Annotated in this window: 34 protein-coding genes, 2 tRNA genes and 1 pseudogene; 28 read left to right on the top strand and 9 right to left on the bottom strand. The window is 60.3% G+C overall.

The window, feature by feature from the left end; all coding sequences use genetic code 11:
• The first annotated feature begins 235 nt into the window (after nucleotides 1-235).
• The 5 genes from EMO90_RS11735 (at nucleotide 236) to EMO90_RS11715 (ending at nucleotide 5947) form a co-directional block, all read left to right on the top strand.
• The gene (locus EMO90_RS11735; RefSeq protein ID WP_150354916.1) at nucleotides 236-1750 is read left to right on the top strand and encodes an MFS transporter; all 1515 of its coding nucleotides are present in this window, start codon (nucleotides 236-238) and stop codon (nucleotides 1748-1750) included.
• A complete protein-coding gene (locus EMO90_RS11730) occupies nucleotides 1747-2262 on the top strand; it encodes a very short patch repair endonuclease (protein ID WP_150354915.1) in 516 nt (171 codons plus the stop codon). The genes EMO90_RS11735 and EMO90_RS11730 overlap by 4 nt, the downstream gene beginning before the upstream one ends.
• 129 nt (nucleotides 2263-2391) lie before the next feature.
• Entirely contained in the window at nucleotides 2392-2970 is a 579-nt protein-coding gene (locus tag EMO90_RS11725) for a haloacid dehalogenase-like hydrolase (protein ID WP_150354914.1), read from the top strand.
• 725 nt (nucleotides 2971-3695) lie between these two features.
• On the top strand, nucleotides 3696-4865 hold the full coding sequence (locus EMO90_RS11720; protein ID WP_190972100.1) for an aminotransferase class I/II-fold pyridoxal phosphate-dependent enzyme: 1170 nt from the start codon (nucleotides 3696-3698) through the stop codon (nucleotides 4863-4865).
• 98 nt (nucleotides 4866-4963) lie between these two features.
• Nucleotides 4964-5947 (top strand): D-2-hydroxyacid dehydrogenase, encoded by a 984-nt coding sequence (locus EMO90_RS11715; RefSeq protein ID WP_150354913.1) that lies wholly within the window; start codon nucleotides 4964-4966, stop codon nucleotides 5945-5947.
• A gap of 106 nt (nucleotides 5948-6053) precedes the next feature.
• Here the strand turns inward: EMO90_RS11715 and EMO90_RS11710 are convergent, their stop codons facing one another.
• Entirely contained in the window at nucleotides 6054-7061 is a 1008-nt protein-coding gene (locus EMO90_RS11710; protein WP_150354912.1) for a Gfo/Idh/MocA family protein, read from the bottom strand.
• Between the two features lie 228 nt (nucleotides 7062-7289).
• Entirely contained in the window at nucleotides 7290-7829 is a 540-nt protein-coding gene (locus EMO90_RS11705; RefSeq protein ID WP_150354911.1) for a peptidylprolyl isomerase, read from the bottom strand.
• A 154-nt stretch (nucleotides 7830-7983) separates the two neighbouring features.
• Here EMO90_RS11705 and EMO90_RS11700 point away from each other — a divergent pair, with 154 nt between their 5' ends.
• The 3 genes from EMO90_RS11700 (at nucleotide 7984) to pcp (ending at nucleotide 10372) form a co-directional block, all read left to right on the top strand.
• The gene (locus EMO90_RS11700) at nucleotides 7984-8691 is read left to right on the top strand and encodes a 5-oxoproline transporter, DUF969 family subunit (RefSeq protein WP_150354910.1); all 708 of its coding nucleotides are present in this window, start codon (nucleotides 7984-7986) and stop codon (nucleotides 8689-8691) included.
• A 1-nt stretch (nucleotide 8692) separates the two neighbouring features.
• Nucleotides 8693-9643: a DUF979 domain-containing protein gene (locus EMO90_RS11695; protein WP_150354909.1), complete on the top strand. Its 951-nt coding sequence runs from the start codon at nucleotides 8693-8695 to the stop codon at nucleotides 9641-9643.
• A 72-nt stretch (nucleotides 9644-9715) separates the two neighbouring features.
• Nucleotides 9716-10372, top strand: coding sequence for a pyroglutamyl-peptidase I (gene pcp / locus EMO90_RS11690; RefSeq protein WP_150354908.1), 657 nt, complete (start codon nucleotides 9716-9718; stop codon nucleotides 10370-10372).
• A 41-nt stretch (nucleotides 10373-10413) separates the two neighbouring features.
• On the opposite strand, the gene EMO90_RS11685 is transcribed toward pcp, so the two are convergent.
• Together EMO90_RS11685 and EMO90_RS11680 are read right to left on the bottom strand one after the other, a co-directional pair.
• Nucleotides 10414-11259: a Cof-type HAD-IIB family hydrolase gene (locus EMO90_RS11685; protein ID WP_150354907.1), complete on the bottom strand. Its 846-nt coding sequence runs from the start codon at nucleotides 11257-11259 to the stop codon at nucleotides 10414-10416.
• Between the two features lie 247 nt (nucleotides 11260-11506).
• Nucleotides 11507-13072 (bottom strand): MFS transporter, encoded by a 1566-nt coding sequence (locus EMO90_RS11680; protein ID WP_150354906.1) that lies wholly within the window; start codon nucleotides 13070-13072, stop codon nucleotides 11507-11509.
• Nucleotides 13073-13375: 303 nt separating this feature from the next.
• Here EMO90_RS11680 and EMO90_RS11675 point away from each other — a divergent pair, with 303 nt between their 5' ends.
• The 4 genes from EMO90_RS11675 (at nucleotide 13376) to EMO90_RS11660 (ending at nucleotide 17832) form a co-directional block, all read left to right on the top strand.
• Nucleotides 13376-14350: a MetQ/NlpA family ABC transporter substrate-binding protein gene (locus tag EMO90_RS11675; RefSeq protein ID WP_150354905.1), complete on the top strand. Its 975-nt coding sequence runs from the start codon at nucleotides 13376-13378 to the stop codon at nucleotides 14348-14350.
• 120 nt (nucleotides 14351-14470) lie between these two features.
• Nucleotides 14471-15682 (top strand): methionine ABC transporter ATP-binding protein, encoded by a 1212-nt coding sequence (locus tag EMO90_RS11670; protein ID WP_150354904.1) that lies wholly within the window; start codon nucleotides 14471-14473, stop codon nucleotides 15680-15682.
• On the top strand, nucleotides 15679-16359 hold the full coding sequence (locus EMO90_RS11665) for a methionine ABC transporter permease (RefSeq protein ID WP_150354903.1): 681 nt from the start codon (nucleotides 15679-15681) through the stop codon (nucleotides 16357-16359). The genes EMO90_RS11670 and EMO90_RS11665 overlap by 4 nt, the downstream gene beginning before the upstream one ends.
• 267 nt (nucleotides 16360-16626) lie before the next feature.
• The gene (locus EMO90_RS11660; protein ID WP_150354902.1) at nucleotides 16627-17832 is read left to right on the top strand and encodes a M20 metallopeptidase family protein; all 1206 of its coding nucleotides are present in this window, start codon (nucleotides 16627-16629) and stop codon (nucleotides 17830-17832) included.
• A 303-nt stretch (nucleotides 17833-18135) separates the two neighbouring features.
• Here the strand turns inward: EMO90_RS11660 and EMO90_RS11655 are convergent, their stop codons facing one another.
• The 5 genes and pseudogenes from EMO90_RS11655 to EMO90_RS11635 form a co-directional block, all read right to left on the bottom strand.
• Nucleotides 18136-19086: a sensor histidine kinase gene (locus EMO90_RS11655; RefSeq protein ID WP_150395004.1), complete on the bottom strand. Its 951-nt coding sequence runs from the start codon at nucleotides 19084-19086 to the stop codon at nucleotides 18136-18138.
• Between the two features lie 117 nt (nucleotides 19087-19203).
• Nucleotides 19204-19857 carry a response regulator transcription factor gene (locus tag EMO90_RS11650; RefSeq protein ID WP_150354900.1) on the bottom strand — a complete coding sequence of 218 codons (654 nt, stop codon included), beginning with the start codon at nucleotides 19855-19857 and terminating at the stop codon, nucleotides 19204-19206.
• A 134-nt stretch (nucleotides 19858-19991) separates the two neighbouring features.
• A complete protein-coding gene (locus EMO90_RS12635) occupies nucleotides 19992-20549 on the bottom strand; it encodes a transposase (RefSeq protein ID WP_263390676.1) in 558 nt (185 codons plus the stop codon).
• 46 nt (nucleotides 20550-20595) lie between these two features.
• Nucleotides 20596-20727, bottom strand: a pseudogene (locus EMO90_RS12630) (ISL3 family transposase); the annotation flags it as partial.
• 233 nt (nucleotides 20728-20960) lie between these two features.
• Nucleotides 20961-21263, bottom strand: coding sequence for a hypothetical protein (locus EMO90_RS11635; RefSeq protein WP_150354897.1), 303 nt, complete (start codon nucleotides 21261-21263; stop codon nucleotides 20961-20963).
• A 483-nt stretch (nucleotides 21264-21746) separates the two neighbouring features.
• Here EMO90_RS11635 and EMO90_RS11630 point away from each other — a divergent pair, with 483 nt between their 5' ends.
• The 16 genes from EMO90_RS11630 (at nucleotide 21747) to EMO90_RS11555 (ending at nucleotide 39825) form a co-directional block, all read left to right on the top strand.
• Nucleotides 21747-22943, top strand: coding sequence for a radical SAM/SPASM domain-containing protein (locus tag EMO90_RS11630; RefSeq protein ID WP_150354896.1), 1197 nt, complete (start codon nucleotides 21747-21749; stop codon nucleotides 22941-22943).
• 2 nt (nucleotides 22944-22945) lie between these two features.
• Complete coding sequence (locus EMO90_RS11625) at nucleotides 22946-24220, top strand: MFS transporter (protein WP_223849848.1); 1275 nt, start codon at nucleotides 22946-22948, stop codon at nucleotides 24218-24220.
• A 78-nt stretch (nucleotides 24221-24298) separates the two neighbouring features.
• A complete protein-coding gene (locus EMO90_RS11620; RefSeq protein ID WP_150354894.1) occupies nucleotides 24299-26014 on the top strand; it encodes an NAD+ synthase in 1716 nt (571 codons plus the stop codon).
• Between the two features lie 115 nt (nucleotides 26015-26129).
• Complete coding sequence (locus tag EMO90_RS11615) at nucleotides 26130-26330, top strand: hypothetical protein (RefSeq protein ID WP_150354893.1); 201 nt, start codon at nucleotides 26130-26132, stop codon at nucleotides 26328-26330.
• 182 nt (nucleotides 26331-26512) lie between these two features.
• Nucleotides 26513-28888 carry a formate C-acetyltransferase gene (gene pflB / locus EMO90_RS11610; RefSeq protein WP_150354892.1) on the top strand — a complete coding sequence of 792 codons (2376 nt, stop codon included), beginning with the start codon at nucleotides 26513-26515 and terminating at the stop codon, nucleotides 28886-28888.
• A gap of 112 nt (nucleotides 28889-29000) precedes the next feature.
• Nucleotides 29001-29882 (top strand): pyruvate formate-lyase-activating protein, encoded by an 882-nt coding sequence (gene pflA, locus EMO90_RS11605; RefSeq protein WP_150354891.1) that lies wholly within the window; start codon nucleotides 29001-29003, stop codon nucleotides 29880-29882.
• A gap of 152 nt (nucleotides 29883-30034) precedes the next feature.
• Nucleotides 30035-30763 (top strand): DUF3000 family protein, encoded by a 729-nt coding sequence (locus tag EMO90_RS11600; RefSeq protein ID WP_223849847.1) that lies wholly within the window; start codon nucleotides 30035-30037, stop codon nucleotides 30761-30763.
• Nucleotides 30744-32084: an HRDC domain-containing protein gene (locus EMO90_RS11595; protein ID WP_150354890.1), complete on the top strand. Its 1341-nt coding sequence runs from the start codon at nucleotides 30744-30746 to the stop codon at nucleotides 32082-32084. The genes EMO90_RS11600 and EMO90_RS11595 overlap by 20 nt, the downstream gene beginning before the upstream one ends.
• A gap of 52 nt (nucleotides 32085-32136) precedes the next feature.
• Nucleotides 32137-33522 carry a trigger factor gene (gene tig, locus EMO90_RS11590; RefSeq protein ID WP_150354889.1) on the top strand — a complete coding sequence of 462 codons (1386 nt, stop codon included), beginning with the start codon at nucleotides 32137-32139 and terminating at the stop codon, nucleotides 33520-33522.
• 114 nt (nucleotides 33523-33636) lie between these two features.
• Nucleotides 33637-35151 (top strand): type IIL restriction-modification enzyme MmeI, encoded by a 1515-nt coding sequence (locus tag EMO90_RS11585; RefSeq protein WP_150354888.1) that lies wholly within the window; start codon nucleotides 33637-33639, stop codon nucleotides 35149-35151.
• 51 nt (nucleotides 35152-35202) lie between these two features.
• A complete protein-coding gene (locus EMO90_RS11580) occupies nucleotides 35203-36645 on the top strand; it encodes a chloride channel protein (RefSeq protein ID WP_150354887.1) in 1443 nt (480 codons plus the stop codon).
• 63 nt (nucleotides 36646-36708) lie between these two features.
• A complete protein-coding gene (locus tag EMO90_RS11575) occupies nucleotides 36709-37311 on the top strand; it encodes an ATP-dependent Clp protease proteolytic subunit (protein WP_150354917.1) in 603 nt (200 codons plus the stop codon).
• Between the two features lie 23 nt (nucleotides 37312-37334).
• Complete coding sequence (locus tag EMO90_RS11570; protein WP_150354886.1) at nucleotides 37335-37982, top strand: ATP-dependent Clp protease proteolytic subunit; 648 nt, start codon at nucleotides 37335-37337, stop codon at nucleotides 37980-37982.
• Nucleotides 37983-38144: 162 nt separating this feature from the next.
• Nucleotides 38145-39491, top strand: coding sequence for an ATP-dependent Clp protease ATP-binding subunit ClpX (clpX, locus tag EMO90_RS11565; RefSeq protein ID WP_150354885.1), 1347 nt, complete (start codon nucleotides 38145-38147; stop codon nucleotides 39489-39491).
• Between the two features lie 117 nt (nucleotides 39492-39608).
• Nucleotides 39609-39682: transfer RNA gene (locus tag EMO90_RS11560), tRNA-Arg, on the top strand.
• Nucleotides 39683-39751: 69 nt separating this feature from the next.
• Nucleotides 39752-39825: transfer RNA gene (locus EMO90_RS11555), tRNA-Arg, on the top strand.
• The last annotated feature ends 1163 nt before the right edge of the window (nucleotides 39826-40988 follow it).

Raw genomic sequence — 40988 nt, 5'->3', positions numbered from 1 at the left:
CGATCCGAACGCGTTCCTCGGCCGACAGGTGGGAATACACTTTCTTCATGGGCGCAGCACCTTCCTGGGTTGAACTTGAACACTTCCAACCATAGAGCGGGTGTTGCGCTTCTATTTAGAACCCGGGCACGCCGACCCCTAGACCGCATGATGCTACACTGATGCGTGGCCTCGCGCCGGCTGGCAAGCCTCACATTCCAATCGTTGCAACCTTTTCGACTTCACGAGGTGAACCATGTCAGACCATGCGCCTTCAGTTTCCACCGCATCCGAACGCGTCCCCGGCAAGCTCATCGGAGCCATCGTCGCCGTTGGATCGCTCGCCTTCATCGGCATCCTGACCGAGACGGTCATGACCGTGCTGTTCCCGCAGCTCATGGGCGAATTCCACGTCGACACCGCCACCGTGCAGTGGATCACCACCATCTACCTGCTCGCCGTGGCCGCCACCATGCCGGTCTCCTCGTTCCTCAAGCGCCGTTTCCGTCTGAAGCGGCTGTTCCTCGCGGCCGTGGCGCTCGCCATCGTCGGTTCGCTCATCATGATCGTCGCCACCGCGTTCCCCATGCTGATCGTCGCGCGCGTGATCCAGGGCATCGGCTCGGGCATCGCCACGCCGCTCATGGTCAATATCATCCTTGAGCAGTCGCCGCGCAGCAAGATCGGCCGGCTCATGGGCGTGGGCTCTCTGGTTATCACCGTGGCCCCCGCCATCGGGCCCACCGTGGGAGGCGCGGTCACCAGTGTGCTGCCGTGGCGTGCGATCTTCGTGGCCGCCGTGCCGCTGGTCTGTGTGGCGGCGGTGATCGGCGTCATGTGTATCGAGCAGAAGGCCCCCACCGAGGATGCCTATCTCGATCCGATTCAGCTGGTGCTCATCGTGCTGGCCCTGGTGGGCATGATCCTCGCGCTCAACCAGAGCGGCGTCGCCGTGGGCGCGCTGGTCTCCGGTCGCTCCGCCATGCGTTCCGGCGTGATCGCCGTGGCGAGTCTGGTCATCGGCGTCGGTTCGCTCGTCGCGTTCTGCCTGGCCACGCGCAAGGCGTTCTCGCCGTTGTTGCGACTGGGCATTCTGCGCGATCCCGTGGTGCTGCTGCACTGGGTGGAATACATGATCCTGCCGATCGTGGGCATCGGCTTCGGCTATGTGATCACCAACGTGGCGCAGCTGTCGCTCGGCACGGACGCCTTCCTCGCCGGCGCGCTCGTGCTGCCGGGCGCGTTGGTCGGCGCGGTGTGCTCGCCGCTTGGCGGATGGTTCTACGATCGCTTCGGCGCTGTGAAGCCCATCCTGATCCCGCTGGCCATCGCCGCGCTGGGCCCCCTGCTGCTGTGCGTGTTCGCCCTGCGGCTCACCCCCGCGCTGCTGGCCGGCTTCTACTTCATCTTCGGTTTCTTCTATGCGCTCGGCAATCCGAACGTGATGACCAGCGCCCTGAGCCAGATCCCGCGCGAGTTCACTCCGGACGGCAATGCGATCTTCAACACCGGTCTGCAGTTCGGCGGCGCGGCCGGAACCGCCCTGTTCTCCACAATCCTGTCCATGTCTCAGGCGCATGCCGTGGCCGTCGGATTCGGCGAGGGCACGCCGGAATTCGCGCACGCCACCGCCGTGGGAGGTATGTGGACCTTCGGCGTGATGACGCTGATCTGCGTGATCGGCTGGGCATGCTTGGCCGTCGCCTTCCGCATTCGGGCCGATCGTGCCCGTAAATCCGTGCCAGGAGGCGGGTCTAGGATGGCCGCGTGACCAAACGCGGGCAAGGGCAAGGCAAGGGGCGCGAACGGCAGGAGAAATACGAGCGGGGCACGCGCAGCTACACGATGTCGCACATCCGGGCCACCAACACCTCCATCGAGGTGCTGGTGCGCCGTTACCTGTTCGCGCGCGGGCTGCGTTTCCGCAAGAACGACAAGCGCTATCCGGGACATCCGGATGTGGTGCTTCCCAAATGGCATGCCATCGTGTTCGTCAATGGCTGCTTCTGGCACATGCATCCAGGCTGTTCCAAGCATTCCATGCCCAAATCCAACGTGGAGTTTTGGAGCGCGAAGCTCCTGCGCAACCGTGAGCGGGATGTGGCCCAGCACAAGGCCTTGGAGGCGATGGGCTGGCGGGTGATCGTGGTGTGGGAGTGCGAGTTGGCCAAGGCCACCCGTGAGGAGCGGCTGGAGCGGTTGTACAGTGAGATCACCGCGTCCGTGCCCGCATCTGAGGCACGAATCGACGCCAGGGTGGAATCTGTTGAACCACGGACATGAATTGTGATGGTTTTGTGATGAAAAATGCCCGTACCGCCGTCTCCGCATCCGTCTTAGAACTGTCTGCGCGGTTCGATGCTATGGTGCTGATGGAGAACAAGGGATAGGTGAGCCAGGGAGGACTGCATAGTGCGCGTGGTCGATTTCGACGGAACCGTATACCGCGGTGAGAGTTTGTTCGACTTCTACCTGTTCACCGCACGCCGGTATCCCAAGGTGCTCACCGTGATGCCGCCCGTGCTGCACAATGCCATTGACTACAAGCTCAACCGCGCCAGCCTGGACAGGCTCGAGGTGGCCATCGCGGCGGTCGGCCGGCGATATCTCGATGCCCTTGACGCCACTCCCGGCACGAACGTGTACCGCCTCATCGACGAGTATTGGGATCGCAACATCCATCGCATCAAGCGCTGGTACACGCCCCGGTACGACGATGTGGTGCTCACCGCGTCCTTCGACATCATCGTGGAGGAGGCCTGCCGGCGACTCGGCATCCGCACATGCATCGCGTCCACGGTCGACCCGGTCACGCACGAGGTCACGTGGCTCAACTTCGGCGACAACAAGCGCATCCGGCTGCGGCAGATGCTGGGGGAGGGCACTCAGGTGGACGAGTTCTACACCGATGCCCTGTACGATCAGCCGATGATCGACATGGCCCGCCGGGCCTATCTGGTCAAGGGGGAGCGCGTTCGCCGCGTCAAGTAGCCGGCCGCCGTCTGGCCTGCGATCGATTCGCTGCTGGCCCGCGCATGATTGGTTGCGGTTTGAGACGCTGAGCGCCCCGCCTGCGTCTCAAACCGCATCCATTTCCGGAAAGGGTTGCGATTTGAGACGCAAATCGGGTGCGCATCGGGCATCCTGTGTCTCAAATTGCATCCGGTTTCGAAAGGGGTTGCGGTTTGAGACACAGACCGAACACATCCCGAACACATCTCGAACTCAAGCCGGTATCTCTGTGTCTGATTTCGCATCCAGTTTTGAAATGGGATGCGAAATGAGACACGGATGGGGCATGGCGTGTCCGAATTCGCATCCATTTCCGGAAAGGGTTGCGATTTGAGACTCAGACCGGGTGTCCTGCGTCCGAATCTGCATCCATTTCTGAAAGTGGATGCATTTTGAGACTCAGACCGGGTGACTCAGACCGGGTGACACCGGGTGGCTCAGACCGGGGCTTCTGCGTCCGAATTTGCATCCGAAATCGACAAGACCGCGACATGACCGCGGCATGACCGCGACATGACCGTGGCATGACCGCGGCAAGAGCGCGTCCGAACCGTATGGTGGACGTCGCAACAGCCGCACGGCGCCCGTTGTCTGATGCGGCGGATAGAACTCGAAGCATGAGTGAATCGACGATGTCCGCACAGCAGCCGCGTCCTGCGGCATCCAGCCCGTCTGCGCCCAGCCTGTCTGTGCCCCACCCGACCATGTCTCGCCGCGCGATCGAATCGGAGCCGTTCAGGGCCATGGTGTTCGGCGAGAAGGCCGACCAGATGATCGCGAACGGCATTGACGTGATCAAACTGTCGCTCGGTGAACCCGATTTCGGTGCCCCGCCAGCCGTACGCGACGCCATGCGCGAACTGTACGATGGTCGTCCGCTGCCCTACACGGCCGCGTTCGGCCTGCCGCAGCTCAGGGAGGCGATCGCCGGCTTCTACCACGATCGCCATCAGGTGGACATCGACCCCAAGCGCATCATCATCACCGCCGGCGGATCCACCGCGCTGCTGCTGTCCGTGGCCGCCACCGTGGATCCCGGCGATGAGGTGATCGTGGCCGATCCCTCTTATCCGTGCAACCGCGAGCTCGTCAAATCCTTTGGCGGCAAGGTGGTGGACGTGCCCACCTCCGCCGCCACCCGGTTCCATCTCACTCCTGAGAGCGTGGACGCGCATTGGTCGGAGCGCACCAAGGCCGTGATGATCACCTCGCCGTCCAACCCCACCGGCACCACCATCGCGTTCGACACGCTGAAGGGCATCTGTGATCTGGCCCGTGAGCGCGCGGCCTGGCGCATCGTGGACGAGACCTATCTGGATCTGGCCGATCGCGAGCCGGACGGCACCGAGGTCAAGACCGTGCTTGCCGCCGATCCGGATGCGATCACGCTCAACAGTTTCTCCAAGTTTTTCGGCATGACCGGCTGGAGGCTCGGCTGGGCCGTACTGCCCGAATACATGCTGCACGAGGTGGACGATCTGGCCACGAACTACTTCCTGTGCGCCCACACGCCCACCCAGTACGCGGCGCTGGCCTGCTTCACGCCTCAGACGCTTGCCGTGTGCGAGGAGCGCCGTCAGGAACTGCTGGGCCGTCGCCGGCTGGTGGTCAATGGTCTCAAGCGCATCGGCCTGCCGGTGGACGTGGAGCCGAACGGCGCGTTCTACGCCTACTTCTCCGTGGAATCGACCGGATTGGACGCTTGGACGTTCTGCGAGCGTGCGCTTGACGAGGCCCACGTGGCGCTGACCCCCGGACGCGATTTCGGCAAGGCGACCGCGGACACGCATGTGCGCCTGAGTTATGCCGCATCGCGCGAGGCTCTGACCGAGGGCATTGAGCGCATGGGCAATTTCGTGGCGTCCTTGCGGTAACGCGATGCGTGGCGTCCCTGCGGTAGCCGACGCGTGCCGGGTGGCGTGCCGGTTCGGCCGTCGCCCGGGCCGGCATCCCCGTGACGTACACTGGGCGCATGAGCAATGACAATGAAACACGTGTGATCGTCAACTGCCTGCCCCTCACCGACGAGGAGCGCGCCCGGTTCCTCGCCGCCGCACCCGGCATCCCCCAGCACTTCGTGGGGGAGCCCGACCAGCGCGGACGCATGGTCTGGAAAGCCGTCGTGCCCAAGGAACTCCGTGCCGCAGCCACTGCCGTGATCGGCAATATCCCGGCCGCCGACGCCCCCGACTACCCGAACCTTGAATGGATCCAGACGTGGTCCGCCGGCGTGGACGCCTACACCAAGCCGGGCGTGCTGGCCGAGGGCGTCAAGGTCACCAGCGCCTCGGGAGCCTATGGACAGACCGTTTCCGAGCATCTGTTCGCCCTGATGTGGACGCTGATGAAGCATCTGCCGGCCTACCGCGACCAGCAGGCCACCGGCACATGGGCCGATCAGGGCCGCGCGATGAGCCCGGACGGCGCGACGGTGCTGGTGATCGGCGCCGGCGACATCGGCTCGCACTTCGCCCGCCTGGCCTCCGCCGTGGGCGCGCATGTGATCGGCGTGCGCCGCAATGCCGCCAAGTTGGCCGATGGCTTCGAGTCGATGCATGGTTTCGACGAGCTGGATGCTTTGCTGCCGGCGGCCGATGTGGTCGTGTCGATCGTGCCGTCCACGCCGCAGACCCATCATCTGATCAACGCCGATCGTTTGGCCCTGATGAAGCCGGGCGCGATCCTGCTCAATGCCGGCCGCGGCGATGCGATCGATCCCGATGCACTGCTGGAGGCCCTGCGCGCGCGTCGGATCGCCGGCGCGGGACTTGACGTGACCGAGCCGGAGCCGCTGCCGGCCGGCCATCCCCTGTGGCGCGAGCCGAACTGCGTGATCACCCCGCATGTGGCCGGCGGCATGCACCTCAAGGCCACGGAGGACCGCATCATCGCGATCGCGCTGGAGAACGTGGTCAACTACGTAGCCGGACGGGAACTCAGGAACCGCCGCCGGTAGGGCAAGCGGCGCGGAGAATGCGAATCGGCCGGGTTCCAGGCTTTCCAGTCCTGGAACCCGGCCGATTCGCGTTGCCGCATCAGGTTGCCGCATCAGCGGACATGCGTCACTCGAACGGGAATTTCACGTCCCACAGCGCGCGGATGGAATCCATGAGCTCCATGATCCGCAGCGTGTCCGCGTGCGGCATTTCGGGGCACTCCGTCCGGCCGTCCAGCAGCGCGCGGGCCGCGGACGCCACCTCGTACTCATAGCCGGTGAGCTGCTCGGGCACCTCGCGGCTGGCGACCAGCTTATGATCCTTGTTCCAGATGTCGACGCGCTCCACGTTGTTGATGTTCTCGCATGTCACGTAGCCCTCGCTGCCGCGGATCAGGCCCAGGCGGTCGCCCACGGTGAGCATGGAGCTGGTGGCCACGGCCATCGTGCCGTCGCCGTACACCAGCGTGGTGCTGCTTGAGGCGTCCACGCCGGTCTCATACGGTACGAACGTGCTCGCCACGCGCTCGGGCGTGCGGCCGCGCATCACCATGTCGATGAAGTTGAGCGGGTAGACGCCCACGTCGAGCAGGGCGCCGCCTGCCAGCGCGGGATCGGTCATGCGGGCCTTGAAGGACACCGGATAGCTCAGATCCGCGCTCACGGACTTCACCTCGCCGATCAGCCCGGCGTCCACGATCTCGTCGATCATCGCGCGAGAGGGCATGTACCGGGTCCAGATCGCCTCGGTCACCAGCACGCCGGCGCTCTCGGCCGCATCCAGCAGATCGCGCGCCTGGGCCGCGTTGGCCGCGAACGATTTCTCCACCAGCGCCGCCTTGCCAGCCTGGACGCACAGCTTGCCCTGTTCGGCGTGCAGGCTGTGGGGCGTGGCGATGTAGACCAGATCCACGTTCGGATCGGCCACCAGCTCCTCGTACGATCCGTACGAGACGGGGAATCCGTACTGGTCGGCGAACGCGCGGGCCCGATCGCCGTCGCGCGCGGCCACCGCGTAGGGGGCCACCAAAGTGGAATAGCGCGGATCGGCGGCCATTTTGACCAGCGTTTCCGCCATGTGGTGCGCGATGCGTCCCGCGCCCAGAATCGCCACATTGATGAGTGGCTTGCCCATGAATCCTCCTTGATTGTGGGTGTGTGTGGGATTAAGGATCCTTCGCTGCGCTCAGGATGACGGGGAGGGCCGCTCAGGATGACGTTCTGCTTTGTCATCCTGAGCGCAGCCCGATAGGGCGGAGTCGAAGGATCCTTCGTCATGTCGCATTGGTCATTCGTGCGAAGGTTAAGGATCCTTCGACTACGCTTCACTCCGCTCAGGATGACCGGGGAAAGGGAGAGCTGCCTACAGCACCTCGACGGTCTCGATCATCGCCGGCTCGAGCGGCGCGTCGGAACGGTCGGTCGGCAGGGCCTCCAGCTTGTCCACCACGGCCTTGGACTCGTCGTCGGCGACCTCGCCGAAGATGGTGTGGTGTCCATTGAGCCACGTGGTGGGCACGGTGGTGATGAAGAACTGCGAGCCGTTGGTGCCGTGCACCTCGCCGGTGAACGGGTTGCGGCGCAGACCCGCGTTGGCCATGGCCAGCAGGTACGGCTTGTCGAAGGTCAGCGACGGGTCGATCTCGTCGTCGAAGTTGTAGCCGGGGCCGCCGGTGCCGTTGCCGAGCGGGCAGCCGCCCTGGATCATGAAGTCCTTGATGATGCGGTGGAAGGTCAGGCCGTTGTAGAACGGGTCGTGGCTCTTCTCGCCGGTGATCGGATCGGTCCACTCCTTGGAGCCGGTGGCCAGCCCGACGAAGTTCTTCACGGTCTCGGGGGCCTTGTCATCGAACAGGTTGATCTTGATGTCACCTTCGGAGGTGTGCATAATAACGGTAGTCATGTGGTTCAGTTTCGCATGCGGCGCATACAAAGCCCAAAAGGTGTGACGTCAGTCGTCGGAACATTGTTGTCGGCGGCGAAACACAGGCGCGCTACTGTTGGCGCACCTGCGCAACTACGTTGATTACGCAGAAAAGTAAGAGAAAGGACGTGCCTTGAACTATCTGGTTCTTCTGGGCATCCTGATCGTCATCGTGGGCTTCGCGCTCAAACTCGATGCGATCCTGATTATCTTCATCGCCGCCATCGTGACGGCCCTCGTCGGAGGCATCGGCGTGGACGGTTTCCTGACCACGCTGGGCAGCTCGTTCGTCTCGAACCGGTCGATGGCCATCTTCATCATCATCCTGCTGGTGGTGGGCACCCTTGAGCGCAACGGTCTGAAGGACGCGGCCGCCGCGCTGATCGGCAAGGCGAAGAACGCCACGCCCGGCGTGATCATCGCCCTGTACGGCGTGATGCGCCTGGTGTTCGCCGCGTTCAATGTGAGCTTCGGCGGCGTCGCTGGATTCGTCCGCCCGATCATCATGCCCATGTGCACGGGCGCGATCGAAGCGTCCGGCCGCGAGATCAACGACGACTATGTGGAGGAGCTCAAGGGCATGGCCTCCGGTATGGAGAACGTCGCCTGGTTCTTCGGCCAGGTGCTGTTCGTGGGCACGTCCGGCGCCCTGCTCGTCCAGTCCACCATGAAGCCGCTCGGCTACGACGTGGACCTGCTGCAGATGGCCCTGATCGAGATCCCCGTGGCCGTGATCGCCGTGGGCGTGGCCGCCGCGTACTACATCGTCAAGGACCGTCGCCTGCGCGCGAAGTACTACGGCAATGCGCCGGCCCAGTCCGCAACCGCCAAGGAGGCCTGACATGCAGTTCTTCACCGATCCGTCGATCACCTACGGCACCAAGCTCATGGAGGTGTTCTACATCGTCATGGGCCTCATCTCCGTGTACGCCGGCGTGCGCAACTTCCGCGACGACAAGAAGGACGTGATCTCGCGCTACGGCACCTGCCTGTTCTGGGTCCTGCTGGGCGTGGAGATGGCGTTCGGCCGCTGGATCCCCAATGTGGCCAATGGCGTCATCATCGTGGTCATGGTCCTGCCCGCCATCTTCCAGAAGGTCAAGAAGAACAGCGATCCGGGCCCCACCAAGGCCGAATCCGAGGCCAACTACCAGGCCATCGGCATGAAGATCTTCATTCCCGCGCTCTCGATCGGCGTGTTCGCCATCATCGGCGCCCTGATCAAGGACTTGGGCGCCCTGACCGGCTGCTCGATCGGCGTGATCGTGGGCGTGGTGATCCTGTACTTCTACAACCGCTCCAACAAGCCGATCGTGTTCCTCAACGACTCCGAGCGCCTGCTGTCCGCCATGGGCGCGCTGTGCATGCTGCCCATGCTGCTCGCCTCGCTGGGCGCGATCTTCACCAAGGCCGGCGTGGGCGATGTGATCGCCGACCTGGTGGGCCGTGTGATCCCGCAGGGCAACGTGACCATCGGCATCATCGTGTTCGCCCTGGGCATGATGCTGTTCACGATGATCATGGGCAACGCCTTCGCCGCCATCACGGTGATGACCGTGGGCATCGGCGCGCCCTTCGTGCTCGCGTACGGCGCCAACCCGGCGCTGATCGGCATTCTCGCCCTCACCTGCGGCTACTGCGGCACGCTGCTCACGCCGATGGCCGCGAACTTCAACATCGTGCCCGTGGCCATGCTGGAGATGAAGGACCGCTTCGGCGTCATCAAGAACCAGATCCTGCCGGCTCTCGTCATGATCGTCGTGCAGATCATCTACATGCTCATCGCCAAGTAGCATTGGCCGCGGCGCGCTGCGGCGCAGACAATGCGGTTGACAACAGATCCGGACAACAGAAAGGAAACCAATATGACCACAGTACTCATCACCGGCTTCGACCCGTTCGGCGGCGAGAAGGTCAACCCGGCCTTCGAATCCGTCAAGCTCCTGCCGGACACCATCGCCGGCGCGGACATCGTCAAGCTCGAGGTCCCCACCGTCTACACCCGCTCCGCCACCGTCTTGGAGGAGGCGATGGACCGCGTGAAGCCGGACATCGTGATCTGCGTGGGCCAGGCCGGTGGCCGCTCCACCCTCACTGTGGAGCGTGTGGCGATCAACCTCGCCGAGGCTCGCATCCCGGACAACGACGGCGAGCAGCCGCTCGACCAGCCGCTTCGCGAGGATGGCGACACCGCTTACTTCTCCTCCGTGCCGGTCAAGGCCATGGTCCAGAACATCCGCGACCACGGCCTGCCCGCGTTCGTCTCCTACACGGCCGGCACGTTTGTGTGCAACAGCATCATGTACAACCTGCTGTACCTGATCGACCGCAAGTTCCCGGGCGTCAAGGGCGGCTTCATCCACGTGCCCTACGAGCCCGGCCAGCTGATCGACAAGCCGAACGGCACACCGTCCCTGCCGCTGGAGACCATCGCCAAGGGTCTTGAGGCCGCCGTGGAAGCCGCCGTGCTCGGCTCCGCGCAGTCCGGCGACCCCACCGGCGCGATGGGCGAGACGCACTGAGCGTCGCCCGGGCGCCGGGCCCGCGGACCCTATAGCGCGGTCTATAGCGCCCCGAAACGCCTGAGCGCGTTGGCTATGCCGTCGTGGTCCACGTCATCCGTCACGTGGTCCGCGGCGGCTTTCACATTCTCGGTGGCGTTGCCCATGGCCACGCCGATGCCGGCCGCCTCGATCATGGTGATGTCGTTGCCGCCGTCGCCGAATGCGATCGCATCGGCCATGTCCAGTCCGAAGTGGTCCAGGAACACGCGCATGCCGGCCGGTTTGCCGCCGTCCGCGGGGATCAGGTCGGTGAAGGCCGGATGCCATCGCACGCCCGTGACATGGGGGAGCGTGGCGACCAGCGCCGCTTCCTCTTCGGCCGTGATGTACGGGCTCACCTGATACGTGGGATGATCGAGCGCGCGCCGAGGACTGTCCACGTACACCTTCGGGGCGGTTTTGCCCAGACTCCTCCATGTGGCGCGCATCTGCTCGTCCACCTGGTTGAAGTACACGTAATCGCGCTCGCCGAAGTTGCTCACCACCGTGGGGTGCGCGGCGAGCCAGTCGAGGATGAGCGCCAGATCCTCCCGGTCCAGCGGATGCTCGGCGATTACGCGGCTGCGGCGGATGCCCTCACCCGCGGATTGCGCGGTGCCCTGCTCGTCCAGATGCTCGTCCAGCAGACAGTACTGGCCGTTGTAGGTCACGTAACCGTCGAAGGCGACCGGAATGGTGTCCAGCACCTTGATGGCCTGGCTGGGGGAGCGGCCGGTGCAGATGAAGATGCGCACGCCCGACTCGCGCAGGGCCTTCAGCGCCCGGAGCGTGGAGGCGGGGACCTCGTGCGCGGTGAAGCTGGTCAGCGTGCCGTCGATGTCGAAGAAGGCGGAGGTGATGCTCATGCCTTCATTCTATGGGCTTTTTCTGTCATCCTGAGCGGAGCCCGATAGGGCGGAGGCGAAGGATCCTTAACACTCCCGCATGAATGACCAGTGCGGAATGGCGAAGGATCCTTCGACTCCGCTGCGCTCCGCTCAGGATGACAGAAAGTGGCCCCTCGTCATCCTGAGCGAAGCCCGGAGGGCGTAGTCGAAGGATCCTTCGCTTCGCTCAGGATGACCGGGTGGACCATTCAGGATGACGTCCGCCCTACGCCTTCGCGTCGGGCCACACGTCCTCGTACTTCACGCCGGTCAGCTCCTCCACGGTCCGGCGGGTGTGCGGGTCCACATCGCGCTTGGCTCCACCGCCGCGCAGGCGGTCGGTTTCGCGCAGCAGCTCAAGATCGGTCGCGCGGTCCAGCCTCAGCCGGCGCGAGATCACCCAGCCGATCGTCACGGCCAGCAGGTAGATGCCGCCCGTGGAGCAGGCCAGGCCGATCTGCGCGCTCATGGGCTGCGCGTCGCGCGTCGCGTCGAAGCCGGTCAGGGCCAGCACGCCGCCCACACCCATCGCCACCACGCCGGAGCACAGTTGGCGGAAGAAGGCCTGCACGCCGGCGAAGGTGGCCGATCGGCTGCGTTCGGTGACGATCTGATCCACGTCGGCGATGAGCGGGAACAGCTGCCAGGGCATGAAACCGGCCGAGGTGCGGAACGCGAAGAAGACCACGGTGCCGGCCACCGTGAACACCATCCACGCGGTGCCGGTCAGCACCCCGGTCACGCGCAGTAGCCATGCGGCGATCATCATGACCGCGCCCGTGCCGATGCCCGTGAAGCCGATCGCATACACGCGCCGGGGACCGAAGTTGAGCAGCAGCCAGTTGCACACCGGCATGAGCGGCAGGGCCAGCACGGTCATGGTGAGCAGCAGGGACGCGAACGCGGCCGACTGGCCCCAGTCGAAGATCACGAAGTAGGCGAAGGTCTGGCCGAACACGTCCATCGCGCACATGAGCAGCAGGTAGATGCCCAGATGTTGGCGGAACGCGCGGATGCGCAATGTGGAGGCGTAGTCGTGCGCCACAATCCCGGCCCGTCGCATCCATCCCGTAAAGCCGATGCGCCTGTGCTCGTGCGGCACGCCCACCCATGCGCCGAAGCCCGCCTCCTCGGGGCTCATCTCCCACGTGGTCTTCCAGCAGACGAACATGGCCAGCGCGAACATGATCGTGAAGGAGATGGTGAACAGCTGGTAGCTGGACGGATGGTCCTCGCCGCGCGCGGACAGGATGGCCGATCCGATCAGCGGGATCAGCGTGCTCGACCCGTTGGAGATGTACAGGCGTGTGGTGCTCAGCAGCGTGCGGCCCCTGAAATCGGTGGTCATCTCGCCCGGCAGCGCGTTGTAGGCGGTCATGAAGATCTGGAACAGTGCGATCCATGCCACGTAGATCAGGCAGTAGACCGCGGCGGGCAGTCCGGGGATCCACAGGAATACGCCCACGAGCAGGGAGGGGGCCATGATCAGCATGAGGAGGCGTCGGCGGCCGAAGCGCCGACCCACCGGATAGCGGTAGAGGTTGTCCGAGAGGGTGCCGAAGAACAGGGCGAGGAATGCGCCCAATACCGTGCATCCGCCGATGATGCCCTGCGCGGTCTGGATGTCCAGTCCGCAAAAGCGCGTCCAGAACAGGGACAGGTAGGTGGCGGTGAGTGTGGTCTGCCCGCCGCCGTAGAAGTCGCCGATGCCGAACCCCACGCTGTTCGCGATGGTGACGTGGCGTGGCTGGCGGGGTGCGTTCGATGAGGTGGTATGAGCTGCTTCGGTCATGCGTAAAACGATATCAGCGCCGATAGTATGAGCGGTATGATGTCGCCGGCTGTTGCCGCGGCATGCGGTGATAATCGTCAATCGATCACCATTCGATCATTATTATCTCATTATCCGATCATGTAGATTGCCGAAAGCCGGGTTTGAACGTGTTATCAGTCCCCGGCGCCACAGCGGCTGGGAAGCCGCCATAAGCAGCGCATATAGGCCAATCGGCCGATTTCCGCCATTTTGACGAGGCTCGGCGCTTAGCCTAGTATCAGCTTCGCTCAAGGGGAGCGGAAAACGAGAGAGGAAAATCACATGACAGCAGCAACCCAGCAGCCGGTCAATCCGCAGGAGCCGGTCCGCGTCAACCACACTGTGCGCAACACGATCATCGCCATCGTCGTCGTCCTGGCCGTCGTGCTCGGCGGCTTCTTCGGCTACCGCGCCTTCGCCGGCAACGCGGCCTCCGCCGAGAAGGGCTCCAAGGAGAACCCGGTGAAGATCGGCGTCGTGGGTGCCACCGATCCGGACTTCGTGGCCTTCAAGGCCGAGGCGGAGAAGCAGGGCATCTACATCCAGCTCGTGGACTTCCAGGACTACACCTCCGAGAACCCGGCGCTCGACTCCGGCGAGCTCGACCTCAACGAGTTCCAGCACCTGCTCTACCTCGCCAACTACAACGTCAAGAACAACAAGGACCTGCAGCCCATCGGCGGCACCGCCACCTACCCGCTGTCCCTGTACTCCAAGAAGGTCAAGTCCGTCGATGAGATCAAGCAGGGCGACACCATCACCATCCCGAACGACGAGACCAACCAGGCCCGCGCCATCGGCGTGCTCAAGACCGCCGGTCTGATCGAGCTCAAGGGCGAATGGACCGCCTTCTCCACCCCGGCCGACATCGACACCGAAAAGAGCAAGGTCAAGGTCACCCCGCTGAAGGCCGAGCAGGTGGCCAACTCGCTGAGCGACCCGCAGGTCACGGGCGGCATCATCAACAACGACTACGTTGCCGACGCCGGCCTGAAGCTGGACGAGTCCGTGTTCAAGGATGAGGCCAACGGCCCCGAGGCCCGCCCGTACATCAACGCCTTCGTGGCCCGCAAGGCCGACGTGAACAACCCCACCTACCTGAAGCTCGTCAAGATCTTCCAGGATTCCAAGGATGTCCAGGACGCCCTTCAGGAGAAGTCCGGCAACACCGCCATCTCCGCCAACGAGTACACCGCCGAGCAGCTGCAGGGCTTCCTCGCGGACATCGAGGCGGACGCCAAGGCGGCCAGCAAGTAACCGTTCCATCACACGCACCGGTCCCGTGCGCGGGAAGGCGGCGCCCACACCAAGGCGCCGCCTTCCTCCATGTCCGCCCATGGCCGGCAGCCCCATCAGCAACAAAGGAAAGGACCCAGCATGGCCCAACCGATCATCGTGTTCGACCACGTGGTCAAGGAATTCAAGGACCGCGAGGCCGGCAAGGGCGGCAAGTCCACCCGGGCCGTGGACGATGTGACGCTCACGATCAATCAGGGTGACATCTTCGGCATCATTGGATACTCAGGCGCCGGCAAATCCACACTCGTGCGCCTCATCAACGCGCTCGAACGCCCCACCGGAGGCACCGTCACCGTGCTCGGCACGGACATCACCAAGCTGAGCGAGGGCAAGCTGCGGCCCATCCGCCAGAAGATCGGCATGATCTTCCAGCAGTTCAACCTGTTCTCCACCAAGACCGTGGCGCAGAACATCGCCTACCCGCTCAAGCTCGACCACTGGCGCAAGGACTATCAGGACCGTCGCGTGGCCGAACTGCTGGATTTCGTGGGACTCAAGGAGCATGCGGACAAGTACCCCTCGCAGTTGTCCGGCGGCCAAAAGCAGCGCGTCGGCATCGCCCGCGCCCTGGCCACCAACCCACAGATCCTGCTCGCCGACGAGGCCACCAGCGCCCTCGACCCGGAGACCACCAGCGAGGTGCTGGACCTGCTCAAGCGCGTCAACGAACAGTTTGGCATCACGATCGTGCTCATCACCCACCAGATGAACGTGGTCCAGCAGATCGCCAACCGCGTGGCCGTGATGAGCGCGGGCCGCGTGGTGGAGCGCGGCGATGTGTACGACGTGTTCGCCGCCCCGCATGAGCCCGTCACCAAGCGCTTCATCGCCACCGCCCTGAGGGGGCTGCCGGACGAGGAGCGCGTGGACCACATGCGCCGCGACAATGCCGGCCGCATCGTCTCCGTGATCATCCGTCAGCAGGACGTGGCCCGCGACGGCGGCGTGATCCCCGCCTCCGGCCAGAACATCTCCAGCACGATCGCCCGCCATCCGGGCGTGAGGACCTCCATGCTCTACGGCGGCATCGACACGGTGTCCGGGCAGGGCATCGGCGCCATCACCTACGAATTCAGCGGGCCGGACGCCGAACTCACGGCGTTCCTGGACGATCTGGGCCGCGAAAGCGATTTGGTCGATTTCGGCACCGCGGCTAACCCCGTGCCATACGATCGCGCCCTCGCCGAGCAGCGCACGCAGGTCGTGGCGGCGGCCGGCGCGGCGGCTGGTGCGGCGACCGCGAACGCATCCACGGGCAACCTTGCATCCACGGAAGGAGCAGCACGATGATCACCCTCGCCGCCGGCACCACCAATTGGGAGGTGCTCAAGCCCATCCTCGCCGAATCCGTGGTGCAGACCCTGCAAATGGTCCTCACCACGTTGCTGATCGGAGGCTTCCTGGGACTCGTCCTGGGGGTGATCCTCTACGGCACGCGTCCCGGCAACCTCTTCGAGAACGCGATCGTCTACCGCATCCTCGACTTCATCATCAACATCATCCGACCCATCCCGTTCATCATCTTCCTGGCGGCCATGCAGCCGGTCACGATCAAGGTGGTCGGCACGTCGATCGGCACGGTCGCGGCCATCTTCCCGATGTGCGTGATGTGCACCATGGCCACCTCGAGGCTGGTGGAGCAGAACCTCGTTACCGTGGACCCCGGCATCATCGAGGCCGCGCGGTCCATGGGCGCCTCCAAGCTCACGATCGTGTGGACCGTCCTCATTCCCGAGGCCCTCGCCCCGCTCATCCTCGCGTACGCGTTCCTGTTCATCGGCGTGCTGGACATGTCCGCGATGGCCGGCTACATCGGCGGCGGCGGTCTGGGTAACTTCGCCATCGCCTACGGCTACCAGAAGTTCGATCAAGGCGTCACCTGGACTGCCGTGGCGATCATGATCGTGCTCGTGCAGGTGGTGCAGGGCGTGGCCAACGCCATCGCCAAGCGCCTGCTCAAGCGGTAGACGGCCTCTCCGCCACCCCTGAGCGGTCCTTCTTCGGTCATCCTGAGCGCTGAGCCGTAGGGCGGCCCCCTCGTCATCCTGAGCATAGCGAAGGATCCTTAATCTACCCGTCCAATCCATCCGCGCGTAATGACGAAGGATCCTTCGCTGCGCTCAGGATGACCGCGGGGGCTGGTCAGGATGACAGCGGGGGACTGCTCATGCTGCCGAGACCACTGCCCAGCTCGACGAGCAACCCATTCAAACACCAAGACTAGAATCGCAATCATGACCACTGCATCCGCTCAATCCGCCGCATTCTTCACCCCCGTCCGCATCCCCCTCGATCCCGAGCTCGTGGAGATTCGCCACTATCTGCATGCCCATCCTGAGCGCAGTTTCAAGGAGTTCGAGACCAGCAAGTATCTGGCCGCGCAGCTGAGGGATCACGGCGTGGAGGTGATGGACCTGCCCAAGCCACTCGAAACCGGCGTGATCGGGCTGATCCATGGCACCGCGAACGGCTCAGACGCCAAGGGCCCGCGCGTGGGACTCAGGGCGGACATCGATGGTCTGCCCGTGCGCGAGGAGACCGGTCTGCCGTACGCTTCGGTCAACGACGGCGTGATGCATGCCTGCGGCCACGACTTCCACATGACCGGCCTGCTGGGCGCGGCCTTCTGGCTCGCCGCCCATCGCGATCGGTTCGCGGGCACCGTGAAGATCGTCTTCCAGCCGGCCGAGGAGCTGGGGGAGGGCGCCCGCCGGTGCATCGAGGCGGGCGTGGCGGATGATCTCGATGCGATCGTCGGCACCCACAACAACCCCAACTACGCGCCGGGCGAGGTGGCAGTGGGCGTGGAGCCCATGATGGCCGGCTGCGTCAAGTTCCGCGTGACCCTGCACGCCACCGGCACCCATGCCGGCTACCCGCATAAGGGCACCGGACCCATCGAGGCGCTGGCCAGCATGATCCTGTCCCTGCAGACCATCGTGAGCCGCAACATCTCGCCGTTCCACGCCGTGGTCCTGTCCATCACCGAGGTTCACGGCGGCGATGTGTGGAACGTCGTACCCGCCGAGGCCGGCTTCCAGGGCACGGTCCGCTTCTTCGACCGCGCCGATCAGGAGATCGTCCAGCGCCGGTTCCGCGACGAGGTGGAGTCCACCGCCCGCGCCTACGGCATCAACGCCGACATCGACTGGAATGTGCTCCAGCAGCCGCTGGTGGGGGATCCCAAGCTCAGCCAGATCCTCGCGGACGATGTGCACGCCTACGCCAAACTGCGCCCGATCCGCCCGTCCATGGCCGGCGAGGACTTCGAGGAGTTCTCCAACCGCATCCCCGTGGCCTTCGCCTTCATCGGTTCCAACGGCGAGCCCGGATGCCCCGACTGGCACAGCCCGAACTTCATCGGCCTCGATGGCGCGATCGAGCCGGCCGTGAACTTCTACGCCAACGCCGCGCTGCGTCTGCTGAGCGAACTGGCGTAACGAGTAAGTCGGCTGATTGTGCCTGACACCTCTCCCCCACATGGGGGAGAGGTGTTTTCGTTGATATTGCACGGTTTTCGCTCGTTTTGTTCTTGAGTGTTTTGTTCACGGAAAATGTCTAAGTCGTAGAACAGTTATATTTATGCACATGAAAATATTAGCATCTATGACTTGTGTAGTGGCACTGATTTGTAACAGCTTATTTGTAAATAATCAAAATAATAAAACTGATAATATAGTCGAAAAAGGTATTGTTGCAACTATAGATTTGATGTGTCCTAAAATATTTCAGCATTTATTTTGCTAAGAAATAGGCATGCGAGCGTATAATGACCAAATCATATTCTCTTGTCCATAGTTAAGCGTTCCATTGAATTTTTCTATTTGTTTCTTTCTGAAGGAAAGTCCTCTTCCACTTTTAAAAATGGGAGATGATTTTCCTTCTTTATCTACTGTGTTAATCTCACTTATATAAATATAATCATTGAACTGTTTTACGGTGATAAAGTATTCACATTGTTGATTACAATGTTTTATTATGTTATAATATATTTCTTCTAATAATGAAAAAATAAATGATTGTTTTTCGGGCGATAAAAGAGAAATACTTTCCCATTGCATAGAAGATCTTCCATAAATTTTCATTGCGTCAAGTTTATATTTGCTTTGAGTAGTTAGGTCTAGCATTTTTTCTACCCATTGTATATTATTAACGCTGTTATACTTATTGTCGATAAGCATATTGATAATTTGGCGTGTAGATTGTAAAGCAGATTTCGCACTTTTTTCAATTAATGAATAGGATAATCCATGATTTGTACTATCGTTATGTTCGTTTTCGGCTAATAGAATTATAAAAGATAATTGATTTGCGATAGAATCGTGGAGATTGATAGATATATTCTCTTTAAGCTCAAGTTCTCTGATTTTTTGAGTTTTCCTTAATTCGATGTTTTTCTTATTGTAGTTATTGGCTTGATATCCTAAAATGATAAATAGAAGTGATATTGCAACTATGCCGCTGGGATTATAGTCATCTGTATTTCTAAAATACCATTTATAGTAATAGATTGCACTCATAATTAATGTAGAAAGAAAAACTTGTATTTTTCTATCTTTGAACATAAGTAACATTAAGGCATACAAAAAAGGCCATAATAATGCAGAATTTGATAACGGAATAATTAATCCTAATATATATACGATAAGAATAATTGTACAAGCTATATTCGGATATTTAATTATTGCGATCATGCTAGTTAGTTCAATTGTAATTAATATCCAGGATATCGCATGAGATGCCGGGGATATAATAATATCAATGATACTAAAAAAATAAAGACAAACCATATAGTAATATTTAATAGTCTATTATTTGTAATGTTCAAAATAATCATCCCCTAGAGTTGACCATAAAATGCTTGCTCTCACTCGATTAGCTGCACCGATTTTATGCATAGCACTTTTGATATGCGTTTTAACCGTTTCTTCACCTATTCCTAATGCTTCAGCAATTTCTTTATTTGTCATGCCAAGAACCACTTTATCCAATATCTGTGCTTCGCGTAAAGTAACGAGCATTATTAATGGTTCTGGAGTGTGTTGAAGGCGTAAAAAAGAATCATTGGCATTTTGGAACTGTGATTGTGGTGGGTATGATTGACCTTTTGAAGCGTATTCAAGAGATGTCATTATTGTCTTAATGTCAGATTTTGAAACAATGGCTTGTGCACCATTTCGAATAGCAGATTCTTTATATGTGATCAAGTTAAATGAAGTTATTGCCACAATCCCAACAGAAGAAGATCTTTTGCGAAAAGATCGACATAATTCTGCGCCAGATATATCTTCCATGCTCATATCAATTAGTATAACATCAACATATTTATGCATATCGAAAAATATGTGCAAAGCACTTTTACCGCTTGTTTCAGTCCAACTAATATTATATTTATCATAATAATTTAGTCTTGTTGCTAAAGCTTCTAATGCAAGAGTGTCATTATCTATAATTCCTATTTTCATTTCAACCCTGAATATTAATACTTAAAAAAACTTGGCTATATTATTTCATGAACCAAGGACATTTTGTGATTATATCGATCTTTATGGCTCTTCGGGTGTTTGTGTGGGTGTGAGTCAGTGGTTGTTCCTACTGGTTATTGGTGTCCAGGGAGTGTGAGGTCGAGTCCGCCGCATTCGGACATGACGAGGGCGATGAGGTTGTTGAGGTTGCGGTAGCCGTAGCCGATCTTGATGGTGGTCTTGATCTTGTTGTTCACGGCCTCCAGCCTGGCGTTGGACAGTCCGGAACGGATGGTCCGCACGATGTCCTCACGGCGCCTGCCGATCTTCTCGCCGAGTCCGGTGAACGGGTCGATGCCGCTTGAGGCGGCCTTGCCACTGCATCGCAGGAGTAGGGCGCGGGCTTCGTCGGCCGGTTGCCGGAGGATCATGCGCAGCTCCTCCCTGGGCTTGTACGTGTTCCAGAGGGTCTCGTTCGTGCCGGCGATGTACTCCAGCCGGGCCTTCTGCCCGGCGGTCAGGTCGCTTTCGTTCTTCAGCAGGGCCCGGCGCGCGCCCTTGATCGGGTCCTTCGCGCCTTTCCCGGCCTCGCCGGTCCTCCGCGCTTCGCGCCAGACCATGGTGCGTACCTTGTCGAGCGCGTCGGTGGCCCAGCTGACGTTGTGGAACCCGCCCGGGGATGCGCTCCGCATGCGGGCAGAACTCCCCGATACAAGAGTCGATCCACCGGGCCCCGTCGCCGGCGGCGACCCGGATGGACGCGCGCTGCGCCTCGGCGGGCGTCTCGAAGAACAGGCGGAAGACGCCCTGGCCGTGGCCCTCGTGCATCCATACGACCCTGCCGCGGTCGTGGTCGACGACGACCGTCATGTACTTGTGGCCCTTTCTGTAACTGGTCTCGTCCACGCCGATGGAGCGCAGATGATCGAACAGGCCTCCGCCCTGTTCGGCCCGCAGGTCGTCGGCGACCCTCTTGCATACGGGGCCCACGCTCTTCCAGTCGACGCGCACCGGCGCCGACATGGCGCTTCTGGGCGCGTGCACGCCCGGTCAGGCGACCTGCTGCTTGAAGTCGCGCGTGTATGCGCTCTTCTCCTGCGCGCTCACGGCGCCATCGCGATCGTGACCCCTTGCTTGCGGCACGTGACGCGCGGCGGCGCGTACTCCAGCAGGAGCCTGGCGCACCCGAGGTCGAGGTGGCGCCAGCGCCGCACGCCCAACCGGTCGTACGACCGGCCGTGCCCGCCGCATCTGGCGCACCGGTCCATGTCGTGCGCGTGCGGGCGCACCGGCACGATGACGACGCTCCCGCCATGCGGGTCGTCCTCGACGCGGGGCGTGGAGGCCACGGTGTTGGAGGGCAGGCTGAGCATGCGCTTGAGCGCGCCGGCTGATATGGTTGGCACAGGCGTTCCCTTGTTCCGGTTCTACTTTCTTGGCGGAAACAAACCATACAGGAGAACGCCCCCCAGCGCACCACACTCACCCGCGGAAAGTCTCGGCGAAGACAAGAAGAGATTTCTTGCCACATGATCTGGTGAAGGTTGAAATATGTATATGCGATTCTATCACTTAGTATAGTGTCGATTACTTTGGCTTGAAGACACGCTGTCCCCCAAAAGGGGGATATGTAGATTTGATAGTTTTTTAATTGGAAGCAAAATATAATTTGCTGTTAAAACATAACAGCAAATTATATAAGAAGTAATAACATGGAAGACATGTTTAAAGAAATGAGTTACGCATATATGAATGTAGGCAAGGGCGATAATAAAAGCTGTGGTATCTTTTGCTCTGGTCTTACAGCTGAGGAGTAGAGAGTTATAAGATGATTGGTGTAGCTCGCTTTTTTAGAGAGCTACACCAGTTTTATTTATAATAGGTAGATTATGTTCACAATATCCAGTGAAAACAAAGAAATATTTAAATATATACGTAAACATGTCTTGGTTAACTCAGAGATTCATAACCAGTATAAACTAGATCCCGTAGAGTTAGTATTAAACATATCAGAAGGATGTAATCTTACCTGCCCTTACTGTTTTGCGGGACAAGGCTCTTATGGACATGAGAGTAGGTGGATGACAAAAGAAGAGGCGTATAAGTATACAATTGAAGCTGTCAAAAAGTTTCCGTCGTTAAAAAAGATTAAACTATTTGGTGGCGAGCCGTTTATGAATATAAGAGCTATTGAAGGTGTATGTCAAGCCGTTCGTGAGAATCAAAAACGGAATATTGTTATTACAACAGTTACTAACATGATGATTTATAGTCAGATATATGTTAACATAATTAAAGAATATAATATTCATATTACAGTATCGATAGATGGGCCTAAGGAAATTCATGATAAATATAGAAAATTTCGAAATGGGAGAGGAAGCTATGATTTGATAACGAAGAATCTAAATAAATATAAGGATTCAGGAATAATTATAAATAATTATGAGAGTGTTTATACGTTGTTTGAGTATCAACACGGGTTCTCTATTGGTGACATTGTTGACTATTTAATTAAAGAATTAAAAGCTGAATGGGTGCATGTTGTTCCTGATGTAAATACATTAACAAATTCTGATGAGGCAGAATCTACAGCATTTCTTTCCGCCCTATATTCTGATACAAGTGAATTGTATCGCGAATCCGTTAGTTCAATATATCCGGCAAAGCATGCGTTAATGACGGAAATGCTTGCGATTCTGTTTGAGGAAAATTTAGGTACATCATGGTGTCAGCTTGGACAACAAACTATTACTATTGCTGCAGATGGTACAGTTGTTCCATGTTATACCTTATTATCTGAAGCTGATCGCTGGAGAATGTCAAATAATATAAATTCTTTAAATGAGGATAATGTTCCAAAATCAGTAATTGATAGTTTACTTCAAGGTTCATCTTCTTTGCATCAAGAATGTGATGGATGTGTTTTACAAGGAATATGTCGTGGCTGCCCAGGTGGTGAATTTTCAGCTTCGCATCGTTTCACAAATAAGTCTCCTGTTGGGTGTTCTTTCCTTTTGGGAGCATTAGAAGGCACGCTTACAGGTTGGCGTGAAAAAATGAAACTATCGCAAAGGGGAATGTGAAAATGCGCAGTGACGAAACAAACAGCCTCTGGAAGGGCTCCGATTACGGCAAGTGGTTCGTGGCGGATACCTGCACGACGATCTCGGAAAGCATGCAGGGATTCTTCATGCCGCTCATCGCGCAGGCATTGACGGGCTCCCCATCGACGGCGGTGCTGTTGGAGAGTCTGAACAAGTGGATCGTCACGGGCCTGCGCATTCCGGGCGGATTGATTCAGGATCAGGCGGACCGCAAGAAGCTGCTGATGATCGAAGGGGTCGTTGGTTGCTTGGTATTTGTGCTGCTTGGCGCGGCGGGTTATTCCGGATCCGCCGGATTGTGGGTGCTGCTGTTGGCGGTGGTGGTGCTTGCGGTGCGTGACGGATTGCTCGGCAGCACGACGAACGTGATGCTGCGGGGCATCGTCCCGGACCATCAGCTTCCCAAGGCGATGGCTGCGAATTCCGCGCGTGATTCGATGTGCGACATCCTCGGCGGCCCACTCGCCTCGATCCTCATGCAGGTTTCGCAATGGCTGCCGTGTTTGGTGTGTGGTGTGTGCGAGCTCATGCAGACCGTCGCCACCTCACGCATCACGCGCTATTGGAAAAAGGACGGGGATGGATCGCAGCCTCGGCGTCAGTCCTCCAGGGAGCTGTGGAAACGGGCCTTCGACGGCATCATCTGGCTGCTCAAAGATGATTTCCAGCGCAGAGGCGTGTTCTCCAGCGCCATGACCTCTGCATGCTTCAACTCGATTCTGCTGATCGCGGTGCTTCAGCAGGCGGACAACGACGGGTATCTGTCGGCGAGTACGCTCGGCGTGTCCATTTCGTTGGGCATACTCGTTGGCTCACTGTTCGCCTCCCGCGTGGTGGATCGCGTCAACGGAGGAGTCCTTATTCTCCTGTACTTCCTGCTCATGGGCGTTGGCTCCTTGGGCGCCGCCCTGTCCGGGCCGCTGTGGCTGCGCTGCGCGTTCCTTTTCATAGCCCTGATCATGCTGCCGTGCGGCAATGCGGTGGGCGGCGGCTTTTCGGCCTTGCTGTACAGCAAGGAATACATGGGCCGCATCTTCGCCGGCATAGCGCTGCTGGAATCCGGATTGGCGGCTTTGGTCACGTTTCTGTCCGGTTTGGCGGTCCACTATTGGGGAACGAAGGCAACCTGCATCGCATTGGCGATCTGCGTCGTCGTGTTCTCGCTGCCGTACCTTACGTACCGGGGCGTGATGGGCATGCCGAAGCCGGACCAGTGGGAGGAATACATCGAGCGCGTGGGGTATGCGAAGCTGTAGGGGGAGTCCGTCGCCGTCCTGGGCCCGCTTGCCGGAATCGTCCGCAACTGTTCACCGGAACGAATTACACTGTCATCCATGAGTGAGATTCGTTTTGCATTGGCCCAGATCGACACCTGCGTGGGTGATCTGGATGGCAACGCCGACAAGGTCCTCGAGTACGCCCACCGCGCCGCCAAGCGTGGCGCGCAGGTGGTGGTGTTCCCCGAGATGACGCTGACCGGGTATCCGATAGAGGATCTGGCCCTGCGCGCCACGTTCCGCAAGGCCGCGTGGGACAAGGCCAACTGGCTGGCCGTCGAGCTCGATTCCGACGGACTGGGCGACCTGTACGTGGTGGCGGGCACCGTGGGCAGCACGGCCGCGGACGCCACGGGCCCCCACGGCGAGGCCAAGCCCCTCAACCGCCTGGTGGTGCTGCATCAGGGCGTGGTGTGGGCCGGCTACGACAAGCACTTCCTGCCCAACTACGGCGTGTTCGACGAATTCCGCATCTTCACGCCCGGCGAGAAGTCACTCACCTTCGAGGTGGAGGGCGTGAAGCTCGGCGTGGCCATCTGCGAGGACATCTGGCAGGACGGCGGTCCGGTGGCCGAGCTCGCGCGCGAGGGGATCGACATCCTCGTCACGATCAACGGCAGCCCCTACGAGGAGGGCAAGACCCACGTGCGCCGGGAGATCGCGGCCAAGCGCGCGGCAGAGGTGAACGCTCCTATTATCTATGTCAATCAGGTGGGAGGCCAGGATGATCTGGTCTTCGACGGCGGCTCCTTCGTGCTCGCCGCGGACGGGACGATGGTCCAGCGCTCCCCGCAGTTCGTGGAGGATCTGAGCCTGTTCACGCTTGCGGCGGACGGCACCCCCGAGCCGGCGGACATCGCCCCGGCGCTCGATCCGGACGAGGAGGTGTATTCCGCCTGCGTGCTGGGCCTCAAGGACTACATGGCCAAGAACCACTTCACCGGCGTGTGTCTGGGCTTGTCCGGCGGCATCGATTCGGCCCTCGTGGCGGCCATGGCCGCGGACGCCTGCGGCGGATCCAACGTGTGGGGCATCTCCATGCCCAGCATGTACTCCTCGGACGGCTCCAAGGACGATGCGGCCGATCTGGCCCGCAACATCGGCGCCCACTACGACGTCCAGCCCATCGAGCCGCTGTTCAACGCCTTCCAGCAGCAGCTCGATCTGCACGACGTGGCGGCCGAGAACCTTCAGGCCCGCATCCGCGGCGTGATCGTGATGGCCTACTCCAACTCCAAAGGCCTGCTCGCCGTGGCCACCGGCAACAAGTCGGAGCTGGCCTGCGGCTACTCCACCATCTACGGCGACGCGGTGGGCGGGTACGCGCCCATCAAGGACCTGCTCAAGACCCGCGTGTGGGAGCTGTCCCGTTGGCGCAACAGGGCCGCGGCCGCCGGCGTGGGCGTGGGCGGCGTCAAGGTCGTGGGCAACGAGGAGGGCCGCCCCGGCGTCCAGCTTGCGGCCGGCGTGATGATCCCGGTCAATTCGATCATCAAGGCCCCCAGCGCCGAGCTGCGGCCCGGCCAGAAGGACTCCGACTCCCTGCCCGAGTACGCGCTGCTCGATCAGGTGCTGGCCGCCTACATCGAGCACGCGCACGGCCGCGCGGACCTGCTGGCGGACGGCTTCGATGCTAAGACCGTGGACACGGTGATGCGATTGGTGGACCGCGCCGAATGGAAGCGCCGCCAGTACCCGCTGGGACCGAAGGTGACGGCCCTCGCGTTCGGCCGCGATCGCCGTCTGCCGGTGACTAGCGCATTCCGCGAGTAGGCTGATTGCGAGTAGGCTGATGGATGGATGCACGGCTCCCCGAAACCGGGGAGCCGCATTCATATGCATGCAATGCGCAAGGCCGATCGCATGCGTGAGGAAAAGGAGCAGAACGATGGCGGACAAGCAGTGGTATTTCAATACGGTGACCGAACAGCCCGAGCTGGGCATGATCTCCCCGGTGCAGCATCGGATGGGGCCGTACAAGTCGCGTGAGGATGCGCTGAGGGCGTGGGAGATCGTCAAGGAGCGCAATGCGAAGTGGGAGGAGCAGGACCGCAGGTTCTACGGCTCGGACTACCACTCGGGGGACTGAGCCGGAATAGTCACGGGTCCCGAAAACCGTTGCAAACATTGGCATCTGTGACTCCGGTCACAATACTCACAAATGTGAGGTAGCTCACTGGAAAACCGAGGATTTCTTTCAGAATTCCCGCTACACTAGTCAAGTGACGGAGGCGCGTGGAAGCGCCAACGATAATCACCAAGGAGTGAGTAATGGCAGCAGTTGAACAAACCGCAGTCTCTCAGGAAGAGCTCGAGGCCAAGGCCTGGGCTGGCTTCACCGAGGGTAACTGGCAGAAGGATATCGACGTTCGTGACTTCATCCAGAAGAACTTCACCCCGTACGAGGGCGATGCTTCCTTCCTGGCGAACGCCACTGAGAAGACCAAGCACCTGTGGAAGTACCTCGACGACAACTACCTGGCTGTCGAGCGCAAGCAGCGCGTCTACGACGTGGACACCCACACCCCGGCTGGCATCACCGCCTTCCCGGCTGGCTACATTGACTCCCCGGAGGTCGACAACGTGATCGTCGGCCTGCAGACCGACGTCCCCTGCAAGCGCGCCATGATGCCGAACGGCGGCTGGCGTATGGTCGAGCAGGCCATCAAGGAGGCCGGCAAGGAAGTCGATCCTGAGATCAAGAAGATCTTCACGACCTACCGCAAGACCCACAACGACGGCGTGTTCGGTGTCTACACCAAGGACATCAAGATCGCCCGCCACAACAAGATCCTCACCGGTCTGCCGGATGCGTACGGCCGTGGCCGCATCATCGGCGACTACCGTCGTGTCGCCCTGTACGGTGTCAACACCCTGATCAAGTTCAAGCAGCGCGACAAGGACTCCATCCCCTACCGCAACGACTTCACTGAGCCGGAGATCGAGCACTGGATCCGCTTCCGTGAGGAGCACGACGAGCAGATCAAGGCCCTGAAGCAGCTCATCAAGCTTGGCGCCGAGTACGGTCTGGACCTGTCCCGCCCGGCTCAGAACGCTCACGAGGCCGTTCAGTGGACCTACATGGGCTACCTGGCCTCCATCAAGTCCCAGGACGGCGCCGCCATGTCCTTCGGCCGCAACTCCGCCTTCTTCGATTGCTACTTCGAGCGCGATCTGAAGAACGGCCTCATCACCGAGACCGATGCTCAGGAGATCATCGACAACATCGTGATGAAGCTGCGCATCGTCCGCTTCCTGCGCACCAAGGACTACGACAACATCTTCTCCGGTGACCCCTACTGGGCGACTTGGTCCGACGCCGGCTTCGCCGATGACGGCCGCGCTCTGGTCACCAAGACCTCCTTCCGTCTGCTCAACACCCTGACCCTTGAGCACCTTGGACCTGGCCCGGAGCCGAACATCACCATCTTCTGGGATCCGAAGCTGCCGGAAGGCTACAAGCGCTTCTGCGCCAAGATCTCCATCGACACCTCCGCCATCCAGTACGAGTCCGACAAGCAGATTCGTTCTCACTGGGGCGACGACGCCGCCATCGCCTGCTGCGTCTCCCCGATGCGCGTTGGCAAGCAGATGCAGTTCTTCGCCGCCCGCGTGAACTCCGCCAAGGCCCTGCTGTACGCCATCAACGGTGGTCGCGATGAGATGACCGGCATGCAGGTCATCGACAAGGGCGTCATCGAGCCGATCGCTCCGGAAGCCGACGGCACCCTGGACTACGAGAAGGTCAAGGCCAACTACGAGAAGGCTCTGGAGTGGCTGTCCGAGACCTACGTCAAGGCCCTGAACATCATCCACTACATGCACGATAAGTACGCCTACGAGTCCATCGAGATGGCTCTGCACGACAAGGAAGTGTACCGTACCCTTGGTTGCGGTATGTCCGGTCTGTCCATCGCCGCCGACTCGCTGTCCGCCTGCAAGTACGCCAAGGTGTACCCGATCTACAACAAGGACGCCAAGAACCTTGAGGGTCACGAGTACGAGTACGTTGAGGGCGCCGACGACGATCTGGTCGTGGGCTACCGCACCGAGGGCGAGTTCCCGATCTACGGCAACGACGACGATCGCGCCGACTCCATCGCCAAGTGGGTTGTCTCCACTGTGATGGGCCAGGTCAAGCGTCTGCCCGTGTACCGTGGCGCCGTCCCGACCCAGTCCATCCTGACCATCACCTCCAACGTCGAGTACGGCAAGAACACCGGTTCCTTCCCGTCCGGCCACAAGAAGGGCACCCCGTACGCCCCGGGCGCGAACCCGGAGAACGGCATGGACTCCCACGGCATGCTGCCGTCCATGTTCTCCGTCGGCAAGATCGACTACAACGACGCTCTTGACGGCATCTCGCTGACCAACACCATCACCCCTGATGGCCTTGGCCGCGACGAGGAGGAGCGCATCGGCAACCTGGTCGGCATCTTGGACGCCGGCAACGGCCACGGCCTCTACCACGCGAACATCAACGTTCTGCGCAAGGAGACCATGGAGGACGCCGTTGAGCACCCGGAGAAGTACCCGCACCTGACCGTGCGCGTCTCCGGCTACGCGGTGAACTTCGTCAAGCTCACCAAGGAGCAGCAGCTCGACGTCATCTCCCGTACGTTCCACCAGGGCTCCGTCACCGACTGATCTCGGTAGAACCGCGTAAACGGTAGAACCTAAGGGGCGGGACTATAATCGGTCCCGCCCCTTTTGTATTCCAGACTTTATGACTTCCGAAGATTCGGCAGAAAGGACAAGGATGTCTGAAACCACCCAGTTCCGCACCACAACCCGGCACATGCTCAAGGAATCCAAGGAGTACGCCAGCCAGACGCTGATGGGTGGCCTCTCCGGATTCGAATCCCCGATCGGCCTCGACCGTCGCGACCGCATCAAGGCGCTGCGCTCCGGCGACGTCGGCTTCGTCCACTCGTGGGACATCAACACCTCCGTCGACGGCCCGGGCACCCGCATGACCGTCTTCATGAGCGGCTGCCCGCTGCGCTGCCAGTACTGCCAGAACCCCGACACCTGGAAGATGCGCGACGGCCAGCCCGTGTATCTGGATGCGATGATCAAAAAGGTCGATCGCTACAAGGACCTGTTCAAGGCCACCGGCGGCGGCATCACGTTCTCCGGCGGCGAGTCCATGATGCAGCCCGCCTTCGTCTCCCGCGTGTTCCATGCAGCCAAGGAGATGGGAGTGCACACCTGCCTGGACACCTCCGGCTTCCTCAACGCCAACTACACGGACGAGATGATCGACGACATCGACCTGTGCCTGCTGGACGTCAAGTCCGGCAATGAGGAGACCTATAAGGAGGTCACCGGCGGCACGCTGGCACCGACCATCGAGTTTGGCCATCGCCTGCGTGATCGCGGCAAGAAGATTTGGGTGCGCTTCGTGCTCGTCCCCGGTCTCACGGACTCCGAGGAGAACGTGGACGAGGTGGCGAGAATCTGCAAGTCCTTCGGCGACGCGCTGGAGCACGTGGATGTGCTCGGCTTCCACCAGCTTGGTCGTCCGAAGTGGCATGAGATGCGCATCCCGTACCCGCTGGAGAACCAGAAGGGTCCGTCGGCCAAGCTGCGCGAGCGCGTGGCCAACCAGTTCAAGGACTATGGTCTGACGGTCTACTGACGGTCCAGCGTTGAACAAGCCCCCTTGCATAGGGGGCTGTTCCGTTTTATCTTCACGCAAACGGAAGGCGGACATGGAAATGCCGTTCGACACGCTGCATGCATCCGCGTAAAATGCGCGCAAACCGACCATTCGCCATTTAGCCTTGAATCATGGCCGACATTTACCAGTTTCCCGCCGGTGCCATCGATGGCATCGCAGCGGCGGACGCGGCGGATACGGCGGGTCGGATGACGCAGGAGTCGTACGGTCGAACCGAAGCCGCCCCTGCGCAGGCGCATGCCGATGTGCCGGACGAGGTGCTGCGTGCCGTGGAATCCGTGCGGCGCATGATGCACATCGACGGCGTGCAGTACCGGGAGATCCCCGTCCCGCGGCGATTGGCCGATTACGGGATCGGCGTCGGGCTGGGCGTGCCCCTCGATGAGCCGGGATACGGTGACGCAATCCGGTCGGGGATCTCCGGCTGGATCATGACCCTGTACGATCTTGAGCCGCGCAAGGCCTGGCGATCGCACTGGCGTTGCGCGGCCTTCGTCTGTGCGCCCCTGCCCGGCCCGGCCCACGATGCCCTTGCGGCGGACATGGTGTGGGATGCGGTGACCCAATCCCTCGAATCCGTGGAGGCCGTCGATCCGGCCGGCACGGTGACGATCACGCGCAATGCGGGGTATGGCGCTCTTGCCGGCGACGGGACTGCAGGGACGTCTGCGGGCGCGGGACCGGGAGCCCCGGTGCGGACATTGGGCTTTGAGGTGCGGGTGTCATGGACTCCTGCCACCATGGGTGATCGGGATCCCGACGTTGGCGCGCAAGTCGCCGCATGGGCGCGTTTCGCGCACGATGCGGCCGAGGCCATCCATGACGATTCGGGCCTGTGACGGTAAAGGCAGAACAACAAGGAGCAGCACAGTCGTGAACGTCGCCGATGAGCCTCGTTTGCTTGCGGAACCTCGCGGGGGAGTGCCGGAGGTCATCACGACCCTGGACGATTTCCGCCGCATGATCCTACGCTTCGCCATGGCGGACGGATCCGTGGCCGCCGATGCGGAGCGGGCGTCCGGATTCCGCTACGGGCATGAGGATTGGCTGGTGCAATTCAAGCGCGAAGGCGCGGGCATCGCACTCGTCGATCCCGTGGTTCTGGCGGAGCAAGGCGCCAACTGGGCCGATTTCAATCTGGCCGTGGGAGATTCGGCTTGGATCATCCACGATTCGCTGCAGGATCTTCCCGGCTTTGCGGATCTGGGCATGCGTCCCAAGGCGCTGTTCGACACCGAGATGGCCGCCCGGCTGCTCGGCCTGTCCCGCTTCGGTCTGGCCGCCGTCACCGAGCACTATCTGGGGCTCACGCTGGCCAAGGAGCATTCGGCCGCCGACTGGTCCTACCGTCCGCTGCCGCGCGATTGGCGCAACTACGCCGCTTTGGACGTGGAGCTGCTCATCGAGCTGGAGGACCGCATGGGCGCCGAGCTCAGGCGCCAGGGCAAGGACGGCTGGGCCCGCGAGGAGTTCTCCTACCTGCTGGCCAAGGGCATGGAGCCCAAGGAACGCCCGGTTCAGCCGTGGCGGCACATCTCGCACATCAATGCGCTGGCAAGGGACCAGCGCGGTCTGGCCGTGGCGCGCGGACTGTGGACCCGACGCGATGAGATCGCCCGGCACTACGACATCGCGCCCAGCCTGCTGCTGCCCGATGCGGCGATCATCGAGGCTGCCCAGCGCAAGCCGCGCAATGCCCGCGAGTTCCGCGCTATCCGCTCCCTCAACGAGCGTGTGCGCGTGCACACCGGCGGTGAGCAGGACAAGATGTTCGAGCGGTATGCGCCGATTCAGCGGGAAGTGAAACCCGTGGTGTGGAAGGATGCGATCGCCGAGGCTCTGGCCCTCAGGGCGGCCGATCTGCCCGTGTCCCCGCCGTCCGGCAACGATGAGGGCAACGCCCCCCGATCCATGCGCTACTGGCAGGATCACCATCCGGCCCGCTACGCCCGTCTGCAGGCCGCGCGCAAGGTGATCAACCAGATCGCCGACGACACCCGCACGCCGGCGGATGTGATCGTCAAGCCGCAGCTGATCCGCAACCTGTGCTGGACCGATGACATCCGCTCCAGGGACGTCGCCGAATTCCTCCACGGGCAGGGCGCCAGGCGTTGGCAGGTGGATTTGATCGCCGCGTCCGTGACCCGCGCTATCATGTAACGGTTGCCTTTTGGCAGAACTGTATGGTTTCAAGAATAATTGGAGCGTAAGCGTGAAAATCAGCGTTCGTAACCTCGAGCCGACCAAGGTGAAGCTCACCGTCACCGTTGACACCGAGGAGTTCAACCCGTACCTCGACGCCGCCCGCAAGGAGATCGGCAAGCAGGTCAACATCCCCGGCTTCCGCAAGGGTCACGTGCCCGGCAAGATCATCGACCAGCGCATCGGCTTCGGCGCCGTTGCCAGCGAGGCCGTGAACGCCGCGGTTCCGGAGCTGTACTCCAAGGCTCTTGAGGAGAAGCAGATCCACCCCATGGCCCAGCCGGAGCTGGACGTCCAGGAGGTGCCCACCTCCGCCAAGGACGAGACCAAGCTGAAGTTCGTGGCCACCGTCGAGCGTCGCCCGGACATCGAGCTGCCGGAGCTCAACGGCCTGGAGATCGAGGTCGCCAAGCCCTCCGTCTCCGATGAGGACGTGGACAAGCGCCTGGAGAACCTGCGCCAGCGCTTCGGCACCCTGGTGGGCGTGGACCGCCCGGCCGCCAAGGGCGATTTCGCCAACATCGACCTGACCGCCACCATCAACGACGAGGCCGTCGACTCCCAGGAGGGCGTGAGCTACGAGCTGGGCTCCGGCACCATGCTGGACGGCATCGACGAGGCCCTTGAGGGCCTGTCCGCCGGCGAGGAGACCACTTTCGAGTCCACCCTGCAGGGCGGCGACCACGAGGGCGAGCAGGCCCTGGTCAAGGTCAAGGTCAACTCCGTCAAGTCCGAGGAGCTCCCGGAGCTCAACGACGACTTCGCCCAGGAGGCCTCCGAGTTCGACACCCTCGACGAGCTCAAGGCGGACATCCGCAAGCAGTGCGAGTCCGATCTCGAGGCCCGTCAGGCCACCGACGCCCGCGACGCCTTCATCGCGAAGATTCAGGACGGCCTGGATATCCCGCTGCCCAAGGGCGTCAAGGCCGAGATGGTCGAGCAGCAGCTCAAGAACGTGACCGCCGATCCGGATAAGGCCACCGACGAGCAGAAGAAGGAAGCCGAGGAGACCGTCGAGAAGGAACTGCGCGACCAGATGGTCCTCGACGCCCTCGCCGAGAAGATGGACGTGAAGGTCTCCCAGAACGAGGTCTTCCAGTTCCTCGCCTCCATCGCCCAGCAGTACGGCATGGATCCGAACCGCTTCATCCAGGCCATCATCCAGAACGGCCAGATCGGCTCCGCCGTGCAGGAAGTCGGCCGTTCCAAGGGCATGGTCGCCGGCATGAAGGCCGTCACCTTCAAGGACACCGAGGGCAACGCGCTCGACCTGTCCAAGTTCCTGGGCGAGGCCGCCGAGGAAGAGGAGGAGCAGTCCGTCGAGGCCGCTTCCGCCGCTGCCGCCGTGGCCGACGAGATCGCCAAGCAGGACGACGAGAAGCCGGCTGCTGAGTAGATTAGTGTAATATCAGTAATAAGTTGTTTTACTTGATTGCAGCTTGACAAATGGAGCCAATGTATCATGCATTGGCTCCATTTTGTATATTGGCATCTAAGATAGAGAGATATAGTGAAAATCTGTGAACATTGTGGCTCATCTAATAGAGATTCTTTCTCCAGTTGTTTTGTATGTGGGACATCTTTTCTAAAAGAGAATAATGGCTTCCTTATAAAAAAGGGAGATAGCATAGAGACTTTTATTGAGGTATGGAGTGGAAGGGGATCTGAGAAATCCGACACACATCCTTTTTGGATAAACTTGTTAGAACTCCTTGGTTGTGAAAATGTTTCACAACAAATTCGTTTTGAAATGCAAACTCCTAAGGGTGGTCTAATTGATGTATTTTGGCCATGTTCTGGTCTTTTAATTGAGCAAAAAAGCGCATCAATTGATTTAGATCGACCAGAGAGCAGGCAGGGGTGGGACGTTACGCCGCAACAGCAAGCTTTTCGTTATGTATATGATCTAGACAATAAGCCTAGTGTTAATTATGTATGTATATGTAATTTTAAGGAATTTAGATTATATAATAAAAGATGCATTGCTGAAGGAAAAGGTAAACCGTTTAAAGTTTTCACGTTGAAGAACCTAAGGAGTAATTTAGGTATCTTACGTGAAATAACAAAAAAACAAAATCAAATAAATGAAAAACAATTGGATTATTGTACCCGAGTGAATGCAAATGTTGACAATTATAGCTTTCAAAAATTGGATACACAAGAGATTCTGAGGATCGCTCAGGTAAGAGCTACATGTATGAAAAAATGTGACAAAGGTAACTGGGTGTGGCTTTATCGTGATCGAAAACAGATTTATAAGGATTGTATTGAAACCCGCCTTGCACTGTATGCAGCTTGGGAAAAATTGGCTGAAGGCTCCCTAACTTTGGACGAGCTTAAGGGTTATAGTGCTGCTTTAATAGATCTCGTGGAATGGAATACGTTAATTTCCCCTCTTGTAGGCATGCCTAAATTGGATAAAAAAAGGTATTGGCCATCTTATAAAAAAATAAATCCTGCTGATTTGGATGAAATTCAGTACAATTTATCAAAGGTTGTTATGCTGCACATACCCGGAGATTATCCGGAAGGTAGTTCTGTGGTATCTATTGATATATATGATGAATCGTATAAATGTTTTTCATTTAAGAAAGGTTATCTAACTAAAAGAGAACCTGAATACGATGAAGATAATCATTATGTTGGCGAAAAATTTTACTCCCGCGTGTTGCACGATAAAAAAATATTTAGTGAGAATGTTTCTTTGCAGAATAAAATTTTGAATATTCTTTCTGAGTCATCAGTTGTAGTGTGTGATGCGCCATCTTACGTGAATGCATGGTTAATGCTTCATTTTAAGAATTATTGGACTTCTTATTCAAATAAGACAATAAATTTTATAAGTATAGTGGATTATTTCACTGATTGCGAGAATGATGCTTTGCTATCTCAACGATTTAAATCTTCAGGTCTCTCTTTTGGGGATGAATTTAATAACTTTGCTTTTGCTGTATCTTATATTAAGAAAAGGAAATGGGATAGTGAAATTGTTAAGAAACATAGTAATATGCATCTTTCTTTCTAATTCATGGATTGGATGATTCCTGGAATCACGAAACCCCGTTGAGGAACGAACATGCAGAGAACCACAGACATCGCACGTCTTGGCTGGATTGCGGCGGCCGTCGTCGTGCTGGGCGCGCTGATCGGCGCCGGTGCGGGGCTGTTGACGCTGTTGCTGTACGGCGTTGAGCACGTGATGCTCGGCTACATGGAAGGTGCGGGCATGCCCGGGCCGTTCGCCGTGCCCGCCGTGCGCAGAGGCGTCTCGGTGGTCGCGGGCCTGACGATCGCCGGTGTCGCATGGTATCTGCTGCGCGGCAGGGCCAAGGCGGTGCCCTCGGTCAAGAAGGCCGTGGCGGGCGACCGCATGCCGGTCTGGCAGACCATCGTTCATGTGGTGCTGCAGATTTTCATCGTGGGCTCCGGAGCTTCGATCGGCCGCGAGGTCGCCCCGCGAGAGCTTGGCGCGATGCTTGCCCAGCGCTTCTGCGATCTGCTGCGCATCGACGGGGAGAACGGCCTTGACCGGCGCATGGTGGTCGCCGTGGCCGCCGGCGCGGGTCTGGGTGGCGTATACGATGCGCCGCTGGCGGGCATGTTCTTCGCCGTGGAGATCCTGCTGGCGGACGTGACGATCGAGAAGGTGGCCTTTGGACTGGGCATGTCATCCGTCGCCGCGTTTGTGGCCACCGCCATCAAGGGGCGCCATACGTTCTATGACGTGACCGCCATGCAGCCGGAATCGACGCCGACCCTCATGCTCTTCGCGCTGCTGTGCGGCGCGGCGTGCGGCGTGGCCGGCGCGCTGTTCCGCAGGGGGTCGTCGTGGGCGGAAAGCCACAGGGCCAAGGGCCGTGCGATCCTGTGGTGGATGCCGCTGGCGGGTGTCGTCACCGCCGCTGTCGCGATCATCGTGCCCGAGGTGATGGGCAACGGCCGCGCCACCGCGCAGCTTGGTTTCAGCGCTTTCCTGTCCGATGCCTCAGCCGCCTCCGGCGCGGTCCAGTCGGCTGATTCGACCGCCGCCTCGCCGTGGACGCTGCTCGCCGGTCCGGATGCGGGCTGGACGGTCAACGCGGGGACCGCATCCTCGCAATCGCAGGTGTGGGCGATGCTGGGCGTGCTGGCGCTCGCGTTCGCGGCCAAGGCGGCGGTCACGCTGCTCACGATCCGTTCGGGCGCGTCCGGCGGCGTGCTCCAGCCGGGCATCGCCCTCGGCTCCACGCTGGGCGCGATGCTGGGACTGCTGTGGCTGTTCGCGTTCCCCGTGGATTCCCTCACTGCCTGTGCGCTGATCGGAGCCGCCGCGCTGCTGTCCGCCTCGCAGCAAGCCCCGCTTATGGCGATGTGCCTGGTCATGGAGCTGACGGAGGCGCCAATGGCGTTCTTTGTGCCGGTGGGGCTTGCCGTCGCCGCATCCGCGCTGGTCTCCAAGTGGATGCTCGCGTGCGCCAACCGTTGCGCGGGGAGCCGAAAGACGGTCGAAACCGGGACCCGCGTCGGTTGGAACCGGTAGGATGGATATGTTTGTGCATAGTATGAAGGAGACAAGGTGAGCGATTTTGCAACCCTTCCCATGATGGCCGGCGAGGATGCGCCCGCGGGCCCCATGGATCCGATTTTCAACCGCCTCTTGAAGGACCGCATCATCTGGCTGGGTGAAGAGGTGGCCGACGCGATGGCCAACCGCATCTGCGCCCAGATGCTTATGCTGGCCGCCGAGGATCCGAAGAAGGACATCTGGCTGTACATCAACTCCCCGGGCGGCTCCATCACCGCCGGCATGGCCATCTACGACACCATGCAGCTCATCGAGCCGGACGTGGCCACCGTGGGCCTGGGCATGTGCGCCTCCATGGGTCAGTTCCTGCTGAGCTCCGGCACCAAGGGCAAGCGCTTCCTGACCTCGCACGCCCGCGTGCTCATGCACCAGCCCTCCGGCGGCGTGGGCGGCACCACCACGGATGTGCGCATCAACGCCGAGCTGATCATGGACATGAAGCGCACCATGGCCGAGCTCACGGCCGAGCAGACCGGCCACACGGTGGAGGAGATCTACCGCGACAACGAATACGACCACTGGTACACCGCGCAGCAGGCCCTTGAGTACGGCTTTGTGGACAAGCTCGTCACCAACGCCGGCTCCATGAACGCCGCGCAGTCCAACGGCCAGAACGCCTGAGCCAAGAGGGGAGCAACACACCAATGGCAAGCGAAGAAGCCCGTTTCGTAGCCCGCGCCCAGCGTCTCGCCGGTCCGCAGGCCCGCTACATCCTGCCGCAGTTCGAGGAAAAGACCCCGTACGGCTACAAGCGCCAGGATCCGTACACCCGTCTGTTCGAGGACCGCATCATCTTCATGGGCGTCCAGGTGGACGACACCTCCGCGGACGACATCATGGCCCAGCTGCTCGTGCTCGAGTCCCAGGACCCGAACCGCGACGTGATGATGTACATCAACTCGCCCGGCGGCTCGATGACGGCCATGACCGCCATCTACGACACCATGCAGTACATCAAGCCGGACGTGGCCACCGTGTGCTTGGGCCAGGCCGCCTCCGCCGCCGCGATCCTGCTGGCCGCCGGCGCGCACGGCAAGCGCCTGATGCTGCCGAACGCCCGCGTGCTCATCCATCAGCCTGCCATGGGCCAGGACTTCGGCAAGGCCACCGAGATCGAGCTGCAGGCCAAGGAAATGATCCGCCTGCGCGAATGGCTCGAGAACACGCTGGCCAAGCACACCGGCCAGAGCCCCGAGAAGATCCGCAAGGACATTGAGGTGGACACCATCCTCACGGCCCCGCAGGCCAAGGAGTATGGCATCGTCGACGAGGTGCTCGAACACCGCAAGTAGTCGGCTATCGGGCCCGCATTCCCCAATACAATGGGGATATGCGGGCCTTTCGCGTATCCGGGCGCCGGGAAGGCGACGGGATGGGCGCAGAATGTTCGGCGCTCGGCCCCGGGCGAGGCGCGGGAGAGACCAGGGATTCAGGGAAGTCAGGGAGGATCGCCGATGGGTCGTGTGATCAGCTACAACGAGGATGCGCCGCGCTGCGCGTTCTGCGGCAAAACCGAGCGGCAGGTCAGGAAGCTCGTGACCGGGCCCACCTGCGCGATCTGCGACGAGTGCATCGAGCTGTGCGTGTCCATCATCTCCGACACGCGCGCCGAGGACGCCCGCCAGAACGCCATCTCGCTGCCCCGCCCGCATGAGATCTTCGACTACCTCAACCGGTACGTGGTGGGGCAGGAGGCCGCCAAGCGCACGCTCGCCGTGGCCGTGTACAACCACTACAAGCGCGTGAACATGGAACTCGCCGACTCCGCGCGGTCGCTCGCCCGTCAGGCCGGAGCGCATCGGGCCGACCCGCTGGCGGACGTGGAGGTGGCCAAGTCGAACATCCTGCTCATGGGACCCACCGGCGTGGGCAAAACCTACCTCGCCCAGACGCTCGCGCGCGTGATGCACGTGCCGTTCGTGATCTGTGACGCCACCACGCTCACCGAGGCCGGCTATGTGGGCGATGATGTGGAAACCGTGCTCCAGCGTCTCCTGCAGGCCGCCGACGGCGATGTGGACCGGGCCAGGCATGGGATTGTGTACATCGACGAGATCGACAAGATCGCCCGCAAAAGCGGGGAGAACACGTCCCTGACGCGCGATGTGTCCGGCGAGGGCGTCCAGCAGGCGCTGCTCAAGATCCTCGAAGGCACGCTCGCCTCCGTGCCGGTGGACGGCACGCGCAAGCACAAGGAGCAGGATGTGGTGCAGATCGACACACGCGACATCCTCTTCATCTGCGGCGGCGCCTTCGTGGGGCTCACGGACATCGTCTCCACCCGGCTGGGTCGTCACGAAAGCGGCTTCGGAGCCTCGTGGCGCGATCAGGAGGTGAGCGAACATGATCTGCTCGCCCAAGCCAACGCGGACGATCTGGCCGAGTTCGGCCTGCTGCCCGAATTCATTGGCCGCATGCCCGTGCACAGCGTGTTGCAGGAACTCACCGTGGACGATCTCAAGGTGATCCTCACCGAGCCCGCCAACGCCCTGACCAAGCAGTACCGCAAGCTGTTCGCCGCCGATGACGTGGATCTGGTCTTCACCGATGACGCCGTTGGTGCGATCGCCGAGCAGTCGATCAGCCAAGGGACCGGTGCGCGAGGGCTGCGCTCGATCATCGAGAAGACGCTGGAGGACACGATGTTCCGCCTGCCGGATCTCTCCGGCGTGGCGCGCGTGGTGGTGGACGCCGATGCCGTGGCGGGGCGCAGGCTGCCGCAGCTGGTGATGGGGGACGCGCCGGCGGAGGGGCTGATTGATGCCCCGATCGATGTGCCGTTCGACCAGCACGTGGCGTAAAACGTTGGAATTCCGGGCAACACGCCGATGTTTGCGCATATGGGGCATATGCGTTATTGTATTCGAGTTGCCTGAAGGAAGCACTTCGAAAGAGGTGCTCGTTCAGATGGTCAACATGCGCCAGTAGCCCAGCGGATTAGAGCAGCTGACTACGGATCAGCAGGTCGCAGGTTCGAATCCTGTCTGGCGCACGTTGGGTCCTCATGTGCGGCAGTGCGTGGGGATTCTTTCCTGAAAAGGAAGCTATCAACAGGTAGCATGCGCCAGTAGCCCAGCGGATTAGAGCAGCTGACTACGGATCAGCAGGTCGCAGGTTCGAATCCTGTCTGGCGCACGATAAGCCCTCACCTCCGAATGGAAGTGAGGGCTTTCCAATTTTGCTGCTTTGTCATCCTGAGTACAGCGCGGTTATCCTGAGCGGAGCGTAGCTTTCGCTTTGCTCAGGATGGGTGACCCGCTTGGGAGGACCGGGGAAGAACGTCATCCTGAGCACTGAGCCGTGAAGCGGACAGCCCGGTGGGCTGTCCGTAGGCGATGGGAGCCGCCGCCAAGGCGGCGACGGTCCGGCGCAGCCGAACACCGCAGCGCGCAGTCGAAGGATCCTTCGCCATTCCACACAAAGTTACAGTGCAGAAAAACCAAGGATCCTTCGCTTCGCCCAGAATGACGTTGGGAGTGTGCCCTGCGATGCCCAACCACACTGTTCCGCCCGCAAACTGGGCAAATCGGGACACTGGATTCGCAAACTGGGCAGATCCGGTATTCTGCGACCGATTTTCGGCCTCCAGACGGCATGATCTGCCCAGTTTGCGCGGCGAGAGGCCCGATCTGCCCAGTTTGCGGCGCAACTGGGCGAGAACTGGGCAGATCGGGCGCGAGCCGGGCAAGAACTGGGCAGATTGTGCCGATTTCGGAATTCAACGTGACGTGGTGTGTGACCGGGAGCGTGACATGGCGTGCGATGTGACCGGGAGTGTGACATGGTGTGGGCACGCCCGGTCACGGGGTGTCGGAATCGTTGAAATAAAGCCATTTTGAAATCCCTGTGACCGGGAATGGGCACGCCATGTCACACGCCCAGTCACAACTCACCCCCAGCCACACGCCCGCCCATGCGTTCGACATGAGGGGTTGTCCGTTTACGGCTCAGTGCTCAGGGTGACGTCGAGAGCCGCTTTCTGTCATCCTGAGCGTAAGCGAAGGATCCTTAACCTTCCTGCATGATGACTTTGGTGCGTAATGGCCAAGGATCCTTCGCTTCGCTCAGGATGACGTGGGGCGCCTTCCGTCATTCTGAGCGAAGCACACTCTCCTCCCGTCATCCTGAGCGCAGCGCGCAGCGCGGAGTCGAAGGATCCTTAACTTCCCCGCGGCGGATTTTAGTGGTGGTTGCAACACCTGAGTGATTTGCCACCTCGAACGGTGGTCTTCGCGATGACGCGATCATATCATGAGGCGTTGATGAGCGCGAGGATCCTTTCACTGGGCTTGTCGTAC

This window comes from Bifidobacterium vespertilionis (assembly GCF_008698145.1).
In the GTDB taxonomy this organism is placed as follows: Bacteria; Actinomycetota; Actinomycetes; order Actinomycetales; family Bifidobacteriaceae; genus Bifidobacterium; species Bifidobacterium vespertilionis.
Note: the sequence above shows the minus strand (reverse complement) of the source record. Positions and strands in the feature narration are given on the sequence as shown.

Bases quoted from the DNA above. Each gene is read 5' to 3' on its own strand.
- EMO90_RS11735 (WP_150354916.1), top strand. From the start codon at position 236: ATGTCAGACCATGCGCCTTCAGTTTCCACCGCATCCGAACGCGTCCCC.
- EMO90_RS11685 (WP_150354907.1), bottom strand. From the start codon at position 11,259: ATGAGCATCACCTCCGCCTTCTTCGACATCGACGGCACGCTGACCAGC.
- pflB (WP_150354892.1), top strand. From the start codon at position 26,513: ATGGCAGCAGTTGAACAAACCGCAGTCTCTCAGGAAGAGCTCGAGGCC.
- EMO90_RS11680 (WP_150354906.1), bottom strand. From the start codon at position 13,072: ATGACCGAAGCAGCTCATACCACCTCATCGAACGCACCCCGCCAGCCA.
- EMO90_RS11600 (WP_223849847.1), top strand. From the start codon at position 30,035: ATGGCCGACATTTACCAGTTTCCCGCCGGTGCCATCGATGGCATCGCA.
- pcp (WP_150354908.1), top strand. From the start codon at position 9,716: ATGACCACAGTACTCATCACCGGCTTCGACCCGTTCGGCGGCGAGAAG.
- EMO90_RS11580 (WP_150354887.1), top strand. From the start codon at position 35,203: ATGCAGAGAACCACAGACATCGCACGTCTTGGCTGGATTGCGGCGGCC.
- EMO90_RS11660 (WP_150354902.1), top strand. From the start codon at position 16,627: ATGACCACTGCATCCGCTCAATCCGCCGCATTCTTCACCCCCGTCCGC.
- EMO90_RS11625 (WP_223849848.1), top strand. From the start codon at position 22,946: ATGCGCAGTGACGAAACAAACAGCCTCTGGAAGGGCTCCGATTACGGC.
- EMO90_RS11705 (WP_150354911.1), bottom strand. From the start codon at position 7,829: ATGACTACCGTTATTATGCACACCTCCGAAGGTGACATCAAGATCAAC.
- EMO90_RS11720 (WP_190972100.1), top strand. From the start codon at position 3,696: ATGTCTCGCCGCGCGATCGAATCGGAGCCGTTCAGGGCCATGGTGTTC.
- EMO90_RS11675 (WP_150354905.1), top strand. From the start codon at position 13,376: ATGACAGCAGCAACCCAGCAGCCGGTCAATCCGCAGGAGCCGGTCCGC.
- EMO90_RS11670 (WP_150354904.1), top strand. From the start codon at position 14,471: ATGGCCCAACCGATCATCGTGTTCGACCACGTGGTCAAGGAATTCAAG.
- EMO90_RS12635 (WP_263390676.1), bottom strand. From the start codon at position 20,549: ATGCGGAGCGCATCCCCGGGCGGGTTCCACAACGTCAGCTGGGCCACC.
- EMO90_RS11620 (WP_150354894.1), top strand. From the start codon at position 24,299: ATGAGTGAGATTCGTTTTGCATTGGCCCAGATCGACACCTGCGTGGGT.
- EMO90_RS11650 (WP_150354900.1), bottom strand. From the start codon at position 19,857: ATGAAAATAGGAATTATAGATAATGACACTCTTGCATTAGAAGCTTTA.
- EMO90_RS11630 (WP_150354896.1), top strand. From the start codon at position 21,747: ATGTTCACAATATCCAGTGAAAACAAAGAAATATTTAAATATATACGT.
- EMO90_RS11710 (WP_150354912.1), bottom strand. From the start codon at position 7,061: ATGGGCAAGCCACTCATCAATGTGGCGATTCTGGGCGCGGGACGCATC.
- EMO90_RS11695 (WP_150354909.1), top strand. From the start codon at position 8,693: ATGCAGTTCTTCACCGATCCGTCGATCACCTACGGCACCAAGCTCATG.
- clpX (WP_150354885.1), top strand. From the start codon at position 38,145: ATGGGTCGTGTGATCAGCTACAACGAGGATGCGCCGCGCTGCGCGTTC.
- EMO90_RS11655 (WP_150395004.1), bottom strand. From the start codon at position 19,086: ATGATCGCAATAATTAAATATCCGAATATAGCTTGTACAATTATTCTT.
- EMO90_RS11615 (WP_150354893.1), top strand. From the start codon at position 26,130: ATGGCGGACAAGCAGTGGTATTTCAATACGGTGACCGAACAGCCCGAG.
- EMO90_RS11575 (WP_150354917.1), top strand. From the start codon at position 36,709: ATGGCCGGCGAGGATGCGCCCGCGGGCCCCATGGATCCGATTTTCAAC.
- EMO90_RS11665 (WP_150354903.1), top strand. From the start codon at position 15,679: ATGATCACCCTCGCCGCCGGCACCACCAATTGGGAGGTGCTCAAGCCC.
- EMO90_RS11570 (WP_150354886.1), top strand. From the start codon at position 37,335: ATGGCAAGCGAAGAAGCCCGTTTCGTAGCCCGCGCCCAGCGTCTCGCC.
- pflA (WP_150354891.1), top strand. From the start codon at position 29,001: ATGTCTGAAACCACCCAGTTCCGCACCACAACCCGGCACATGCTCAAG.
- EMO90_RS11595 (WP_150354890.1), top strand. From the start codon at position 30,744: ATGACGATTCGGGCCTGTGACGGTAAAGGCAGAACAACAAGGAGCAGC.
- EMO90_RS11715 (WP_150354913.1), top strand. From the start codon at position 4,964: ATGAGCAATGACAATGAAACACGTGTGATCGTCAACTGCCTGCCCCTC.